Origin of the sequence: Mycobacterium sp. SMC-15 (assembly GCF_045310925.1) — a bacterium.
In the GTDB taxonomy this organism is placed as follows: domain Bacteria; phylum Actinomycetota; class Actinomycetes; order Mycobacteriales; family Mycobacteriaceae; genus Mycobacterium.
The window spans coordinates 1-57,074 of sequence record NZ_JBJIAJ010000017.1; the positions used below are offsets into that span (position 1 = coordinate 1).

The window sequence follows — 57,074 nt, forward strand, 5'->3', positions numbered from 1 at the left end:
AGAGCCAGGCACCAGGTGAGAAGAACCCAACCACCGCAACGCGGCACCGTCGAGACTGACACTGAGTGTTTGCACACCGACACGCCGTGAAGCTCGTACAGCTGCGCACGTTCGCATTACCCGCGTGGCGCGCCGGCGCCTTGCCTAGCTCGACCTGCCGAACTGTTCGGTGGCGATCCGGGTCGCGCCGATGGCCGCATACGAGCCGGTGAGACCGACCATGCTCACGGCCGCGCGCAGCGGCAGGTCACGGCGGACGAGATGGCTGACGCCGTTGAGGGTGTCCAGGGAGTCCACCATCAGGGCGAGCCGCTTCCAGCGGTAGCGTTCCCGGGCGCCGCTGGTCAGATAGCCCAGGCCCATCGCGAATGCCCGCGCTCCATAGATCCGGGTCATGTAGGTGAGTTCGGGGGAGGGCCTGACGCCGACGAGCTTGGCGAACTGCCGCGGTGCGGCCAATGAGACCACGGCGAGGATCATCCGGCCGATGGCCATCACACTCAACGCGCTGTTCAGATTCTGGGTCACCGGCAGGTCTGTACCGGTAGCGGTGTCAGTTGTTGCCATACGAACCTCGCTGCTCGAATCGAACTGACTGACCGTCAGTCATGTTACCGTAACGGCGGTTCTCCGCGGCTGTCAATCGTGTCCGCCACGGTCCAGCGCGGTACCGACTCGGGAAAGGACGACGCAGTGGCGCAGCCAGGATCCGGGCGGCGGCGCACGACGCTGCCGGCCGCGCAACGTGAAAGCCAATTGCTCGAGGTGGCTCGCGGTCTGTTGTTGGCCGATGGACCCACCGAGCTGACGGTGGACAAGGTCACCGCCTCGGCCCAGGTCGCCAAGGGCACGTTCTACCTGTACTTCGCTTCCAAAGATCACCTGCTGGCCCGGTTGTGGGCCGACTACCTCGATGCCTTCCTGGCCACGGCGCAGGAGCAGCTCGCCGCCGCGCCGCCCTCGGCGCCGGGTTGGCCGGCAGCGCTCGATGCGCTGATCGAGCAGATGATCCGCTACGACATGGGCAACGCCGCGCTGCACCGGGCGGTGTTCTCCCAAGCCTCCGGCGACGGGCTGCGCCAATTGCGCCAAGCCGACGCCAAGGTCGTCGCGCTGCTCGCCGACGTCATTGCTGCGGCGGTGGACGTCGGAGTGGCCAGCGTGACCGATCCGCCCACCACCGCCGCGCTGTTGTACTACGCCGTCGACGGCCTGTTGAACGCCGCCTACCTAGCGGACACCGAGCCCGACGAGGCCGCCGTCATCGCCGCGGCCAAAGAGATGGTCCACCGCACCCTGCATACTGCCCAAGGCCGGGGTCAGTAGCCGCTCTCCAGTGAATAGCTGTTGGTCAGGTCGTCCTGCAGCACGCGGGCAACCTCGGTGGTGGTGTCCACCTGTAACGCGGTGTCCAGCACGCGCGCTTGATAAGTCCAACCGGGCGGCAGCTTGAGCCGATCGGCGAGTCCGGCGAGGTCGGCTCTAGACAGGTTCGCATCGACGACCTGACTCCAGGTCTGCATGACCCAACGTCGGCCGTCGGGGTCGATCAGCTCGTAGACCTGCTCGCCGGCATCGAAGATGAAGACCGCGTGGCGGCTTACCTCATTGACGGTGTAGGGGCCGGGGTTCATCGAAGACAGCGCGACCTGCGCCTGCTTGATCATCTCGATACCGCCGAACGTCTTGGTCTCCCGCGGGCCCTGCGGCGCCTTTTCGATGGTGTTCATCAGCCAGTAGCGCGGCCCGTTGAGCAGAGCGGCTGCCGCGCCGTTCTCGGTCGCGATGGCTTGGGGGTCGAGCGCCGACCACAGCTGTTCGGGGCAGTCGTTGAGCGGAAAGGTGTTGTAGACGCTGGCCCGCGGACCCGACTCGCCGATCTCGACGAGCAGCACTTCGCCGTAGCGCTTCCCGGATACGTCGGTGGTGCGCTGACGGGCTTCCTCGGTGGACATTTCGGTGAAATTAGCCACTGACCTCGACGAGGTCAACACCTCTGACGGCGTGGTTCCCTGCCCCCTCTAGTCTTTAGCCATGCAACGGATCATCGGGACCGAAGTCGAATACGGCATCGCTTCGCCGTCAGATCCCACCGCGAACCCGATCCTCACCTCCACCCAGGCGGTGCTGGCCTATGCCGCCGCCGCGGGCATCCCGCGTGCCAAGCGCACCCGTTGGGATTACGAGGTGGAATCGCCGCTGCGCGACGCCCGCGGCTTCGACCTGAGCCGCTCGTCCGGCCCGCCGCCGATCATCGATGCCGACGAGGTGGGCGCGGCGAACATGATCCTCACCAACGGGGCCCGGCTCTACGTCGATCACGCCCACCCCGAATACTCCGCTCCCGAGGTCACTGACCCGCTGGACGCGGTCATCTGGGACAAGGCCGGCGAGCGCGTGATGGAGGCGGCGGCCCGCTACGTGGCCAGCGTCCCCGGTGCGGCCAAGCTGCAGCTGTACAAGAACAACATCGACAACAAGGGCGCCTCCTACGGCACCCACGAGAACTACCTGATGAGCCGGCAGACGCCGTTCTCGGCGATCATCGCCGGTCTGACCCCGTTTCTGGTGTCACGGCAGGTGGTCACCGGCTCCGGACGCGTCGGGTTGGGCGCCGCGGGCGATGAACCGGGCTTCCAGCTCTCGCAGCGCGCCGACTACATCGAGGTCGAAGTCGGCCTGGAGACCACGCTCAAGCGCGGCATCATCAATACCCGCGACGAACCGCACGCCGACGCCGACAAGTACCGCCGGCTGCACGTGATCATCGGCGATGCCAACCTCGCCGAGACGTCGACGTATCTGAAGGTGGGCACCACCGCGCTGGTCCTCGACCTGATCGAGGAGGGCGCCGAACACGGGATCGACCTCAGCGATCTGGTGTTGGCCCGGCCGGTGCGTGCGGTGCACGTCATCAGCCGGGACCCGACCCTGCGAGCCACTGTCGCACTGGCCGACGGTCGTGAGATGACCGGCCTTGCGCTGCAACGGATCTACCTCGAGCGAGTGGCCAAGCTGGTCGAGGCCCGTGATCCGGATCCGCGCGCCACCGACATCATCGAGACCTGGGCCCGGGTGCTCGACCAGCTCGAGCGTGACCCGATGGAGTGCGCCGACCTGCTGGACTGGCCGGCCAAGCTGCGGCTGCTGGAGGGCTTCCGGCAGCGGGAGAACCTGAGCTGGTCGGCGCCCCGGCTGCACCTGATCGACCTGCAGTACTCCGACGTGCGGCTGGACAAGGGCCTGTACAACCGGCTGGTCGCCCGTGGCTCGATGCGCCGCCTGATCACCGAACAGCAGGTGCTGGCCGCCGTCGACAACCCGCCGACCGACACCCGGGCCTACTTCCGCGGCGAGTGCCTGCGCCGGTTCGGGGCCGACATCGCCGCCGCGAGCTGGGACTCGGTCATCTTCGACCTGGGCGGGGACTCGCTGGTGCGGATCCCCACGCTGGAGCCGCTGCGCGGCAGTAAGGCGCACGTCGGAGCTTTGCTGGACTCGGTGGACAGCGCCGCCGAACTGGTGCAACAACTCACCACCTAGACCCCGAGCAACATCGGCGCCGACCGGTAGGGTGGAGAAACCGGCCGCGGTCATGCGCGGCCGATGAGATTCAGGAGGCAGCAATGGCTCAGGAGCAGACCAAGCGCGGCGGGGGCGGCGGAGACGACGACGATCTCACCGGCAGCACTGCGGCGGGCCAGGAACGCCGAGAGAAGCTCACCGAAGACACCGATGATCTGCTTGACGAGATCGACGACGTGCTGGAGGAGAACGCCGAGGACTTCGTGCGCGCGTACGTCCAAAAGGGCGGCCAGTGACCTGGTTGTCGCGTGATCGTCTGCCCCTTAACTCAGCAACCCCAGGAATCGCCCTCACCGGCGTAGGTCTGTCCTCGTTTTCGGAGTTCCTGCGGTTGCAGGCACCGGAACTGTTGCCGGCGGGCGGGGGTGCCGCGTACACCGGTGGGGTGGGCGAGCAACTGCCGCACGGCACCACCATCGTCGCGTTGAAGTACCCGGGCGGGGTCCTCATCGCCGGTGACCGCCGGTCCACGCAGGGCAACATGATCGCCGGCCGCGACGTGCAGAAGGTGTACGTCACCGACGAGTACACCGCGACCGGCATCGCCGGCACCGCGGCGATCGCCGTCGAGTTCGCTCGGCTCTACGCGGTGGAACTGGAGCACTACGAAAAGCTCGAGGGTGTCCCGCTGACGTTCGCCGGCAAAGTCAACCGGTTGTCGACCATGGTGCGCGGCAATTTGGGTGCCGCGATGCAGGGTCTGGTGGCGTTGCCTCTCTTGGCCGGCTACGACATCGACGCGGACGATCCGCAGACCGCCGGGCGCATCGTGTCGTTCGACGCCGCCGGAGGATGGAACGTCGAGAGCGAGGGCTATCAGGCGGTGGGCTCGGGCTCGCTGTTCGCCAAGTCGTCGATCAAGAAGCTCTACAGCCAGATCAGCGACGCCGATACCGCGTTGCGGGTCGCCATCGAGGCGCTCTACGACGCCGCCGATGACGACTCCGCCACCGGCGGTCCGGATCTGGTGCGCGGCATCTACCCGACCGCGGTCACCATCGATGCCGACGGCGCCGTCGACATCGCCGAGGAGCGGATCGCCGAACTGGCCCGCTTGGTGGTCGAGGGTCGTACTCGCGGGGGTGAGAAATGAGCTTCCCGTACTTCATTTCGCCCGAGCAGGCGATGCGCGAGCGCAGCGAGCTCGCCCGTAAAGGCATTGCCCGCGGTCGCAGCGTGGTGGCCCTGGCCTATGCTGACGGCGTGTTGTTCGTCGCCGAAAACCCTTCGCGCTCATTGCAGAAGATCAGCGAACTCTACGACCGGGTGGGCTTCGCGGCCGCGGGCCGGATCAACGAGTTCGAGAACCTGCGCCGCGGCGGCATTCAGTTCGCCGACACCCGCGGCTACGCCTATGACCGGCGTGACGTCACCGCGCGACAGTTGGCCAACGTCTACGCCCAGACGCTGGGCACCATCTTCACCGAGCAGGCCAAGCCCTACGAGGTGGAGTTGTGTGTTGCCGGCGTCGCCTACCAGGGTCAGACGAAAGCGCCTGAGCTGTATCGGGTCACCTACGACGGGTCGATCACCGATGAGCCGCACTTCGTGGTGATGGGCGGCACCACCGAGCCGGTCACCAATGCGCTCAAGGAGTCGTACGCCGAGAACGCTGAGCTGGCGGACGCGCTGCACATCGCGGTCAACGCGCTCAAACAGACTGACACCGGCAACGGTGCCGAACCGCGCGAGCTGGGCCCGGGCACCTTGGAGGTGGCCATTCTGGATGCCAACCGGCCCAAGCGCGCGTTTCGGCGGATTGCTCGATCGACGCTGGAAGATCTGTTGCCGCAAGAGGGTTCGCCGGGGGAGACGTCAGACAACTCTCCGGGCTAGGTGGTGCGATGGCCAAGGAATACGGGGTCAAAGAGAAGGACCTGGTAGTCGCTCACATCATCGACCTGGTGCTGACCGGGAAGCTGCGCGGCGGTGACCGGATCGATCGCGACGCGATTGCCGCCGAGTTGGGGGTCAGCCGACTTCCGGTCCATGAGGCGGTGGCCCAGCTCGAGCACGACGGTTTTGTGGTCACCCGCTATCGCCGCGGCGCATTCATCGAGCGCTTCGATGAAGCCGTGGTGCACGAACATCATGAGTTGTACGGGATGTTGGTCGGCATGGTGTCGGCCCGGGCAGCCGCCAATCCCACGCCCCGGGTCCTTGCCGATCTCGCCTCAGGGATGCAGGCCATGAGGGTCGCCCAGGGCGCGGCGTTCGGGGAGGCGGCGGCGGCGTACCGCAAGGTCATTGTCGACGAGTACGCCGGTCCCCGGCTCCGAGCGGAAATCAGTGCAGCGCAAATCCTTTTGCCGATCCGTTTCTGGACCGACTACCACAACTACACGTCTGAGATCCTGGTCAGCTACGAGGCCGAGAATACGGCGATCCGCAACCGCGACCCCGAGGCGGCCCGGGCCGCCTGCGTGGACCGGTCGGCGTGGCATGTCAATGTGGTGCTCGCCGAGCTGGCGAGCCGTGGCGTGTTGAACGACGGACCCACCGGCCGAAGCTGAAGACGCCACGGTCGCCGGGCCATGGTGGACCCGACGACCGTGGTGTCTGGGACGTAGGGCTACCCCGCGGGCGCCCAATGGGCGCCGGTGCCGCCCGTTCCGCCGGCGCCGCCGGCGGTCCCGGCGGGCGCAGTGCCGGATTGGCCGGGGCTGCCTGCGGTCTCGCCGGCCGCGCCGCCGTCGCCGCCGTTGCCTCCGGTACCGCCGTTGACGGTTCCCGCGCCGTTGCCTCCGGCGCCGCCATTGCCGCCGGCGCCGCCGTCACCACTGGTGGCGGGTTGGCCGCCGGCGAGATAGCCGGTCCCGCCGGCCCCACCGTTGCCGGCGTGGCCGCCGTTGCCGGCGTGGCTGGGCCCGAGGCCGAGATCGTTGGCCGGGGTCTCGACGCCGCCACTGGCACCGCCGGCCCCGCCATTGCCGCCGTTGCCGCCCGTGGTCGCGCCGGCACCGGCGCTACCGCCGGCTCCGCCGTTTCCGCCCGAGGCCGTACCGGATCCGCCGGCGCCACCCGCACCGCCGTCACCGCCCACACCGCCGGGACCGAGCACGCTTCCGGTGTTGGAACTGCCGCCTCCGCCGTTGCCCCCGTTGCCGCCCACACTGACCACACCGGCACCGGTGGCGCCATTGCCACCGGCACCCCCGTCGCCGCCGGGTGCTCCGCCTGCAATAGCAAGCCCCCCATCGCCGCCGTTGCCGCCGACGCTGTAAGTGCTGCCGTCGTGTTGCCAGCCGGTGCTACTGCCGCCGTCGCCGCCGTTGCCGCCGCCCCAACCGCCGGCGCCGCCGTTACCGCCGGTGTAGCTACCGGTTCCGCCGTTACCACCGTTTCCACCGGATCCGGGCGCGGTGGAGTAGCTGTCGCCGCCGAGACCGCCGTCACCGCCGGTGGTCTTGACGCTTGCGTCCGTGGCGATTCCGTTGCCGCCGTTTCCACCGCTGCCGCCCGCACCGTAGGCGTTGAAGCCGCCGCCGCCGCCGTCGCCCGCCCGTCCGGCGGTGGCGTCGCCGCCGTCGCCGCCGTCGCCGCCGTGACTTGCCATGTTGTTGTTCTCGGAGGCGCCGCCGGCCCCGCCATACCCACCGGCTCCGCCGTTGAGGCCGGTGCCGCCGTGGCCGCCGGTTCCGCCGTCACCGCCGATGTGGCCCGAACCGGCGTCGCCGCCGTAGCCGGCACTGCCGCCGTTGCCGAGGTAGGAGCCGTCGGTGTCCCGGTAGGCGTTGCCGCCGGCACCGCTGTTGCCGCCGTTTCCGCCGTTGCCGCCGCTTCCGGCCTGCCCGTACATCGGGCTGGTGTAGATGCTGGACCCACGGCCACCGGCAGCCCCGCCGTTGCCACCTTGGCTACCCCAGCTGCCGTTGCCCCCGTTGACGTGGTCGGCCGTACCGGTGGCGCCGGCGCCACCCGCTCCGGCGTGGCCGCCGATTCCGCCGTTGCCGCCGTTGCCGAACATGAAGCTGCTGCGGCCGCCGGCCCCACCGTTGCCGCCGGCGCCGCCTCCGGCGCCGTTACCGTCACCGCCACCCGCGAAGGTGCCTGCGGCGCCGGTCATGCCCGTGGCGCCGATGCCGCCGTCGCCGCCGTTGCCGAAGAACCAGCCCGAGGCGTTGCCGCCGTTACCTGCGTTGCCGCCGTTGCCGCCGGCCTCGATTGCGATGCCGCCGTCGCCACCGTTTCCACCATTGCCCATCCAGAGGCCGCCGGCGCCGCCGTCGCCGCCGTCGGCGCCCGCACCACCTGCGCCGCCGTTCCCGCCGTCGCCGATCCAGCCGGCGGCGTTGCCGCCGTTACCACCGGCGACACCGGCTTCGACGCTGTCCCAGCCGTTTCCGCCGTCGCCGAGCCACAGGCCGCCGTTGCCGCCGTCGGGGTTCTCGGCGGTGCCGTCGATGCCGTTGCCGATCAGGTACTGGCCGGCCATGGTGTTGATGGCGCCGTTGACCAGCTCACCGAAGTCACTGGTGATCCAGGCCTGCAGGCCGTCGTGGATCGGGTCGTAGAACCACTGATCGATCATGGTGGTCCAATCGATGGCGCCGACTTCGGCCGGGCCGGCATCGATCCACGCCGACGTGTCGAAAAGGTCAGCGATCCAATCGAATTCATCGGCCTGAGCCGCCGGTGCGGTGGTCAGCGGGGCCATCCCGAAGGCCAGGAATGCGCCGACTGCACTAGCGGCGCCGACGGCGCGATGGTGGTGCCGGGTGGTGTGATGACTACTCATCTTGAGGGAAGCCTTTCCAGAAAGTTTGGGGGATAACGGGTTGAGCAGAATCAGAGTCCGAGCAGGTCACCCAGCCAACCGAACGCATCGGTTGCTGCGGCGGCGCCACCGTCGTCGATGATCGGCAGTTCGGCACCGGCCAGCGGCGGGGTCACCACGACCGGGCCCTTGCCGTCCCAGCCCGAGCCCAGCAGGGCACCGACGGTTTGACCCCAGGCCTGTAAGGCCGCGATCGGCCCGATCCCGGCACTGTTGAGATCGAGGGTCCCCAGTACCGGGACGCCACTGAACTCGATACCCACGCTCTGGAAGATCGACCCTCCGACGGCTGGCACGTCGGCGGCGACTTCACCACCTGGGCCAAGTACCTGGTAACTCACCGCGGCGGTGCCCGTGGACAGCAGGCCGCCGAAGGCGAAGTCGAGGTGGTCCATGTTCATGCCGGCGGGGAAGTAGCCGGCCTCGTTGATCATCGGCAACAAGGCATCGAGGTTGAGGGTGGCGCCGTTGAAGAACGCACCACCCATGTTGATCAGGATGTCGAAGGGGTTGTCGCCGTCGGTGATGCCGTTGAGCAACGCAATCCAGGGGCTGATGCCCGGTCCGATCATGCCCATCAATACCGCACTGGCCGGAGAGCCGAGGTAGTCGATGATCGGCATGATCGAGTCTTTGTCCACATCCGCGGGGATGTAGCCGGCGACCTGGCCGAACATCAACTGATGCGTGCCGTCCATCGTGTGGTTGAGCACCGTGGAGTGCGTCGCATCGGTTTCGTTCTGCAACGCCCACCCGGCGATCACCGCATTCAGATGCAGCTGAATCTGCTCGGTGACCTCGTTGATCGACCCGGCGCGGTCATTGGTCAATAGGTCCCAGTAGCCCAGCTGGTTGGCCACAAACTGCTGCATCCCCACTCCGGGTGCCAAATACCAGTTGTTCAGCATCGTGGTCGCATTGGCCGAAGCGGCATTTAGTAGGTCATCCCAGGCGCTGGCCAGCGCCACCGCTCGCGACTGAACATCAAAGGAAACCGGCACCGACACAGGCGCTGGGGAAACCGCTACAAGGCTGGCTCCAACCAGTGCCACACCGGCGGTGGCATAAGGGCGAACAGTGGCGCGCAAGGGGAACTCCTTCAGGTATGTGATGCACAGCACGAGATCGGGAAGCTGAGCCTAGCTTAGAAATTGCTGTCTTGTATACGTAAATCTGAAACGCGTTCTAATCCTCGGGCGGCGGGGTGTTGTCGTCGGATCGGCTTCGGGCTGTCTGGGGTTGGGGAATCCGGCTGCGAGCCCGGATGATGGCCCAATCTAACGACGTAGAACGCCTAGGTGTGACGGTGGACCTCGGTTGCGCGGACCGGGAAGGTGGGACATCTTTCCGGCGTATTGTGCGTATTCGGCCTCGATATTATGTATACGTGCGTTGTCAGGGCGGCACTGATCTGGGCTGGAATCGCAGTCGTTCGTTCGCTGTTCTCAGATGATATTAATTAACGTTCTTGCGCGTCGGGCGCGCCAAAGCGGTACATCGCCACTGTTGAAGCCTTCGAACGCGCGTGCCACGGTGCGGCTGCGCTAGGGTCTGGCGAAGAAAGTGTCGCTACGTCGGGATAGTGGTGTTTTTGCAAGCTTGCATTGCCGAACGTAGTTCGGGCGCTTTCCGTGAACCAACAACGCGCCCTTCCGAGTTTTGCGAAAGTTCCAGGTGAGCACTCCATGCCCAAGAAGTACGGGGTCAAGGAAAAGGACCTGGTTGTCAATCACATTGTCGACCTAGTACTTGCCGGGGAGTTGCGGACCGGCGACCGGATCAACCGCGACGCGATCGCGGCCGCGCTGGGGGTCAGCCGGCTTCCGGTTCAGCAGGGCATTGACCAACTCGAACAGCAGGGGATGCTGGCCAGCCGGTACCACCGTGGCGTGTTCGTCAGCCGGTTCGATGAGGCCGTCGTCCGCGAACAGCATGAGTTGCACGGGACCTTGAACGCCATCGCCTCGGCCCGCGCGGCGGCGAACCCGACGCCGCGCGTCCTCGCCGATCTCGATGCGGCGATGCAGAGCCTGCGCGTCAGCAAGAATCCCGAGGAATTCCAGACGGCGGCCTACGAATTCCGCCGCATCATCCTCGACGAGTACGCCGGCCCGCCGCTGTATGCGGCGATCCTCGCGGCACGGGTGTTCGCGCCACGCGGTTTCTGGGGGAGCTACCCGCACGTGCACGCCGAGTTCCTGCCCAACCTCGAAGCCGAACACGCGGCGATCCACCGACGCGATCCCGACGCTGCGCGCGCCGTGCACATCGAGCGCGCGCAGATGCGTGCCGACGTCGTAGTCGCTGAGCTGGCCCGGCGGGGTGTGCTCAGCGACGGAAGTCCTGGCTGAGCCGGATTCCACTGGCTTCAATTTTCACGTGGTGATCGCCGAGCTCAGACGGCGACGGTCGGCGGGCACGTTGTGGGTCCCGACGACCGTGGCCGATTGTGCTGATTTGCTAGCCGGGCTGGCCGCCGTCGCCGACCGGTCCGGGCTGCCCCCGCGGGGTTCCCGGTGCCGGCATTGCCGGCGGTGCCGCCGGTACTGATGCCGCCGGCCCCACCGGCCCCACCGGCCGCACCATCGCTGCCTGGCAGGGTGTTGCCGCCGCAGCCGGTGCCGTGCAGGTCCGGCATGCCGCAGCATGCCGGACCTGCACGGGTGATCTAGCCGGCTGGAGCGGGCTGAGCGCCGTTGCCTCCGGAGCCGCCGGCACCACCGGTGGTTCCGCTGGGTGCGGTCCCGGGCTGGCCGGACCCGCCAGCAACGGTGCCGGCTTTGCCACCGTCGCCGCCGTTGCCGCCGGTTCCGCCGTTGACGGTCCCGGCGCCGTTGCCGCCATTGCCGCCGGTTCCGCCGTCACCGCCGGGGGCATCGGTAAGGCCGCCGTTGGCGTAGCCGCCGCCGGCTCCACCGGCACCGCCGTTACCGCCGTTACCGGCGTGGCTGGGCCCGAGGCCGAGGTCGTTGGCCGGGGTTTCGATTCCGCCGCTGGCGCCGCCGTTGCCACCGGTCCCGCCGTTGCCGGCGGTAACCCCGGCGCCACCTGCGCCGCCGTTGCCGCCGTTGCCGCCGGACGCGGTGCCTGATCCGCCTGCGCCGCCGGTGCCGCCGTTGGCGCCGGCGCCGCCGTCGGCGAGGGTGCTGCCGGCGTTGGCACCGCCTCTGCCACCGTTGCCACCGTTGCCGCCGCTGCTGACGACGCCCGGGCCGGTGGCACCGTTGCCGCCGTTACCGCCGGATCCGCCTTCTCCGGCGGCAGCCGTGGCGTCGCCGGCACCACCGTTTCCGCCGTTGCCGCCATTGCCGCCGACGCTGTAGGTGGTGCCGTCGTGTTCCCAGCCGGTGCTGGTGCCACCGTTGCCACCGGTGCCGCCGACGAAGCCACCGCTGGCTCCGCTGCCGCCGCTGCCGCCGTTGCCACCGGTGTAGCTGCCAGTGCCGCCGTGGCCGCCGTTGCCGCCGACACCCTGGGTGAAGCCGCTGCCGCCGCTGCCGCCGTTGCCGCCGCTGGTTCGCACGGTGGGGTCATCGGTGGCCGCGTTGCCGCCGTCACCGCCGTTGCCGCCACCGCCACCCCTGCCTCCGGCGCCGGAGCCACCGTTGCCGCCGGTGCCGGCACTGGCGTATCCACCGTTTCCACCGTCGCCCCCGCGGCCGCCGGATGAAACCACTCTGGCCTCACCCGCCGACAGACTGGCGGTCCCGCCGGAGCCGCCGTTGCCGCCGTTGATGCCGGCACCGCCGTTGCCGCCGGTGCCACCGTCACCGCCAATGCCAGTCCCTTGGGAGTAGCCGCCGCCGTATCCGCCCTGGCCGCCGTCGCCGCCGTTGCCGAGGTAGTTGCCGTTGGCGTCTTGGTACGCGTCGCCGCCGTTGCCGCCGGCGCCCCCATCAGAGGCGTTACCGTATTCGCCGGCATGCCCGTACATCGGGCTGGTGTAGATGGTGGAGCCGCGACCGCCGGCCGCGCCGCCATTGGCAGCGAAGAAGTTGACCGGAACACTGCCGCCATTGCCGCCGTCGACGTGCTCGGCGGTGCCGTTGGCGCCGTTACCGCCGTTGCCGCTGGCACCGGCGTTGCCGCCATTGCCACCGTTGCCGAACATGAAGCTGCTGCGCCCGCCGTTGCCGCCGCTGCCGCCGTAACTGCCGTTGCCGCCGTTGCCGTCTCCGCCGTTGGCGAAAGTCCCGGCCAGCCCGTCTGCACCGGCCCCGCCGATGCCGCCGTTGCCGCCGTTGCCGAAGAACCAGGCCGAGGCGTTGCCGCCGTTGCCGCCGTTGCCGCCGTACACACTGGCGTCCGGTGCTGCTCCGCCGTTGCCGCCGTTGCCACCGAGGCCCATCCACAAGCCGCCGGCGCCGCCGTCACCACCGTTGGCACCCGCGCCACCGTCACCGCCGGTGCCGCCGTCGCCGATCCAGCCGGCCGCGTTGCCGCCGCTACCACCGGCCACCCCGGCTTCGGTGCTGTTCCAGCCGTCGCCGCCGTCACCGAACCACAGGCCGCCATTGCCGCCGTCGGGGTTCTCGGCGGTGCCGTCGATACCGTTACCGATCAGGTATTGGCCGGCCATGGTGTTGATGGCGCCGTTGACCAGCTCACCGAAGTCACTGGTGATCCAGGCCTGCAAACCGTCGTGAATCGGGTCATAGAACCACTGATCGATCATGGTGGTCCAATCGAAGGCGCCCACCTCGGCCGGCTCGGGGGTCAACCAGGCTGAGGTGTCGAAAAGATCAGCGACCCAATCGAACTCATCGGCCTGAGCCGCCGGCGCGGTGGTCAGCGGGGCCATCCCGAAGGCCAGGAACGCACCCACAGTGCTGGCTGCGCCGACGGCCCGCGAGGCGCGACGCGTATTGGTGTGGTGACTCATGTGCAGCAAGACCTCTCTTGAGAAGTTAGGGGATAAAGGGTTTCGGGGAATCAGAATCCGAGCAGATCGCCCAGCCAACCGAACGCATCGGTGGCCGCACCGGACCCGCCGTCATCGACCACCACGGGGTCGATGATGGGCAACTCGGCCCCAGCCAGCGGTGGGGTCACCACGACCGGGCCCTTGCCGTCCCACCCCGAGCCGAGCAGGGCGCCGACGGTTTGGCCCCAGGCCTGCATCGCGGCGAGCGGCCCGATCCCGGCACTGTTGAGATCCAGGGTTCCGATTACCGGGACGCCACTGAATTCCAGGCCCACGCTTTGGAAGATCGACCCACCGACCGCCGGTACCTCGGCGGCGACCTCACCGCCGGGGCCCAACACCTGGTAGCTCACCGCTGCCGCACCCGTGGACAGCAACCCACCGAACGCGAAGTCCAGATGGTCCATGTTCATCCCGGCCGGGAAGAAGCCGGCCTCGTTGATCATCGGCAGGAGTGCATCCAAGTTGAGGGTGGCGCCGTTGAGGAACGCCCCACCCATGTTGATCAGAATGTCGAAGGGGTTATCGCCGTCGGTGATGCCGTTGAGCAACGCAATCCAGGGGCTGATGCCCGGGCCGATCATGCCCATCAACATCGCACTCGATGGCGAGCCCAGGTAGTCGATGATCGGCAGGATCTGGTCGGGATCGACATCGGCGGGCAGATACCCCGCGACCTGGCCGAACATCAGCTGATGGGTGCCATCCATGGTGTGGTTGAGCACCGTGGCGCGGGTTTCAGCGGTCATGTCCTGCATGGCAAACCCCGAGAGCACCGCATTGAGGTGCAGCTGAATCTGCTCATTGATCGCATTGATCGAGCCAGCCGGATCATTGGCCAACTGATCCCAGTACCCCATCTGGTTAGCCCAGAACTGCTGCATCCCCACACCCGGGGCCAGATACCAATTGTTCAGCATCGTCGTCACATTCGCCGACGCAGCATTGAGCACCTCATCCCACGCACTCGTCAGTTGCACGGCACGCGACTGAACATTCAGTGGAGCGCTTAACGCTGCCGGTGGGGTGACCGCGATCAGGCCGGCGCCAACGAGTGCCACACCAGCAGTGGTGGCGTAGGGGCGAAACATGGCGTGCAAGGGGACTCCTCCAGGTATGTGATGCACAGCACGAGATAGAACGCGATGAGAGTAACTGAGAGAAGCATAATTTGTATACAACAAATCAGAACATGTTTCAGTCTGCGTGTTTACGGGGCGGGAGAAGGTGATGGCGCACGCCAGCCGACACCCCTGTGAGGCTGCTCGTTAGGCCAGTTAGAGGCGGTAACCGCGTCGGGAAGGTTGACCCGCCACACTCGTGTAACGGCCTCTCTTCCATATGAATGTAAGTTGTAACAATGCACCGAGATGGTCTCCAAGTAACATCCAACGACCGCATTCCTGGCGTGAGGTCTCAGGGTCTGGACGGCGTTCTATGAACTTGGACCATGCCCGGACGGGCAGGTGGCGAAAGCTACCGAGATTGCGGCGCGACGGATAAGTTGGTGGGTCATGGCATCCGTGGCTCGCGACACTAATCCGGGTGCATGAGTAAGACACTCGTCAAGCCGCTGTGCGATATCCGCGCGACCGATGCCGCCTTTAGCGGCGGCAAGGGCGCCAATCTGGGAGAGCTGCTGGCGGCTGGGTTACCGGTGCCCGATGCGTTCGTTATCGGCGTACCCGCCCATACGGGAACTGGGGCAGCCGGGTGGGTCGAGTCACTGGATGCTGACATCCGCGACGCGGTCATCGCCAACTACCAGGCGCTGGGGCGCGACATTGCCGTGGCAGTGCGCTCCTCGGCCGTGGCCGAGGACGGGGTCGACGCATCTCACGCCGGGATCTACGAGACGGTCCTCAATGTCCGGGGGGCTGCGCAGGTGCTTGCCGCCGTGGCCCATTGCTGGGCATCGGCGTCGTCCGCGCGGGCCCGCCGATACCGGGACGCTCGGGAACTGGAATCCACGGGGGGAATGGCTGTCGTCGTCCAGCGCCAGATCGTACCGGCCTGTGGTGGCGTCGCCTTCACAGCGGATCCGCTGAACGGCGATACGGACCGGCTGATCATTGAATTCGCCCTCGGGCGTGGCGGTGACGTGGTGGATGGATCGGTGACTCCCACGCGCATCGTGTTGGACAAATCCACGTTGGGCATCGTGGATGTAGTTCCATCTGCATCGGCGCCATCATTGTCCGACAATCGGATTCGCGACATCGCCGACTGCGCACTGCGTATCGATCGGTGGTACGGGAGCCCGCAGGACATCGAGTGGGCCTTCGACGAGCAGGGGCAGATCTGGATTCTGCAGGCGCGCCCGATCACCACATTCAGTGCACTGGAGGCCAGGGCGAAGGCGCTTGAATTCTATGATCCGCCGCGTCCACCGGGCAGTCGATGGAGTCGCGTGAATGTCGGCGAGGCGCTGCCTGGCGTGCCGACGCCTCTTACCTGGTCGGTGTGGAGTACCGGACTCGGTGAAGGGCAGTGGCAAAGCCAGGTCCAAGTCGGCGTGGTGTCAAAGCGCGACGTGGCTGCGTCGTTTGTAACCCTCGCGCAGGGCTGGCCGGTTATCTCTGTTGACTTGCTTTTGAGCCAGGTCGCTCGCATCCCCGGTGTGGATCCGAGCGCTTTCAGTGAGCAGATTCTCGGGGCGGCGGAACACGTCGACGTCGCGCCTATGCGGGCCCGGGGCGTTACTGCGTTGCGGATGGCGGTGCGTGCTCCGATCACCCTGGCGCTGCTGAATCGACGCCTGCGGGCGGTCAGCGCGACCTCCTGGCAAGCGTGGCAGCGGGACGCTTGGCAGACACCGGCAGATCCGGTGGCATTGCTGACCGAGGCCAGCTCACGTTTCCGGCAAACGATGATCACCCACGCACTGCAGACGTATGTGTGCCAAGGCCTGTATCAGGCTGTCGAGGCCGTGGCAGGGAGCCGAGTGATCGACCTGCTCTCCGGTGATGGCGAACTGCCGGAGGCTCACCTGGCCAGGGATCTGTGGCTGCTCGCCGGTGGGCGAATCACCTTGGGTCGCTTTCTTTCTGCGCACGGATTCCACGGTCCCGACGAGGGGGAGATCGCCTCCGCCTCGTGGCGGCAGGACCCCGCGCCGGTGCTGCATGCCGCGCGGGTATGGGCCGACGCTGACCGGTCCCGGGATCCCGTCGCAGCATTGGACGCCAGAAGTGATGAGCGACGCCGGGCGCAGTCGGCGCTGTGCGAATCTGTGCCGCGCTCGCGCCGCCGGGCGGTGGCACGGCTGATCGCCATGGCGCGGCGAGCGTTGGTCGCCCGGGAGATCGGCAAAACCGCTTTCCTGCAAGACCTTGATGTCGCCCGGCACGCGGCGTCCTTCTTAGGTGACAATGCCGTCTGGCACACGTTGAGTGAGCTCCAGTCGAAGGTGCATCTGGCGTCGGCCGATATCATTGCCCGCCAACGTATCCGGTCGCAGTTCGCCGCGCAGGAGCCGCCGCTGTCCTTTGCCGGCGATCCACCCGCGCGAACCGCCGGCGGCGGTGCCCCGGTCCAGTCGCTCATCTCCGGTGCCGCTGTGAGCCCGGGCCGTGCCCGCGGACGGGCGCGGGTGGTGACCGATCCCAACGCGACCGTCGAGCTCGACGCTGACGATGTGCTGATCGCCCGGACTACCGACCCGTCGTGGGTGGTGCGGTTCATGGCGGTCGCCGGCATGGCCATCGACGTGGGCGGTACGTTGTCACACGCCGCAATCATTGCGCGCGAGCTCGGGATCCCGTGCGTGATCGGCACCGGCAACGGCAGCCAGGTCATCCCGGATGGGGCGCTGGTGGAGATCGACGGGTCGGCGGGAACCGTGCGAATCCTGGACGCGCCGCTTACCGGTCGATCCGGAACCGCTTGACGCGCGCGCCCGCACCGGACGCCAATTCGACACGGCTGCGCGGCACCCCGAAATGCTCTGCCAGCACCCGGATGACGGCGGCGTTTGCCTTGCCGTCCACGGCCGGCTCGCGCACGTAGACGGTCAGCTGACCCGCGTCGTCGGTCTCGACCAGGGGGCCTTTGCGGCTGCCCGGTTTGACCTTGACGACGACGGTTTCGGTCATCGCAACAGGATCCCAGTGCCGCGAACGTGCGTAGTTTTACGGCCTAACTCGGCGTGTCGCCGTGCAAACACGCACGCTGGCGCCAAAGCCAAGCCAAGCCCAAAAAACTAGCGGGCGACGATCACCGACGAGCCGTGGCCGAACAGGCCCTGGTTGGCCGTCACGCCCACCGTGGCGCCCTCGACCTGCCGGCCGGTGGCCTGACCGCGCAGCTGCCAGGTCAGCTCGCACACCTGGGCAATCGCCTGCGCCGGGATCGCCTCGCCGAAGCAGGCCAGCCCGCCGGACGGGTTCACCGGCACCCGGCCACCGATGGTGGTGGCGCCGCTGCGCAGCAGTTGCTCGCCCTCACCCTTGGCGCACAGGCCCAGGTGCTCGTACCAGTCGATCTCCAGCGCGGTCGACAGGTCGTAGACCTCGGCCAGGCTTACGTCCTCCGGGCCGATCCCGGCCTCGGCGTAGGCGGCGTCCAGGATCTGATCCTTGAACACCCGCTCGGGCGCGGCTACCACGGCGGTGGAATCGGTTGCGATGTCCGGCAATTCGGGCAGGTGCTGCGGGTAGCGGGGGGTCACGGTGGACACCGCGCGCACCGACGGCACACCGTCGAGCGAACCCAGGTGCTTGCGGGCGAATTCCGCGCTGGCCACGATCAGCGCAGCCGCACCGTCGGAGGTGGCGCAGATGTCGAGCTGGCGCAGCGGGTCGGAGACCACCGGGCTGGCCAACACGTCGCCAACCGCGGATTCCTTGCGGTAGCGGGCATTGGGGTTGTTCAGGCCATGCCGGGAGTTCTTCACCTTCACCTGCGCGAAGTCCTCGGAGGTGGCGCCGTAGAGGTCCATCCGGCGGCGCGCCAGCAGCGCGAAGTACACCGGGTTCATCGCGCCGATCAGGTGGAAGCGCTGCCAGTCCGGGTCGTTCTTGCGCTCACCGCCGACCGGGGCGAACGCGCCTTTGGGGGTGGTGTCCGCGCCGATCACCAGCGCCACATCGCAGAAACCGGCCAGGATCTGGGCCCGGGCGCTCTGCAGCGCCTGCGAACCCGACGCGCAGGCCGCATACGAGGACGACACCGGAACCCCGTTCCAGCCCAGCTTCTGGGCGAACGTCGAACCGGCGATGAAGCCCGGGTAGCCGTTGCGGATGGTGTCCGCGCCGGCGATGAACTGGATCTGCTGCGCGTTCAGGCCGGCGTCGGCCAGTGCGGCACGGGCGGCGACCACTCCGTACTCGGTGAAGTCGCGGCCCCACTTGCCCCACGGGTGCATGCCCGCACCCAGGATGTACAACGGCTCAGGCATTGGAGTCCACCTTCTTCCACGCGTAGACGGTGCGCGTCACGCCGTCGTCGTCGGTGTAGAGCGGCATGGTGGTCAGCTCCATCTCCATGCCGACCTTCAAGTCCGCGGCCAGGGTGCCCTCGACGACCTTGCCCAGTACGATCAGGCCCTCGTCGGCCAGCTCCACCGCGGCGATCGCGAACGGCTCGAACGGGTCGCTCGGCGGGTACGGCGCCGGCGGCAGGTACCGATTCTCGGTGTAGCTCCAGATTGTGCCGCGCCGCGACAGCGCGACCGGCTCCAACACGTCGCCGTCGCAGGCGGGGTTGGGGCAGTTGTTCTCACGCGGCGGGAACACATAGGTGCCGCACTGCGGACACTTGGCGCCGGTCAGGTGGGGGAGGCCGGCGTCGTCGGTGGCGAACCACCCGTCGATGGCCGGCTGCGAGGCTACATCTGGCACTCGGTCAGCGTACCCAACCGAGACCCCCGAATTGAAACGTGTTCCAGTTACCGGGACAAGGCGACAGTTCAGACCCGCGCCCGGTCGGCTCCGGTGTCGCGCCGGTAGGCGGCAGCCACCCGGGCCAGATTGTCCGACCGCAGGTTGGCGCCGCTGCGATGCATCGCCCGGTTGGCGGCCACCACCGCCGCGGTCGCGTCGCGACGGTGCTCCTCATAGACCTGCAGGCCCGTGTCTGGGTGGGCTGCCAGGCTGTCCGCCAGCGCGCGGGCATCCAGGATGGCCTGCGATCCGCCGTTGGCGCCCACCGGATACATCGGGTGCGCCGCGTCGCCCAGCAGGGTTACCCGACCCCGGCCCCACCACGGCAGCGGATCGCGATCGACCATCGGGTATTCCAGCGGGTCGGCGGTGCGTCTCACCAGGTCGACGACGTCGAGCCAATCCACTTTCCAGCCGTCCAGGTAGGCCAACACCTGATCGGCGTCGCACCGCTGGTTCCAGCGTGCGGTGCCCGGCAGCGGCCCGGGTGGGGCTTCGGGCACCAACAGCACCCAGTTGATCAGGCCGCCGCCGATCCGGTAGATCACCAGCTCGATCCCGTCGTCGGCCTTGACGATCGCCATGGTCTGCCCGTCCAGATACGGCTCTCCCGGTGCCGCGCCTCGCCACATTCGCACGCCCGACCACCGCAGCTCGTCGCCGCTGGGGTGCAACTGGGCGCGCACCGCCGAATGAATCCCGTCGGCACCCACCAGGACGGAACTCGCCAGCTCGTCGTCGCCCAGCCGCACCCGCACCGCGTCGCCGTCGTCGACGAACCCGGTGACCCGCGATCCGGTGCGTACCCCACCCGCCCCCAACCGCTCTCGCACCGCATTGAGCAACAACAGCTGCAAGTCCCCGCGGTGTACCGAATATTGCGGGTAGTCGTAGCCGCCGTCGATTCCCCGCGGCTCACGGAACAGCTCCCGGCCTCGGGTATCGAAGTAGGCCAACGATGTTGGGGCGACCGCCAGCGCGGACAACTGCTCGCCCAGCCCCAGGGCGGACAACTCCCGGACCGCGTGCGGCAGCAGATTGATGCCAACACCCAGCGGGCGCAGGTCCCGAGCGCCTTCGACGACGGTGGCACCGATCCCGCGCGCGTGCAGGGTCAGTGCGGTGGTCAATCCGCCGATACCGGCGCCGGCGATCACAACGTCTGTCTCAGTCATGAATCCAGCGTCGCCGCCAGAAAACTATAAGTCCAATATCTAATTAGCCCAGAAACTATAATCAACAGTTATGGAGCTGCGGCAACTCGAATACCTCATTGCGGTCGTGGAGGAAGCGAACTTCACCCGCGCGGCGCAACGGGTGCATGTGGCGCAACCCGCGGTCAGCGCCCAGATCGGCCGATTGGAGCGCGAACTCGGCCAGCGGCTGCTGGACCGCTCCCGCCGGGAGGTTCGTCCGACCGCGGCCGGCGCGGCCGTGCTGCCGTACGCCAAAGCCGCCTTGGCGGCGGTGGATGACGTACGGCTGGCCGTCGACGAACTCAGCCGGCTGGTCCGTGGCACGGTCACGATCGGCACCGTGACCGCTCACTCGGTCGATGTGCCCGGGCTGCTCGCCGAGTTCCACGCGGAGTACCCGAGCGTCGAAATCACGCTCAGCACAGCGAATTCCGACCAGCTGATCGACGCGGTCCGCAGCGGCGACCTGGATACGGCCATCGTGTCGGTCGGGCCCGACGAACGGCCGGCCGGGCTGGACATCGAGGTGGTCACCGACGAGTCCGTCGATGCGGCGGTGGGCCTGGCCGATGAGCTGGCCGGGCATGCCACGGTCAGCCTCGCCCAGTTGGCGCAGCGGCCGCTGATCGCGCTGCCCGTCGGCACCGGCATCCGCCGCCAGTTTGACCAAGCCTGCGCGGCGGCTGGGATCTCCCCGCGGATCGCATTCGAGGCCAGCACGCCGCTGGCGCTGGCGGACCTGGCCGAGCGTGGGCTCGGGGTCGCGATCCTGCCGAGTTCGGTGGCTCGCAACCGCCCGGGCCTGCATCCACTGAGGCTGACGCCGGAGCTGCGGGGCCGGCTGGTGTTGGCCTGGCGTGCGTCGGGACCGCGCAGCCCTGCCGCCCGGGTGCTCGTCGACAGGGCGCGGCAGTTACTGCGTGTCGGGACGGGTGCCTAGAGTTGGGGCCGTGAGTCAGACCAAACCGACGCTGCTGCTTCTGGACGGAAACTCGCTGGCATACCGGGCGTTCTATGCCCTGCCAGCGGAGAACTTCAAGACCCGCAGCGGCCTGACCACCAATGCGGTCTACGGGTTCACCGCGATGCTGATCAACCTGCTGCGTGACGAGAGCCCCACCCACATCGCCGCCGCATTCGACGTGTCGCGGCAGACATTCCGCTCGGAGCGCTTCCCGGAGTACAAGGCCACCCGGTCGTCCACCCCGGATGAGTTCCGTGGCCAGATCGACATCACCAAGGAAGTGCTGGCCGCGCTGGGCATCACCGCGCTGTCGGAGCCGGGCTTTGAGGCCGACGACCTGATCGCCACGCTGGCTACCCAGGCCGATGCCGAGGGTTACCGGGTGCTGGTGGTCACCGGCGACCGCGACGCCCTGCAGCTGGTCAACGAGAACGTGACCGTGCTCTACCCGCGCAAGGGCGTCAGCGACCTGACCCGCTTCACCCCGGATGCGGTCGTCGAGAAGTACGGCCTGACCCCGGCGCAGTACCCGGACTTCGCGGCGTTGCGCGGCGACCCCAGCGACAACCTGCCGGGCATTCCCGGGGTGGGGGAGAAGACCGCGTCCAAGTGGATCACCGAATACGGCTCGCTGCAGGGGCTGGTGGACCAGGTCGACACCGTCAAGGGCAAGGTCGGAGATGCGTTGCGCGCCAACCTGTCCACCGTGATCCTCAACCGCGAGCTGACCGACTTGGTGCGCAACGTGCCGCTGGCCCAGACGCCGGACACCCTGCGGCTGGTGCCGTGGGACCGTGAGCAGATCCATCAGCTCTTCGACGACCTCGAATTCCGGGTGCTGCGAGACCGGTTGTTCGAGACGCTGTCCACCGCCGGGGGCGCAGTGCCCGAAGCCGAGGAGGGCTTCGAGGTGCGCGGCGGCGCCCTGGAGCCGGGAACGGTTGCCTCGTGGCTGGCCGAACACGCCTCCGACGGCCGCCGCACCGGGCTGGCCGTGATCGGCACCCACCGCAGCTTCGACAGCGACGCGACCGCGCTGGCGTTGGCCTCGGCGGACGGCGAAGGCGGCTACATCGACACCGCGACGCTGACCGCCGAGGACGACGCCGCACTGGGCGCCTGGCTGGCCGACCCGGCCAAGCCCAAGGCGCTGCACGAGGCCAAGCTGGCCATCCACGACCTGGCCGGGCGCGGCTGGACCCTGGACGGCATCACCTCTGACACCGCCCTGGCCGCCTACCTGGTGCGGCCCGGTCAGCGCAGCTTCAGCCTCGACGACCTCTCGGTGCGCTACCTGCGCCGCGAATTGCGTGCCGAATCCGATGAACAGCAACAGCTTTCGTTGCTGGATGACACCGAGGGCGTCGACGATCAGGCCGTGCAGACGGCGATCCTGCGGGCCCGGGCGGTCAACGACCTGGCCGACGCGTTGGATCTCGAACTGACCCGCATCGATGCCGCTGGACTGCTCGCCGACATCGAGCTGCCCCTGCAGCGGGTGCTGGCCGAGCTGGAGACCGCCGGGATCGGTGTGGACCTCGATCACCTGAGTCAGCTGCAGAGCCGATTCGGTGACCAGATTCGCGACGCCGCCGAGGCGGCCTACGCGGTGATCGGCAAGCAGATCAACCTCGGCTCGCCCAAGCAGCTGCAGGTGGTGCTCTTCGACGAGCTGGGCATGCCCAAGACCAAGAAGACCAAGACCGGCTACACCACCGACGCCGACGCGCTGCAGACCCTGTTCGACAAGACCGGCCATCCGTTCCTGGAGCACCTGCTGACCCACCGCGACGTCACCCGGCTGAAGGTGACCGTGGACGGATTGCTGAAATCGGTTGCCTCCGACGGCCGAATCCACACCACGCTGAATCAGACCATCGCGGCGACCGGCCGGCTGTCGTCGACCGACCCCAACCTGCAGAACATCCCGATCCGCACCGACGCCGGCCGCCAGATCCGGGACGGGTTTGTGGTCGGCGAGGGCTACCCCGAGCTGATGACGGTCGACTACAGCCAGATCGAGATGCGCATCATGGCGCACCTGTCGGCCGATGAGGGCCTGATCGAGGCGTTCAACACCGGCGAAGACCTGCACTCGTTCGTCGGGTCGCGGGCGTTCTCGGTGCCCATCGACGAGGTGACCCCGGACATGCGCCGCCGCGTCAAGGCGATGTCCTACGGCCTGGCCTACGGGTTGAGCGCCTACGGGCTGGCCTCCCAGCTCAAGATCTCCACCGAAGAGGCCAAAGAGCAGATGGACGCCTACTTCGACCGGTTCGGCCGGGTGCGCGACTACCTGCACGAGGTCGTCGAGCAGGCCCGCAAGGACGGCTACACCTCGACGGTGCTGGGCCGGCGCCGCTATCTGCCGGAGCTGGACAGCAGCAACCGCCAGGTCCGGGAGTCCGCCGAGCGGGCCGCGCTCAACGCCCCGATCCAGGGCAGCGCGGCCGACATCATCAAGGTCGCGATGATCAACGTGGACACCGCCCTCAAGGCCTCCACCCTGCGGTCGCGGATGCTGCTGCAGGTGCACGACGAATTGCTGTTCGAAGTGGCCGACGGCGAACGTGACGCGTTGGAGGCGTTGGTGCGCGACAAGATGGGCAGCGCCTATCCGCTCAGCGTCCCGCTGGAGGTCGCGGTCGGTTACGGGCGCAGCTGGGATTCAGCAGCGCACTAACGCGGATCCGGCGACCTGTCGGGGGAGACGCGTATAATCGAACGTATGTTCGAAGGAACGCTTCCCTCCGCCGAGTCGGTTGATCGGCTTAGTGAGCGGTTTGAGCGGCGTTATCCGTCGGTGACGCCGGAGTCGGCGGTGTTGGTGGAGTGGGTTTGTGCGGCGGGTCGGGCGGAGAATCGGGCGGCGGCGGCGCAGTTGGTGGCGATCGGGGAGTTGTTTGCGCTGCGTTTGGGCCGGTGTGGTGAAACCGAGGAGTGGGCGGTCGATACCGAGGCGGCGGTGGCTGCTGAGGTGGCGGCGGCGTTGCGGATCAGTCAGGGGTTGGCGGCGAGCCGGTTGCGGTATGCGCGGGCGATGCGGGAGCAGTTGCCGCAGGTGGCTGAGGTGTTCAAGGCCGGTGATATCGATATTCGTCTGTTTCAGACGCTGGTGTATCGCACGGATCTGATTGCGGATCGTGAGGTGTTGGCGCTGGTCGATGGGCAGTTGGCGGCGCAGGTGGTGCGTTGGCCGTCCCTGACCAGGAGTCGGTTGGCCGGCAAGGTCGACAAGATCGTGGCCAAGGCCGATGCTGATGCGGTGCGGCGCCGCAAGGAGCGCCAGGTGGAGCGCAAGATCGGGTTTGCGGACCAAGAGGGCGGGCTCTCGGAGGTTTACGGCAGCGTGTTCACCCCCGATGCCCGGGCCCTGGACAAGGCGCTGGATGCGTTGGCGGCCACGGTGTGTGAACACGATCCGCGCAGTCGTGCGCAGCGGCGTGCCGATGCGATGGGGGCGTTGGCGGCGCGGGCGGATCGGCTGGGGTGTCGCTGCGGGCGCCCGGATTGCGCCGCCGGGGGGCGTGCGGCGGCCTCGCCGGTGGTGATTTATGTGATGGCCGAGCAGGCCACCGTCGAGGGGACTGGTGATGGGCCGGGCTCGTTAGTCGGGTCTGACGGATTGATCCCGCCGGAGTTGATTGCCGAGCTGGCTCGATCGGCCCGGTTGGTGTCGTTGGTGCATCCTGGCGATGCTCCGCCGGAGTCGGGGTATGTGCCTTCGAGGGCGTTGGCGGATTTTGTGCGGTGCCGGGACATGACGTGCCGCTGGCCGGGGTGTGACCGTCCGGCGGCAGAGTGCGATCTGGACCATACGGTTGCCTACGGTGACGGTGGGTTCACGCATGCGTCGAACCTCAAATGTTATTGCCGTACGCATCATTTGGTGAAGACGTTTTGGGGGTGGCGGGATCAGCAGCTGCCCGATGGGACGGTGATTTTGACTTCGCCGTCGGGGCAGACCTATGTCACCACCCCGGGCAGTTCGTGGCTGTTCCCGCACTTGTGCGCACCTACCGGGGAACTGCCGGCACCGCTGCGCCGCGATGATGACCGCTGTGGTGATCGCACCGCGATGATGCCCCGCCGCCGGCGCACCCGCGCCCAACACCGCGCGGCCCGCATCGCCACCGAACGCAACCAGAACCACAAGGCCCGCCAAGCCCGACGCGCCGCACTCGACACTGTCTGGTTCCCGAAAGTAGCCCCCGGCATCGACCCCGACGACCCACCGCCCTTCTAACGGCGGTCAGGAGCCGCGGTTCAGAATTCGGGTGGCGTCGTGCACCATCTGCGTCACGATGGCACCCGCCGGCAGAACGTCGTGGATGAGGCCGACGGCCTCGCCGATGAGGATGTGCGCAATGTCGAAGTCCGCCGCGTCGAGCCCCGCCTGGAAGGCGGCGATGGCTTCGGGCAGGTTGGCCAGCAAGCGGCTGTCGTCGCCGTGCCAGCTCTGCAGGAACGCGTTGACCAGCGCCCGCTCGTCATAGTGGGCGGGCCAAACGAGTTGTCGCACAACGTCGTAGACGCGGGTGCGGATGGTGTCTTCGCCGCTGGCTCGGATGGCGCGCTCGTGCGCGCCGGGCGACACGAGTGCCTCGCTGCAGGCCCAGAATCGAGTGCCAACCAAGACTCCGTCGGCGCCGAGGGCCAGCGCCGCGGCCACCCCGCGGCCGTCGGCGATACCGCCGGCGGCCAGTACGAACGTTTCCGGCGAGTGCTCGGCCACGAGGTCGACGACGGCCGGGACAAACGTCAGAGTCGAGCGGGTGGACATGCCGTGGCCGCCGGCCTCGGCGCCCTGGGCCACGATGATTTTCGCTCCCGCCCGCAGCGCGGCATGCGCCTGCTCCAGGGTCTGCACCTGGCAGATCAGCGGAACGCCCGCGTCGCGGATGTCTCCGGCGAAGGGCTCTGGGTCACCGAAGGACAGCATGATCGCCGCCGGGCTCCGGTTGAGGGCGACGGAGAGAGCCTCCGGCGCGCGGGTCAGGCTCCAGGTGATGAAGCCGCACCCGACGCGTGTGTCGCCGGCGCCATCGAACTCGCGCCGCACCCAGTCGGGGTCGCCGTAGCCCCCGCCGAGCAGGCCGAGTCCTCCGGCACGGGTGACTGCCGCGGCGAGCCGGCCACCGGATGCCTGCGCCATGGGCGCCAGCACGATCGGGTGGTCGATACCCAGGAATTCGGTGAGGCGGTTGCGCAGCGACATCGCGATGCCCCTGGGATCAGCGCCGCACTGGCAGGGGGGAGTGATACCCGGCCATGGTGTAGAGCACCGGTGCGGCCGTTCGGGCGGCCACCACCCCGTAGGCGTCCTCCTGCTGCACCGCGAACACCTCGGGGTCGCCGAAGCCGCGGTCGATGCGGTCCCTGATGAAGGCCAGCCGGACCACTTGGACGGCGAACTTCTTGACCGCCTTGCCCGCGGGTCGGCCACCGATGCGGGTGGCCTCGCGGATCGCCAGCTTGCGACTGCGGATCGACCCCAGCCAGGTCGCCTCGTTGGCGCTGATCAGGCCCCCGGCCACCATGCCGGGCAGCTTGCTCGCGACCAGTTGCTGTTCGTGTCGGCGGCTCAACATGCCCAGCAGCACCATCAGCAGGAACACCGGAACCAGCCAGAACACGTACGTGATCAGGAAGAGCTGCCCGCCGCCCATCGCCAGCGAGGCGTTCCACGAGGCGTGCATCGCCACCGCGGCCAGGTAGCCGATCAGGATCACGACGGCCTTCGACCAGAACCCGTGGCGGCGCAGCGCGAAGAACACCCCGATCCCGGTCATCGTGGTGAACAGCGGGTGGGCGAACGGGCCGAAGATCAGCCGGGCGATGGCCACCGCGGCCATCTTGGCCGGTGACTCGGCCGGCGCGATGTAGACGATGTCTTCCATCCAGGCGAAACCCACCGCAACGACGCCCGCGTAGACCATGCAGTCGGTCAGCGAGTTCAGCGCCAGCCGCCGGCGCCCGGTCAGCATGACCAGCAGGAACAGCCCCTTCGCGGCCTCCTCGATGAACGGCGCCTGGATGGCCGCCATATCGAAGGTCTTCGACACCAGCGGCCGCACGGTGGCCACCGATGAGCCGAACGTCTCCAGGCCCACCGCCAGCACCACGGCCACCGACGCGCCCCACAGGAACGCCAGTTGCAACAGCCGGCGCGGCTCAGGCTCCCAGCGGTCCAGCCACCGGTAGCACAGCAGCACCACCAGCATCGACATGCTCGCCAGTACCAGCGCGGTCAGTGTCCCGCCGGGGTTGGCCGCAGTGAACAGCAGCAACAAGAACGCCGTGAGGATGGCGAGCAGGACAATGACGATGAGCGGCGCTCCGACTTTTCGCCGGTTCCGCATCTGTGGCATAGCGAGGGAGCGTAGCCACCGGTTTGTCCAGCGTGCAACGCGTCGAGTAGCCTCAACAGGTAGTCCTCGACTAGGCCTAGACCAAGATCGCGGGCCACCGCGTGCCCAGCATGCGTGACAACACCTGAGTCCCTACTACGTCAAAATGTCCGGAGCAACCCAACACATGCCAAGTCCCACCGTCACCTCGCCGCAAGTAGCCGTCAACGACATCGGCTCGGCCGAGGATTTTCTCGCCGCCATCGACAAAACGATCAAGTACTTCAACGATGGCGACATCGTCGAGGGGACGATCGTCAAGGTTGACCGGGACGAGGTCCTGCTCGACATCGGTTACAAGACCGAAGGGGTCATCCCCTCCCGCGAACTGTCCATCAAGCACGACGTCGACCCCCACGAGGTGGTGTCCGTCGGCGATGAGGTCGAGGCCCTGGTCCTGACCAAAGAGGACAAAGAGGGTCGTCTGATCCTGTCCAAGAAGCGCGCCCAGTACGAGCGCGCCTGGGGCACGATCGAAGAGCTCAAGGAGAAGGACGAGGCCGTCAAGGGCACCGTCATCGAGGTCGTCAAGGGCGGCCTGATCCTCGACATCGGTCTGCGCGGCTTCCTGCCGGCATCGCTGGTGGAGATGCGCCGGGTTCGTGACCTGCAGCCGTACATCGGCAAGGAGATCGAAGCCAAGATCATCGAGCTGGACAAGAACCGCAACAACGTGGTGCTGTCGCGCCGCGCCTGGCTGGAGCAGACCCAGTCCGAGGTGCGCAGCGAGTTCCTCAACCAGCTGCAGAAGGGCGCCGTCCGCAAGGGTGTCGTGTCCTCGATCGTCAACTTCGGCGCCTTCGTCGACCTGGGCGGCGTGGACGGCCTGGTGCACGTCTCCGAGCTGTCCTGGAAGCACATCGACCACCCGTCCGAGGTCGTTCAGGTGGGCGACGAGGTCACCGTCGAGGTGCTCGACGTCGACATGGACCGCGAGCGGGTTTCGCTGTCGCTCAAGGCCACCCAGGAAGACCCGTGGCGCCACTTCGCCCGCACCCACGCGATCGGTCAGATCGTGCCGGGCAAGGTCACCAAGCTGGTGCCGTTCGGTGCGTTCGTTCGCGTCGAGGAGGGCATCGAGGGCCTGGTGCACATCTCCGAGCTGGCTGAGCACCACGTCGAGGTCCCGGACCAGGTGGTTGCGGTCGGCGACGACGCCATGGTCAAGGTCATCGACATCGACCTGGACCGCCGCCGGATCTCGCTGAGCCTCAAGCAGGCCAACGAGGACTACACCGAGGAGTTCGACCCCTCGAAGTACGGCATGGCCGACAGCTACGACGAGCAGGGCAACTACATCTTCCCCGAGGGCTTCGACGCCGAGACCAACGAGTGGATCGAAGGTTTCGACAAGCAGCGCACCGAGTGGGAGGCCCGTTACGCCGAGGCCGAGCGTCGTCACAAGATGCACACCGCGCAGATGGAGAAGTTCGCCGCTGCCGAGCACGCCGAGCCGCGCTCGGGTGCCAACGGTTCGCACCGCGACGAGGCTCCGGCCGGTGGCTCGCTGGCCAGCGACGAGCAGCTCGCCGCACTGCGTGAGAAGCTCGCCGGTAACAGCGCGTAATTCGCGCCCAGCGAGTTGAAGAGGCGCAGATGCTGCGTATCGGTCTGACCGGCGGTATCGGCGCCGGTAAGTCGACGGTGTCGGCTACCTTCAACCGCCACGGTGGCGTCATCGTCGACGGTGACGTCATCGCCCGTGAAGTAGTGGAGCCCGGTACCGAAGGCCTCGCCAAATTGGTCGAGGCCTTCGGGCCGGGCATCCTGCTTCCAGACGGAGCTTTGGACCGTCCGGCGCTGGCCGCGATCGCGTTCAGTGACGACGACAAGCGGGCCACCCTCAACGGCATCGTGCATCCGCTGGTGGCGCACCGCCGCTCCGAGCTGATCGAGGCAGCGGGCGAGGATGCGGTGGTCATCGAGGACATCCCGCTACTGGTCGAATCCCAGATGGCGCCACTGTTCCCGTTGGTGATCGTGGTGCACGCGGACGTCGAGACTCGAGTGACTCGGCTGACCGAGTACCGCGGCATGTCGGAAGCCGATGCGCGGGCCCGGATCGCCGCGCAGGCCACCGAGCCGCAGCGCCGCGATGTCGCCGACGTCTGGCTGGACAATTCCGGTGACCCGGAGGAGTTGGCGAAGCAGGCGCTCGAGCTGTGGCATCAGCGGATCCTGCCATTCGCGCACAACCTCGCCACCGGCCAAACAGTGCCGTCCCCGACGCAGCTGATGCCGGCGGATCCGACCTGGCCCGATCAGGCGCAGCGCATTCTGGCCCGGCTGCGCACCAGCTGTGGTCACCGGGCGATCCGCGTTGATCACATCGGGTCCACCGCGGTGGCCGGCCTGGACGCCAAAGACGTTATCGACGTGCAGGTCACGGTCGAATCCTTGGCGATGGCCGACGAACTCGCCGAGTCCCTGTTGAGCGCCGGGTATCCGCGCAAAGAGGCGATCACCGCCGACAGCGGCAAGCCCGATGCCCGCAGCACCGTCGCCGAATTCGATCACACCGATGACCCGGCGTTGTGGCAGAAGCGGTTTCACGCGTCCGCCGACCCGGGGCGAGCCACCAACGTGCACATCCGGGTCCAGGGCCGGCCCAATCAGCAGTTCGCCCTACTGTTTCCGGCCTGGTTGTCCGCGGACGCCGAGGCTCGGGCCGAGTACCTGGCGGTCAAACGCGACGCCGAACGCGCGGGCGTCGACGGTGGCATCGACGCCTACGCCGACGTCAAGGAACCCTGGTTCGACACCGCCTACCGCCGCGCGTGGGCCTGGGCCGACGACACCGGGTGGCGTCCTTAGAGGCGTTAAAGCCCGATCAGGCCATGCTGCTGATCAGCGCGCCGCACAGCATCGCGCCGGTGTGGGGGTCGTTGGTGTTGCCCCAGGTGTTGATGAAGCGCTCGCTCTTGACCGTGGTGACGTCGTCGACCTTGATCTCGCAATGCACGGTCGCGGTGGTCGGGAAGCGCAGCCGGATCACCATGCCGGCCTTGCTGGGGTCGGTCATCACGGTGTTCGCCTCGAACGGGGTGCCGAATGCGTCGAGGTCCGCGCTGGAGGTCTCGTAGTCGTTGCGCATGAAGGTGACCACGTTGCCGCTGGACCAGGCGTCGACCTTCGCGATGTAGGTCACGTTGTGCAGCTCGGTGGTGTTGTCGTTGTCATCGGCCCCCGCCGGCGCCGGGATCAGCTGACCGCACCCGAGCACGGCTGCGGTGGTGGCAACGGCGACACCGATTCGCAGTTTGGCGTTCATATCAGCGGAGTTTAGCGCGGTCACGCCGAAGGCCCCGGCATAGCACGCGTCACAGTCGGCGCCCCCGAGCGACCGGAATCACAAAAATTGCATGGCGCGCAAAGTTTGCATTGTGTGCAATGATTTGCGAGTGGATGCGCCGCAGGTCAGCTCGCTGAGAGAACGCCGGCGGCGCGAAACCGAAGCGGCCATCCATCGTGCGGCGGTCGAATTGATCGCCGAGCAGGGCTACGACGCGGTGACGGTGCCGATGATCAGCGAGCGGGCCGGCGTCTGTGTGCGCACCTTCTTCAACTATTTCCCCAACAAGGAAACGTCGGTGGTGCTGCCGTTCCCGCCGTTCGACCCGGAGCTCAGTGCCGTGGTGCGGGGTGGGCCGGGCGCAGATCGTCTGATGGCCGACGTGGTCGAACTGGTCATCAACCACATCGAGGTCCATACCGAGAATTCGGTCGGCCTCACGACGCTGCTGCGGATGATCTGCGAGATCCCGGAGTTGCTCCGGCTACACACCGCCGAACTGGCCGAGCTGGAAACGCAACTGGCCGAGCTGATCGCCCAGCGGCTGCGGCTGCCCAGCGACGATCGGCGCGTCGAGGTCATCGCCAGCGCGGTGATGGCGACGGCGAACACCGGCATCCAGCGCTGGTCGCGGGATCCGGGTGCCGGTTCGCTGTCGGACGAAGTCCGGCGCTGTGTGAGCCTGCTCGAACCCCTGCAGTGCCGCTAAGAACCGCGAAAGCGAGAGGGTAAGAACATTTTTGACTTCGTGAAGCGTGCCTGGATTCCTATGGTCGTGGTGCTGGTGGCGACGCTGGCAGGGTTTGCGGGGTTTCGCATCCACGCGGTGATGGCGCCCAAACCCGCGTCGACCGCCTTCATCGACGAATCCAGACCCGTCATTCCCAAAGACGTCATCTACGAAGTGTTCGGACCCGAGGGGACGGCCGGCCAGGTGAACTACCTCGACGAGAACTCGCAGCCGCAGCGTGCCGATTTCACGAACCTGCCGTGGTCGTTCACCATCTCGACCAAGCTGACGTCCATCTTCGCCAACGTGGTCGCCCAGGGCGACAGCAGCTCGATCGGCTGCCGCATCACCGTCAACGGCGAGGTTCGCGACGAGCAGACCGTCGACACCCATAACGCACAAGTCTTCTGCCTGGTGAAATCCGCATGAGCGACGTGACTACCAAAGCCGAAAACGCCCAGACCACCCATTCCCGGGTCGCGCGGTTCATTCACCGCGTCCCGCTGCTGGTCGTGGTGGCGTGGCTGGCGCTGACCGTCGTCGTCAACGTCGTTGTGCCGCAGCTCGAAGAGGTCGGCAAAGCGCACTCGGTGTCGTTGGCCGCCAAGGACGCCCAGTCCTACATGGCGATCAAGAAGCAGGGCGCGAACTTTGAGCAGTTCGACTCCGACAGCATGGTGATGGTCCTGCTGGAGGGCGACGAGCCGCTCGGCGATCAGGCGCGCACCTACTACCACGGCTTGGTGGAGAAGCTGCGGGCCGACACCGAGCACGTCGAGTACGTGCAGGACTTCTGGGGTGACCGGATCACCGCCGGTGGCGCACAGAGCATGGACGACAAGGCCGCCTACGTGCAGCTGAACCTGGTCGGCGACCAGGGCACCACCACCGGCAAGGAATCGGTGCAGTCGGTGCGCGACATCGTCGACGGCAGCGCGCCGCCGCCCGGGCTGCATGTCTACGTGACCGGTCAGGCCGCACTGACCATGGACATGAACGACGCCGGCGACGAGAGCATGCTCAAGATGACGGCGATCACCTTCGTGGTGATCACGGTCATGCTGCTGCTGATCTACCGCTCGATCGCGACGGTGCTGCTGATCTTGTTCACCGTCTTCGTCGAACTGGGCGCGGCGCGCGGGATCGTGGCCGTTCTGGGCCACTTCGAGATCATGGGGCTGTCCACGTTCGCGGTGAGCCTGCTGACCTCGCTGGCGATCGCCGCCGGTACCGACTACGCGATCTTCTTCATCGGTCGCTATCAGGAGGCCAGGGCGGCGGGACAAGACCGCATCACGGCGTATTTCACTACGTACCACAGTGTTTCGCACGTGGTGCTGGGTTCGGGTCTGACCATCGCCGGCGCCACGTTCTGCCTGAAGTTCACCCGGCTGCCGTACTTCGCGTCCATGGGTGTGCCGTGCGCGGTGGGCATGCTGGTCGTGGTCGCCGCGGCCATGACGATCACCCCCGCGGTGCTGCTGCTGGGCACTCGATTCGGCCTGCTGGAGTCCAAGCGGAAACTCTCGGCGCGGGGCTGGCGCCGGATCGGTACCGCGATCGTGCGGTGGCCCGGGCCGATCTTCGTGGTGACCATGATCGTCGCCCTGATCGGCATCGGCGTGCTGCCGTCGTACTCGGTGAACTACAACGACCAGTACTACATCCCCAAAAGCCTGCCGTCGATCCAGGGCTACGAGGCGTCGTATCGGCACTTCTCCAAGGCCCGGATGAACCCCGACATCGTGCTCGTCGAGACCGATCAGGATCTGCGGACGCCGGGCAACATGCTGGTGCTGGATCGGATCGCCAAGAACATCTTCCGCCTGGACGGAATCGACAAGGTACAGAGCATCACTCGGCCGCTGGGAGCGCCGATCGACCACAGCTCGGTGCCGTTCCAGCTCAGCATGCAGTCGGTGCCCATCACCGAGAACCTGGACTACCTCAAGGGCCGGATGGCCGACATGCTGCACATGACCGACCAGCTCGGTTCGATGATCGAGATCATGGAGCGCATGCACGCCCTGATGTCGGAGCAGGCCGGAGTCACCCACGACATGGTGGGCCACACCACCGAGATGAAGCAGGTCACCGATGAAATGCGGGACCACATGGCTGATTTCGACGACTTCTGGCGTCCGATGCGCAACTACTTCTACTGGGAGCCGCACTGCTCTGGCATCCCGATGTGCTGGTCGTTGCGGTCGATCTTCGATGGGCTCGACGGGGTCGACAACCTCAGCGACAAGATGACGGCGATGCTGGGCGACCTGGAGCACATGGACACCCTGATGCCGCAGATGGTGGCGCAGCTGCCGCCGATGATCGCCATTTCCAAGGACATCCGCGAAACGATGCTGACGATGTACAGCACCTTCAACGGGATGATCAACCAGATGGCGCGGATGACCGACACCGCGACCGTCATGGGGCAGGCCTTCGACGCCGCGAAGAACGACGACTTCTTCTATCTGCCGCCGGAGGCCTTCGACAACGCCGACTTCCAGAAGGGCCTCAAGTTGATGGTCTCGCCGGACGGTAAGTCCGCGCAGATCATCGTCACCCACGAGGGCGACCCGGCCGGCAACGCGGCGCTGTCCAAGACCGAGGAGGAGCTGACCGCGGCCAAGGCGGCGATCAAGGGCACCCCGCTCCAGGGCGCCCGGGTCTACATCGGCGGAACCGCGCCGACCTATCACGACATCGGCGAGTTCCTGCGATACGACATGATGCTCGCGGTGATGGCGTCGCTGTGCCTGATCATGATCATCATGCTGGTGCTGACCCGCAGCCTCGTGGCGGCCGCGGTGATCGTCGGAACGATCGCGGTCTCGCTGGGCTCGTCGTTCGGGTTGTCGGTGCTGATCTGGCAGCACATCCTCGGCCTGCAACTGCACTGGTTCGTGCTGCCGTTCACCGTGATCATCCTGTTGGCGGTGGGATCGGACTACAACCTGCTACTGGTGTCCCGATTCAAGGAAGAACTCGGCGCCGGGATGAATACGGCGATCATCCGCGGCGTCGGGGGTTCGGGCAGTGTGGCCACCCAGGCGGGGCTGGTGTTCGCGTTCACCATGGGGGCGATGATCAGCAGTGACCTGGTCTCGATCGGTCAGTCCGGAACCGCGATCTGCCTGGGTCTGCTGTTCGACACCTTCATCATCCGGGCGTTCATGACGCCGTCGATCGCGGCGCTGCTGGGCCGCTGGTTCTGGTGGCCGATCAAGGTGCTGCCCACTTCTTCGCTCACCCGCAACCGGCCGGCCGTGGTCGACGGCGGGGCCGAACCCGCGGCCGACGACCCGGTGACTACCGAGATCCCGGTGGCGACCCCCTAAGCCCATCGCTGACCGGCCAGGTCACCGGCATGCCCTGGCCGGCCAGCCACCGGTGCAGGTCGTAGCCGTTGCGGGCCAGGCCGTCGACGGCGGCCACGGCACGCAGCACCGCCTGCTCGGCGTCGTGCTGACTCAGCAGGCCCTCGGTGACGGCGGCCATCAGCTCGTCGGTGTCGGAGAGCTCGACGCCGGATGCGGTGCGGACCACCAGATCCAGGTAGTGGTCCCGGGAGTGCCAGCGCTGCGGTCCCGCGGTGTACTCGCCGACGTCGAGGTAAAAGTCCTGGTCGCGCTCATAGCCCGGGCTGAAGTGGAAGACGGTCGCGCGCAGACCCAGCGACGGGAGCAGCCAGGACTCCAGGTAGTGGAACTGGGCCCGGCCCGGGGTGGGGCGCGCCAGGTACAGACCCCACGGATGCACCGAGTAGACGTCGACGGCGCGTACCACCCCTTTGGGGTCGGTGTTGGTGTAGCCGCGCAGGTCGAAGATCTCTTCCTTGGGTGGATGCACCGCTGGCCGCCTCTCGCTGTCGGAGGCCCGGCCTACTCTGGTTTCCGTGGCCTTCGCAACCGAACACCCTATCGTCGCGCATTCGGAGTACCGGCCCGCCGGGGATGCCGTCGAGGGCATCGTCCGTGCCGGCGGCCGGTTCGACGTCGTCAGCGAGTACCAGCCGGCCGGTGACCAGCCGGCCGCCATCGCCGACCTGGAACGCCGCATCACCTCGGGGGAGAAGGACGTGGTGCTGCTGGGCGCCACCGGCACCGGCAAATCGGCCACCGCAGCCTGGCTGATCGAACGGCTGCAGCGCCCCACCCTGGTGATGGCGCCTAACAAGACGCTGGCCGCGCAGCTGGCCAACGAACTGCGAGAGATGTTGCCGCACAACGCCGTCGAGTACTTCGTCTCGTACTACGACTACTACCAGCCGGAAGCCTATATCGCGCAGACCGACACCTACATCGAGAAGGACAGCTCGATCAACGACGACGTTGAGCGGCTGCGCCACTCGGCGACCTCCAGCCTGCTGTCCCGGCGTGACGTGGTGGTGGTCGCCTCGGTGTCCTGCATCTACGGCCTGGGCACGCCGCAGTCCTACCTGGACCGCTCCGTCGAGCTGCAGGTCGGCGCGGAGGTGCCGCGCGACGCCCTGCTGCGGCTGCTGGTCGATGTGCAGTACACCCGCAATGACATGGCGTTCACCCGCGGCTCGTTCCGGGTGCGGGGCGACACTGTCGAGATCATCCCGTCCTACGAGGAGCTGGCGGTCCGCATCGAGTACTTCGGCGACGAGATCGAGGCGCTGTACTACCTGCACCCGCTCACCGGGGACGTGGTGCGCAAGGTGGACTCGCTGCGCATCTTCCCGGCCACCCACTACGTCGCCGGCCCGGAACGGATGTCGCAGGCCATCTCCACCATCGAGGAGGAGCTGGCCGCCCGGCTCGAAGACTTGGAGAACCACGGCAAACTGCTGGAGGCCCAGCGGCTGCGGATGCGTACCAACTACGACATCGAGATGATGCGCCAGGTCGGCTTCTGCTCGGGTATCGAGAACTATTCGCGGCACATCGACGGTCGGGGCGCCGGCACGGCGCCGGCCACGCTGATCGACTACTTCCCGGAGGACTTCCTGCTCATCATCGACGAGTCGCACGTCACGGTGCCGCAGATCGGCGCCATGTACGAGGGCGACATGTCGCGCAAGCGCAATCTGGTGGAGTTCGGCTTCCGGTTGCCCTCGGCATGCGACAACCGGCCGTTGACCTGGGAGGAGTTCGCCGATCGGATCGGTCAGACGGTCTACATGTCGGCCACCCCGGGCCCCTATGAGCTCAGCCAGGCCGGCGGCGAGTTCGTCGAGCAGGTGATCCGCCCGACCGGCCTGGTGGACCCCAAGGTCGTGGTCAAGCCCACCAAGGGCCAGATCGACGACCTGATCGCCGAGATCCGCCAGCGCACCGCGGCCGACGAGCGGGTGCTGGTGACCACGCTGACCAAGAAGATGTCCGAAGACCTCACCGACTACCTGCTGGAGATGGGGATCCGGGTGCGCTACCTGCACTCCGAGGTCGACACGCTGCGCCGGGTGGAGCTGCTGCGGCAACTGCGGCTCGGCGACTACGACGTGCTGATCGGCATCAACCTGCTGCGGGAGGGCCTGGACCTGCCGGAGGTGTCGCTGGTGTCGATCCTCGACGCCGACAAGGAGGGCTTCCTGCGTTCCACCCGCAGTCTGATCCAGACCATCGGCCGCGCCGCCCGCAACGTCTCCGGTGAAGTGCACATGTACGCCGACAAGATCACCGACTCCATGCGGGAGGCCATCGACGAAACCGAGCGACGCCGGGCCAAGCAGGTCGCCTACAACGAGGCGAACGGCATCGACCCGCAGCCGCTGCGCAAGAAGATCGCCGACATCCTCGACCAGGTGTACCGGGAGGTGGAGGACACCGAATCCATCGAGGTCGCCGGGTCGGGCCGCAACTCCTCGCGCGGGCGGCGTGCTCAGGGCGAGCCCGGCCGCGCCGTCAGCGCCGGGGTCATCGAAGGCCGCGACACCAGCAACATGCCCCGGGCCGAACTGGCCGACCTGGTCAAGGACCTCACCGAGCAGATGATGAACGCGGCGCGTGATCTGCAGTTTGAGCTGGCGGCCCGGATTCGTGACGAGATCGCCGACCTCAAGAAGGAATTGCGGGGTATGGACGCGGCCGGCATCAAGTGACGCGCCAGCCAGGCGATCCATTTTCGCGTGTCATGGTGATCCGTGATTGACTGCAAGCGGTGGTGGAACTGACTGAAGCGGTGATGCATGAATCCGCTGTTAGCGCTGGCAGCTGGCGTGAGCTGCTCGGTAGGCGCTATCTAGGTACCGCAGCCGTGCTGGCCGGCGGTGTCGCGTTGTACGCGACGAACGAGTTCCTGACGATCAGCCTGCTGCCCAACACCATCAAGGACATCGGCGGTGAGCGGTTCTACGCCTGGGTGACCACCCTGTACCTGGTCGGATCGGTGCTGGCCGCGGCCGCGGCCAACGCGGTGCTGGTCCGCGTGGGGTCCCGCTCGGCCTACCTGATGGGACTGGCGTCGTTCGGCCTGGGCACGGTGCTCTGTGCGCTGGCGCCCCAGATGGAAGTCCTGCTGATCGGCCGCACCCTGCAGGGCATGGGCGGCGGCCTGTTGGCCGGGCTGGGGTGGGCGCTGATCAACGCAGTCCTGCCCAGCTGGCTGTGGACCCGGGCGTCGGGGCTGGTGTCGGCCATGTGGGGAGTCGGCACCCTGGTCGGCCCGGCCGCCGGCGGCCTGTTCGCCCAGTTCGGAATCTGGCGGTGGGCGTTCGGCCTCATGGCGATACTGACCGTGGCGATGGGCGTGGCGGTCAGCGTGGTGCTGCCGGCCGGGAGCAGCGGGCACCGCGGCGAGCCGGTGAAGTTCCCGGTGCGGTCGCTGTTGCTGTTGGGCGGCGCCGCGCTGGCGGTCAGCGTCGCGCAGTTGCCGCGTAGCCTGCTCGGCGCGATGGGGCTGCTGCTGGTCGGCGGGATCCTGCTGGCCGTCTTCCTGGTCGTGGACCGGCGCTCGTCGTCGGCGGTGCTGCCGTCCAGCGCGTTCCACCCGGGCCGGGAGAAGTGGATCTACCTGACCTTGGGCCTGCTGATGGCCACCACGAAGGCCAACCTGTACATCCCGCTGCTGGGGCAGCGGCTGGCTCACCTGCCGCCGGTGATGGCCGGCTTCCTGGGCGCAGCGTTGTCGACCGGTTGGACGTTCAGCGAGATCGCCAGCGCGTCGGTGAGCAAGGTGCGGGTGGTCGTCGCCCTGGTGATCACCGCGCCGCTGGTGATGTCGGCGGGTCTGGCGGTGGTCGCGTTCGCCCGGATGAGCCACTACAACCCGACCGCGGTCGGCGCGATCTGGGCGCTGGCACTGCTGGTGGTCGGCATCGGCGTCGGCGCCGGCTGGCCGCACCTGTCGGCGTGGGCGATGAGCTGCGTCGACGATCCCGCCGAGGGCGGTACCGCCGCCGCCGCCGTCAACACCGTCACGCTGATCGGCGGGGCGTTCGGCGCGGGCATTGCCGGCCTGGTGGTCAACACCGCGATGAGCGCCGGACAGCCCGCGGCCCGCTGGCTGTTCGCGATCTTCGCCGTGCTCGCCGCCCTGGGATTCGTGGTCTCCTATCGGGCCAGCCGAGGTGCCGGTGCACTCGTCGGCGGCGCCGACTGAGGCGGTAGGTCCCCCGGCAAGAGCTCGGCAATGAGTCCGTTGACGTGGGCGGCTATGTCGTCGCGGATGGCGCGGACGGTGTCGAGGGGTTGACCGGCCGGATCATCGAGTTTCCAGTCGCGGTAGCTCACGCCCGGGAAATAGGGACAGGTGTCGCCGCAGCCCATGGTGATGACGACATCGCTGGATGCGACGGCGCCGGGGGTGAGGACGTGCGGTGTGCTGGCGCCGAGGTCGATGCCGATTTCGGCCAGGGCTTCCACGGCGCGGGGGTTGACCTGGTCGGCGGGTTCGGTGCCGGCGGAACGGACCTCGATGCGGTCACCGGCGAGGTGGCGCAGCAGTGCGGCGGCCATTTGCGAGCGACCGGCGTTGTGCACGCAGACGAACAGCACGCTGGGTCTGGTGGGTGCGGCGAAACGGTTCCGCAGGGCCAGCGAGGCGTAGACCAGGCCGACCAGGACGGGGACCTCGATGAGGGGCCCGACCACCCCGGCCAGGGCTTGCCCGCTGGCGGCGCCCCAGGTGGCGATCGCCACCGCGATGGCGAGTTCGAAATTGTTGCCGGCGGCGGTGAACGCCAAGGTGGTGGTGCGTGCATAACCCAGGCCGAGCGCCGCCCCGACGGCGTAGCCGCCGCCCCACATGATCGCGAAATAGGCCAGCAGCGGGAGCGCGATGCGGACCACGTCGAGGGGCTGGTGGGTGATCTGATCGCCTTGCAGCGCGAACAGGATGACGATCGTGAAGAGCAGTCCGTACAGCGCCCAGGGCCCGATTCGCGGTAAGAACCGGCTCTCGTACCAGCTGCGGCCCTTGGCGCGTTCGGCCAAACGGCGGGTCAGATATCCGGCCGCCAGCGGTATGCCGAGGAAGATCGCCACGGATCTGGCGATCTGCCACGGCGAGACCTCGATGCTGGTCTGCGGCAGTCCCAGCCAGCCGGGGAGCACGGCAAGGTAGAACCAGCCCAGCACCGCGAACATGACGACCTGAAAGACCGAGTTGAGCGCGACGAGGACGGCGGCGGCTTCGCGGTCACCGCAGGCCAGGTCGTTCCAGATGATGACCATGGCGATGCAGCGGGCCAGGCCGACCACGATGAGCCCGGTGCGGTATTCGGGCAGATCGGCGAGGAGCAGCCAGGCCAGGGCGAACATCACCGCCGGACCGACAACCCAGTTCAGTAGCAGCGAGCTGAGCAGCAGCCGCGCATCGGAGGTGACGGCGTCGAGCCGGTCGTAGCGGACCTTGGCCAGCACCGGATACATCATGATCAGCAGTCCGGCGGCGATCGGCAGCGAGATCCCGTCGACCTGCACCGCGCTGAGGCTGTCACCCAGACCTGGGATCATCCGCCCCAGGGCCAGGCCGGCGACCATGGCCAGTCCGATCCAGACCGGCAGCAATCGGTCCAGGGTGGACAGTCTTGTAGAGGTTGCGTGGTCGCCCATCAGCAGCACGAGGCCGGGGTTGCGGCGGACTCGGCATCGGCGATCTTGGTGTAGACCTCCCAGCGTTCGCGGTCTGGGCCGCTCACCCAGACCTTGTCCTGGACGGCGTAGCAGCAGGTGGTGCCCATTTCCGTCTCCGTCAACAGGCCGGCTTCGCCCAGGCGGGCGATCTCCTGGTGGACGATCTCGCTCGAGGCCACCTCGACGCCGAGGTGGTTCAGCGTCCCGCCGTGACCTGGGCTTTCCAGCAGGACCAGCTTCAGCGGCGGGTCGGCGATCGCGAAATTGGCGTAGCCGGGCTTGACCTTGGCCGGCTCGGTATCGAACAGCCGGGAGTAGAACGCGATCGCGGCATCGAGGTCATCGACGTTGAGTGCGAGTTGTAAGCGGGACATGGCAACCACCTCCGGTTGTGAGACATATGTCGAACTAGTGATCCTGGGGTCAGCATTCCCACCTTTTCGATATATGTCAATGAACTGTGTCATGATGGATGCATGCCCAAAGCGCTGCCGGTGATCGACACCACCTCGCCGGTGTGTTGCGCCCCGGTCGCCGCGGGGCCCATGACTGACGCTGACGCCTTGCAGATCGCGTTGCGGCTCAAGGCGTTAGCGGATCCGGTTCGGGTCAAGATCGTGTCGTATCTGTTCAGCTCGACGGCCGGAGAGCAGAAGTCCGGCGACCTGGCCGCGGTTTTGGGCTTGAGTGAATCCACCGTCAGCCACCACCTGACGCAGCTGCGTAAGGCCGGTTTCGTGGTGTCGGACCGGCGGGGGATGAACATGTTCCACCGGGTGCGTCCGGATGCCTTACAGGCTTTGTGCGCGGCCCTGGACCCCAACTGCTGTACCTAGAGGGGTGTTCAGCGGCTGGCCTTGATCACCTGGGCGAAGGTGAACTGCCAGCGTTCCACGACGTAGAAGCCCAGCGCGCGCAGCATCCGGCCGTCGGGGGTACGGGCGAATCGGGCGCCCACCGGCAGCGCGACGGCCGCTTGGTGGGCCGGCAGACTGCGGTCGTGATCGGTGATCGCCCAGATCGCCGGGCATCGGTCGAACTGGTCTTTGAGTGCCCACACCGCGAGGTGGCCGTCCCACAGCCGCCCCAGGGTTTGGCGATGCGGCCCCAGGCCGGGGTCGGTCAGTTTCGCGAACGCCTCGGGACGCGCGGCGGTCAGCGCCCGGATCGGGCCGGGTAGCCACCTGGTGGTGTTGTCGATCAGCAGGCAGTCTCCCGGCTGGGCGTGCGCGACGATCACGTCGGCCACCGCGCTGTAGTCCCAGCCCTTTTCTTTGGTGTAGCGATCGCGTTGATTGGCAACGTAATTGGGCGCCGCCGCGATCGCCAGCAGTGCGACGACGCCGATGACGACGCGGCGCGAGCCGGCGATCGTGGTGACCGCGATCGCCAGCGCGATCGCCATCGCCGGAGCCGTGCCGATCAAATACCGCGGGTAATAAACAGGTTTCACCAGCACCGAATAGGCCAGCGTGGCCACCGTCGGGATCACCATCCAGGTCACGCACAGCACCGCCAGTCGACGCGTGTCGGCCTCGGGAGCCTGTCGGGTGCCGTTCCGAACGGCGACGACGGCGCCGACCAGCACCAGCCACGCCAGGATGGCGAACGGCACACTGTTGTCGAAGTACTGCTGCTGGACGATCTCGATGACGGTGCGTGGATTCAGCGGCCGGATCCAGGCCACCTGCCGGATCTGCCCCTGGCCGAACCACAGGAACGGGGCCAGCGTGGCCAGCGCGATACCTGCCGCCGCAGCCCATCTCCGTCTCGCCGAACCCTCGCCGCCCACCTCACGCAGCGCCACTGCGTGGACCGCGATCAACAAGACGGTGAAGGTGTTCAGCAGCGTCGCCGCCACGACCGCTACGCCGTAGCCCACCCACAGGCGCACGGTGTTGCGCCGGGCCGCGGCCACCCACAGCACGGTGAGCCAGACCGCGGCCATCGCGGAGAACGCATACGGGCGCGCCTCGACGCCCGCCCATGTCATCCGCGGCAATATCGCGTAAAGCGCACCGGCGCACATCGATACCGGCCGGCCGGTGAACCCGCGGGACAGTACGACCACACCGGCGGCGCCGGCTCCGACCGCCAGACTGCTCGGCACCCGCGCCCAGAACTCGGTCGCGGGGAAGAGCGCGAACCAGCCGTGCATCACCAGGTAGTACAGCCCGTGCACCGCGTCGATGTGGGTCAGCATCCGCCACAGCTCCGGCAGCGAACGGTGCGTCGCCGCCGAGATGGTGGCCGCTTCGTCGAACCACAGCGACGGCCGGCTCGCGCCGATGACGCTGATCAGCGTTGCCGCGACGGCGATTACGGCCGCATCCGGTGAGCGCAGTGAGCGTGGCGGACACGGTGGCGGGCCCGCATCGATCCGCACCGGTGCCGGGTTCAGAACCTGGCTCAACGGCGTGCGCTGTCGGTCGCGGTGACGGTGATGACATTCCACGCTACCGTTCGACACGGCATGTCAGCTACGTCACGAGGGCCGATACGCGGGGTTTCCTGGCCGGTCAGAGGGTTGTGCGCGCCGCGCCGCAAATGACATGTGACGCCAATCGCCCCCATCGGGGCCGTCGACGCGTTAATGTCGCCATGGCTCAATTTGCGAACAGGCGACAAATGCACCGGGAGGGTTACGAATGAGCGGCTACAAGACCGTGGTGGTCGGTACGGACGGCTCGGACTCGTCGCTGCGCGCCGTCGACCGCGCGGCCCATCTGGCGTCCGGTGAAGGCGCGAAGGTCGTCATCGCCACCGCCTACCTGCCGCACGCCGACGACCCCCGCGCGGCGGACGCTCTGAAGGACGAGGGCTACAAGGCGTCGGGCAACGCCCCGATCTACGCCATCCTCAAGGAGGCCAAGGAGCGGGCCATCAATGCCGGCGCCTACGAGGTCGAGGAGAAGGCCATCGTGGGCGCTCCGGTCGACGCGCTGGTGGAGCTGGCGGAGTCGGTCAACGCCGACCTGCTGGTGGTCGGCAACGTCGGCCTGAGCACCATCGCCGGGCGGCTGCTCGGCTCGGTTCCGGCCAACGTGTCGCGGCGCTCCAAGATCGACGTGCTGATCGTTCACACCACCGGCTAGCCGGCGGGTTCACCAACCCCGTTCGCGCCACTCCGCCAGGTGCGGGCGCTCGACCCCCAGAACGGTGTCGTCGCCGTGCCCGGGATAGACGACGGTGTCGTCACCGAAACGGTCAAACACCTTGCGGCTGACGTCACCCAGCAGACGCTCGAAATCCCCGGGCTGCCAAGTCTTTCCGACGCCGCCTGGGAACAGGCAATCGCCGGTGAACAGTTGCGTCACGCCGCCGGTGGCCGCGCCGTCCAGGGCCAGCGCCACCGATCCCTCGGTATGGCCCTGCAGGTGGATCACGTCGAAGCTCAGATCGCCGACGGTCACGGTGTCGCCGTCGGCCAGGATGCGCTCCGGGGTGACCGGCAGCGGCTCGGCGTCCAGGGCGTGCGCGGCCGTCGGGGCCCCGGTGGCCTCGGCCAGCGCGCTCAGCGCCTGCCAGTGGTCGAAGTGCTGGTGGCTGGTGACGATCAGTGCTACGTCCGGGGCGTGCTCGCGCACCAGCGCCACCAGGTTCTCGGCGTCGTTGGCCGCGTCGATCAGCAGCGTCTGACCGGTCTTGGTGCAGGTCACCAGGTAGGCGTTGTTGTCCATCGGGCCCACCGAGGTCTTGATGATGGTGGCCCCGGGCAGGGTGCGCCTCGCCGCGGTTCCGGGTTCGACGTGTCCGGTGTAGTTGTCGTCCACCGCGATCTGGGAGGTCATGCCCGCCACGGTACTGGCCCTGAGCTGGTTGTCGGTAGGGCCACCTAGCATGGACCCGTGGCTGACCGGCTGATCGTCAAGGGTGCGCGGGAACACAATCTGCGCAGTGTGGATCTGGACCTGCCGCGTGACGCGCTGATCGTGTTCACCGGGCTGTCCGGATCGGGTAAATCGTCGCTGGCCTTCGACACCATCTTCGCCGAGGGCCAGCGTCGCTACGTCGAATCCCTGTCGGCCTACGCCCGCCAGTTCCTTGGCCAGATGGACAAGCCCGACGTCGACTTCATCGAGGGACTGTCGCCGGCGGTGTCCATCGACCAGAAGTCCACCAACCGCAACCCGCGCTCGACGGTCGGCACCATCACCGAGGTCTATGACTACCTGCGGCTGCTCTACGCCCGCGCCGGGACCCCACACTGCCCGGTCTGTGGCGAGCGGATCGCCTGCCAGACCCCGCAGCAGATCGTCGACCAGGTGCTGGCCATGGACGAGGGCCTGCGGTTCCAGGTGCTGGCGCCGGTGGTGCGCACCCGCAAGGGGGAGTTCGCCGATCTCTTCGAGAAGCTCAACACCCAGGGCTACAGCCGGGTGCGGGTGGACGGCGTGGTGCACTCGCTGACCGATCCGCCCAAGCTCAAGAAGCAGGAGAAGCACGACATCGAGGTGGTCGTCGACCGCCTGACGGTCAAGGAGTCGGCCAAGCAGCGGCTCACCGATTCGGTGGAGACCGCGCTGGGGCTGGCCGACGGCATCGTGGTGCTGGAGTTCGTCGACCGGGACGACGATCACCCGCACCGCGAGCAGCGGTTCTCCGAGAAGCTGGCCTGCCCCAACGGACACGCCCTGTCCGTCGACGACCTGGAGCCGCGGTCGTTCTCGTTCAACTCGCCCTATGGGGCCTGCCCGGAGTGCGTGGGCCTGGGCATCCGCAAGGAGGTCGACGCCGACCTGGTGGTGCCCGACCCGGATCGCACCCTGGCCGAGGGCGCGGTGGTGCCGTGGTCGATGGGCCCCACCAGTGAGTACTTCACCCGGATGATGGCCAGCCTCGGTGAGGCGATGGGCTTCGACGTCGACACCCCGTGGCGCAAACTGCCGGCCAAGGCCCGCAAGGCGATCCTGGAGGGCTCCGACGAGCAGGTGCACGTGCGCTACCGCAACCGGTATGGCCGGACGCGCTCGTACTACACCGATTTCGAAGGTGTGATGGCGTTCCTGCAGCGCAAGATGGAGCAGACCGAATCCGAGCAGATGAAGGAACGCTACGCCGGATTTATGCGTGACGTGCCGTGCCCGGAATGTGCCGGCACCCGGCTGAAGCCGGAGATCCTGGCGGTGACGATGGCCGCGGGCGACTATGGCAGCAAGTCCATTGCGCAGGTCAGTGAGCTGTCGATCGCGGACTGCGCGGACTTCCTCAACGCCCTGACCCTGGGCCCGCGCGAGCAGGCCATCGCCGGGCAGGTGCTCAAGGAGATCCAGTCCCGGCTGAGTTTTCTGCTCGACGTCGGCCTGGAGTATCTGACGTTGTCCCGGGCCGCTGGAACGCTCTCCGGTGGTGAGGCGCAACGCATTCGGCTGGCCACCCAGATCGGCTCGGGTCTGGTCGGGGTGCTCTACGTGCTCGATGAGCCGTCGATCGGGCTGCATCAGCGCGACAACCGGCGGCTGATCGAAACCCTGGTGCGGTTGCGCGATCTGGGCAACACCCTGATCGTCGTCGAGCACGACTTGGACACCATCGCGCACGCCGACTGGATCGTCGACATCGGCCCGGCGGCCGGTGAGCACGGCGGCAAGATCGTGCACAGCGGTCCCTACAGCGACCTGCTCGCCAACACCGACTCGATCACCGGCGCCTACCTGTCCGGCGCGAAAAGCATTGCGGTTCCCGAGAATCGCCGGCGGGTGGATGCCAAGCGTCAACTCGGGGTCGTCGGTGCGCGCGAGCACAACCTGTCCGGTGTCGACGTGGCGTTTCCGCTCGGCGTGCTCACCGCGGTCACCGGGGTGTCCGGCTCGGGCAAGTCGACCCTGGTCAACGACATTCTGGCGACGGTGCTGGCCAACAAGCTCAACGGCGCCCGGCTGGTCCCCGGCCGGCATACCCGGATCACCGGCCTCGATCACCTGGACAAGCTGGTGCGGGTCGACCAGTCACCGATCGGGCGCACGCCGCGGTCCAACCCGGCCACCTACACCGGGGTGTTCGACAAGATCCGCACCCTGTTCGCCGCCACCACCGAAGCCAAGGTGCGCGGCTATCAGCCCGGCCGGTTCTCGTTCAACGTCAAGGGCGGCCGCTGCGAGGCGTGCACCGGCGACGGCACCATCAAGATCGAGATGAACTTCCTGCCGGACGTCTATGTGCCCTGCGAGGTCTGCCACGGGGCCCGCTACAACCGGGAGACCCTGGAGGTGCACTACAAGGGCAAGACCATTGCCGAGGTGCTGGACATGTCGATCGAGGAGGCGGCGGAGTTCTTCGAGCCGATCTCCTCGATCCACCGCTACCTGCGCACCCTGGTCGACGTCGGGCTGGGCTACGTGCGGCTGGGCCAGCCCGCGCCGACGCTGTCCGGGGGAGAGGCGCAGCGGGTGAAGCTGGCCTCGGAACTGCAGAAGCGTTCCACCGGTCGGACGGTCTACATCCTCGACGAGCCCACTACCGGACTGCATTTCGAGGACATCGCCAAACTGTTGGTGGTCATCAACGGTCTGGTCGACAAGGGCAACACGGTGATCGTCATCGAACACAACCTGGACGTGATCAAGACCGCGGACTGGATCATCGACATGGGTCCCGAAGGCGGCGCCGGGGGCGGGACGGTGGTGGCCACCGGCACACCCGAGGACGTGGTGGCCGTGCCGGAGAGCTACACCGGCAAGTTTCTTGCCGAAATCCTCGGCGCACCAGCCAAACCCGCCAAGGCCGTCAAACGGCGGCGCAAGGCCAGCGCCTAGGGCCCGTGCTCGACTAAGCCGGCGGGGCGCCGAGGGTGACTCGCAAGTGCCGCACGACAGCGTCGGCCACCTCCGCTATCGGCTCCGTCTTGCCCGCAGCGACCCAGTCGGTGAGCCAAATCTGCAAGGCGGAGATGACCAGTGCCGCAGCGATTCGCGGAGGCAGGTGGGTGATCTGGCCAGCGTCCGCCGCGATCTCGGCCGCTCGGGTGATCATGTCCATACCCGTTCGCCACGCCGCCCGCTGACCACCTCGGCCCAATTCGGTTGAGGCCGATGCCCAGCTCAGGCCCTCATTGATGTGCAGCTGCAGAAAGTGGGGGTGTGCTGCGAAGAATTCAACCTCGGCACGCGCTCCGACCAGGATCGCCTCAAGCGGGGAGCCGATTTCGTCGGTGCGTGCGCGCACGGCGGCGACGAACTCCTGCATGCGCGCGGCGTTGAGGGCGTCCCAGATCTCGTCCTTGCCGCCGAAGTACTTGTAGACCGTCGCCAGTGACACCCCGGCGGTCTTGGCGATGTCGCTCACCCGTGCGTCGGCGAAGCCGGTGCGACTGAACTCGTACTCGGCCGCGGCCACGATCTGCTGGTGATACATGGCCCTGCGTGCGTCGGCCATGTCGGCGACCGGTGGCGTGGATCGGTTCGTTCCCATGGCCACCCCCTGCTCTCGATCGACCGTTGGCCCAGTGTTCACGAGGTGCTACGGTGCCACAGTAATCATGATTCTGGGTAACAGAATCATGATTACTGCCGATCGAGACAGGAGAGGTGCGCTGATGGCGACCGCAGAGCTGAGCCGGGACAACTCACCGCAGATTTCGGCGACACTTCCGCGGTCGCGCGGACTGCGCATCGTCTGGCTGGTGGCTTTCGGCTCGCTGGCCCTGGCGTTTCCGGTGTACAGCTACTTGGCATTTCACAGCGGTCTCGACCGTCCCCTCATCGCCGACGCCATGGTCGTGCAGGCGACCGCTGCCTACTTCCTGGGCATTTTTGCGGCGTTCCTGCCGCTACCGTCACTTCGGACGTGGACCCGATTTCAGCGCCTCCAGGCGGTGGTTCTGGCGTTCGTGATCTGCTCCTACGTCACGCATCTGAGCTGGGAGCTCGGTTGGCTGATCCTGCACAAGGCCATCGCCGGCGCCCGCGATGCGGCGTGGGCGTATCCCTGGTGGAACTACATCGACGGTGGTGACCTGCGCTACCTGGACGCCGAACCCAACTTCCTGATGATCGAGGTGCTGTCGGTGATCAATGCCTGCGTGGGCGTCACCGGACTCGTCCTGCTGTTCCGGTCCAAGTTCACCGACTACCGGGGAACCCTGCTGGTGATGTCGACGGCGGTCACGCACACCGTCCTGACCTGGTATTACTACGGCACCGAGATCCTCGCCGGCTTCCCGTCGATCAACACGGCCAGCTTCATGGATCTGGGCCTGAAGTTCATTCTGCTGAACAGCCCGTGGTTGATCGCGCCCTGGCTGGTGCTGGCCTGGGGGTACGCGATGCTCAAGAAGCAGTTCATCGCTTCGCGAGACGACGCCCTCAGCGCTGTGCCGCCTTCACCAGCGGCGACGGGAACCGCGGCGGAACCCGCACCCCGTCCAGCCACGTGGTGAGCTCGCGCGCCCGGCGCGTCAGCGCGTCGTGGGCGTCGGCGCCCGGGTCTTCGAGCAGCTGCAGCTGCACCTCGGCGGCCGCATTCTGATACCAGCCGCCGACGATCCGGCCGTTCCACCACACCGTGGGCCCGGCGTTGCCGTTGTTGTCGAAGAGCTGGCCGCGGTGCTCGCCGAGATACCAGTCGCGCTGATACCAGCCCATCGTGGTGACGTCGAGTCCCGGCAACAGCGCACCCCACGGCTCGACCTCGGGTTCGGGCTCCAGGTCGTCGGCCAGCGCATAGCCGGGCGTGCCGTGTAGGTCGACGTCGACGGCGCCGATCTCACTCAGCGCCCTGCGGACCGCCGTCTTGGTGGTGCCGAACCACCACTTGATGTCCTCGGCGGTGGCCGGGCCGAACGCCCATAACCAGGTTCGGATCAGTTGGGTCTGCGCCGGCTCGGTGGTCAGCGGGGCACCGAGATCACCGAGCCAGCTCGCAGCGGTCGTCCACTGCGGCCGCGACGAGGTCCAGCCTCCGTCGTTGGGGCCCCGCACGATGTGGCCCTGCGCGCCGAGCACGGTCAGCGCGCGCGGCGCCAGATGGGTCTGGCCGCCGTAGGATTTACCGGGCGCGGGGTCGTAGGTGCCGGCCAGTTCGGGCAGGGCCGCACGCAACGCGGCGCTGTTGGCTGGGCCGTTCTCCTCGAGGTGGCGTAGCACCGCGGCGGCGGCCTGGGTCAGCCACTTCTCGCCGTCAGCGGCCACACCCGCTTTGGCCACATCGGCGATCAGCCGGCGCCGCTCGGTGTCGGCCACCCGGTCGCTGGCCGCGGCCTGCACGGCGGGCAGATCGGCGGGATCGAACACCCACAGGGTGCGGCGCATCGCCAGATGCTTGACCAGTGAGCGCTTTTCATACAGCGCGTCGTTCAAGTCCGCCACGGCGAACTCCGAGCGTCGCGCCCACAGCGACAGGTACGGGGTCGCAGGATCGGTGGCGTGCAGCCCGACCAAGGTGGCCGCGATCCGGTCTATCGGCTCACCAGCGGCGTCGGGGGCAAGAAAATGCCGGCGTGCCAAACGGTTTCGCCGTTCGGCGATCGTGAAGGTCCGCACCGGTCAGTGCTCACCCTCGTGCATCGACTTGCGGATCTGCTCCAGCCGGTCGGCCGCCGCGCGCTGGCGGTCCTCGAACTCCTTCTCGACGGTGCGGCCCTCGGGTGTCTCGGAATCCAGCTCCTGGGCGCCGATCGAGGTCTCATAGCGGCGCTCGATCTTCTCGCGCACCGAGTCGAACGTCGGCACGCCGGCGTCGTCGTATCCGGTGTCGGGCTGCGGGTTATTCGGATCGTCACCCATGGTGGACACGTTACCGGCGGCGGGCGCTGCGCAGCGCGGACGCGGTCGCGACGCTGCCGGCCAGATTCGCCAGCAGGGCGGCATTGCGCGGTCGGGCGGTGATGCACCGCTCCTCGCCGAGCATCGCGCGGCTCACCGACTCGCGGGATGGACGTGGGGGACAGGTGCCGGCTCGGCAGCGTCTCGGGTCGCCACCACGGGAAGCCGAACCGATTGCACGCCAGGAGTATGCAGGTTGCCGGCCAGCCAGGGCAGGGCGTTGGCGAAGGCCCGCCCGGCGAACGGCCAGTCATGCTGGCCCGGTTCGGTGATCACGGCGCAGTCGATGCCGTTGGCCTGGCCCAGCGCGCACAGTGACCGCGCGGCGGCGAGTTGACCGCCGACATCGTTCGCCGCGGCGCTGCCGTTGACCGCGAACCATCCCGAAACCCCGGCATACCGGCCGTGCTTGGCCATCACCGTCGCCGGGTCGAACGCCGCCCAGGCGTCGGCGCTGCCGCCGAAGAGCCGGCTGATGGTCTGGGAGCGGGTTCCCGCGTTGGGGCGAAGATCGCCGGCGATGTCCACGAAAGCGCTGAACTTGTCCGGGTGCATCGTGGTCAGGTCGACGGCACAGGTGCCCCCCATGGACCAGCCGACCACACCCCAGTTCGACGGTTCGGGGCTGACGCCGAAGTGCGAGACCACATACGGCAGCACGTCTTCGGTCAGATGGTCGGCGGCGTTACCGCGGGGCCCGTTGACGCATTCGGTGTCGTTGTTGAAGGAGCCGCCCGAGTCGACGAACACCAGGACCGGGGCATTGCCGTGGTGGGCGGCCGCGAAGTCGTCGACGGTCTTGATGGCGCCGCCGGAGCGCAGCCAGTCGGCAGGCGTGTTGAACTCGCCGCCGATCATCATCACGGCCGGCAGTGCCGGCGGTGGACTCTGGGTGAACCACGCCGGCGGCAGGTACACCAGTTCGCCGCGGTGCTTGAAATGTGAGGCGTCGGCGGGAATCGACACCTGCAACACATGGCCGTGCGTGGGCAGTGTGCCCGACCCGGCCAGCGCGGTTACCGCGGCTATGTCGCTCTGGTCGGGTAGCGGCCCGGAAGTCAGGTTGCCCCAGGCACTCTGGACGGTCGGGAAGTAGCCGACCCAGGCGTTGAGCGTCAATCCCGCGCTGAGCAGACACAGCGACACCGCCAGCAGGGAGATGCCGCGGCGCCACCAGGCCGCGCCGCGCCAGCCCAAGACCAGCAATGCTGCGGCGGCGCCGGTCAGCGCGATCCACACCCACAGGGTGACCGGTGGCGGCTGGCCGGACAGGCCGTCGTCAGTGACGAACCAGTACGCGAACCCCGCCGCCGCCAGGCCCAGGCCGCCGATCAGCGGGAGCCGCAACAGCCAGCGGCGCGACCGCCAGCCCACGGCCAGGATCAGCGACACCACCGCCGCCGCCTGCACCGTGACCGGAATCCAGCCGTGCATCAGCGAGGTGTGTTCGCCACTCGCCAGGATCACCCTTCCATGATGAACCGGAATGCCGGTCAGCGCGGCTTGGCCAGGGGAAAGGGCAGCGTGTCGCGGATGCTGTGGCCGGTGATGAGCATGACGACGCGGTCCACGCCCATGCCCAGACCGCCGGTGGGCGGCATCGCGTACTCCATGGCCGCCAGGAAGTCCTCGTCGAGCTCCATGGCTTCCGGGTCGCCGCCGGCGGCCAGCAGCGACTGCTGGTGCAGTCGGCGGCGCTGCTCCACCGGATCGGTGAGCTCGCTGTAGGCGGTGCCCAGCTCCACGCCCCACGCCACCAGGTCCCACCGCTCGGCAACACCCGGCTTACTGCGGTGCGGCCGGGTCAGCGGCGAGACCGAGGTGGGGAAGTCGGTGTAGAACGTGGGCTGTTCGGTGCGGGCCTCGACCAGGTGCTCATAGAGTTCGAGCACCACCGCCCCGGCATCCCACTGCCGCAGGTAGTGGATACCGGCGCGGTCGCACAACCGGCGCAGCGTGGCCAGATCGGTGCCGGCGTCGATCTGTTCGCCGAGCGCGTCGGACACCGCGTCGTGCACGCTGCGCACCGGCCACTGCCCGGAGATGTCGACCGCTTCCAGCGCGCCGCCGGCTCCGGGGCGCATCACCACGGGCGCGCCGTTGGCCGCCACCGCGGCGTTCTGGATCAGCTCGCGTGCCCCGTCGATCCAGGCCAGGTAGTCGCCGTGCGCCTGGTAGGCCTCCAGCAGGGTGAACTCCGGGTTGTGGCTGTAGTCGACGCCCTCGTTGCGAAATGCCCGTCCCAGCTCGAACACTCGCTCCACCCCGCCCACGCACAGCCGCTTGAGGTACAGCTCCGGGGCGATCCGCAGATATAGGTCCAGGTCGTAGGCGTTGATGTGGGTGACGAACGGACGCGCGTTGGCCCCGCCGTGCAGCTGCTGCAGGATCGGGGTCTCGACCTCCAGGAATCCCTTGCCGAACAAGGTGTCTCGGATGGAGTGCAGTACCTTGCTGCGGGCTGCGATCAGCTCGCGCGCCTCGGTGTTGATCGCCAGGTCCACATAGCGGGTCCGCACCCGGGCCTCGGGGTCGGTCAGGCCCTTCCATTTGTCGGGCAGCGGGCGCAGGCACTTGCCGACCAGCCGCCAGTTCTGCACCAGCAGCGACGGTGTCCCGTTGCGGCTGTGACCCATCCGGCCGGTCGCCTCGACCAGGTCGCCGAGGTCGATACCCGCGCTGAAGTCCGCGGCGCGCGCATCGCCGCCGGCTTGTGCGAGCACCGAGTCGTCCAGCAGCAGCTGCACCTCACCCGACCAGTCACGCAGCTGGGCGAAGAGCACGCCGCCGTAGTCGCGTATCCGCAACACCCGCCCGGCTACCGACACGGTCTCCTCGGTGCCGCAGGCCAGGGCTTGGCTCACGCTGTGGCTGGGCGGGGTCCCCACCGGGTAGGCCTCGACGCCGTTGTCCTGCAGCGACTTCAGCTTGGCCATCCGGACGCGGACCTGTTCGGGCAGCCGGGGGAGCAGCTGGGCGGCCTCGGTGGACTCGCCGGCAGTACCGCCGGCGACGTCGTCGGGTGCCGTCCCGTCGCTGTGCAGCCGCCCGGATGCGGCCATCGTCGCCGGCACGGCGGAGTGGTGTCCGGTGTGCTGCTCGTTGCGCCGCGAAAACGGCAGCACCAGAAAGCCTTCGGCGATCACCGAGGCCACCCCGACGCGGGGGATCAGCCGGGCGTCCTCGTAGCAGGCGTAGCGCGGCACCCAATCCGGCCGATACTTCATGTTCGAGCGGTACAGCGTCTCCAGCTGCCACCAGCGGGAGAAGAACATCAGCAGCCGGCGCCACAGTCGCAGCACCGGACCGGCGCCCAGCTGCGCACCCTGCTCGAAGGCGGCGCGGAACATCGCGAAGTTCAGCGAGATCCGGCTGACGCCGATGGTGGCGGCCTGCAGCGCCAATTCGCTGACCATCAGTTCGATGGTGCCGTTGGGAGATTGCGGGGAGCGGCGCATCAGATCCAGCGACACCCCGCTGTGCCCCCACGGCACCAGTGACAGCATCGCCACTACCTCACCGGTGCGCGGATCGCCGCGTACCGCCTCCACCAGCAGGCAGTCGGCGTCGGCCGGATCGCCGAGGCGGCCCAACGCCATGGAGAACCCGCGCTCGGATTCGGTGTCGCGCCACGCGTCGGCGTGTTCGATGACCCGCGCCATCTCCTCGGCACCGATCTCGCCGTGCCGGCGCATCCGCACCGTCAGGCCCGAGCGGCGGGCCCGGGTGACCGCTTGGCGCACTCCACGCATGTCCGGTCCGGACAGTTTGAAATCCGAGGGCCGCAAGATCGCCTCGTCGCCCAGTTCCAGGGCGCTCAGGCCGGCGTCGCGGAAGGCCTGCGCGCCGGCGAAGCTGGCGCCCATCACTCCGGGTGCCCAGCCGTAGTCCTTGCAGACCCGCAGCCAGGTGGCGATGGCCTGCGGCCATGCCCGCGGGTCGCCCACCGGATCACCGCTGGCCAGACAGACGCCCACCTCGACCCGGTAGGTGATGGCGGCGCGCCCGTTGGGGGCGAACACCACCGACTTGTCGCGGCGGGTGGCGAAGTAGCCCAACGAATCGTTCTTGCCGTACTGCTCGAGCAGCCCGCGGATGGCCGACTCGTCCTGCCCGGTGAGGGCATTGTCGGAGCGCTGGGACAGAAACAGCACGATGGCCGCGATGATCAGGGCCAGCGCCCCGAGCAGACCGCACAGGGCCTTGAGCCCGAAGTCCGGCTTGCCGGGGAAGAAGTCCGGTTCCAGCAGGCCGAAGCCGACCACCCGGTTCACCACGTAGGGCAGTCGCAGCGGGCGCGTCACCGTCCCCGGGAACAGCTCGATGAGCCCCCAGCACAGCAGGATCGCCACCGCCCAGCCCGCGACCAGCGTCGCGGCGGATTTGAGCAGCGCTCCGCGCCGCACCTTGGCCCAGAACTCACCGCGGGCGGCCACCAGCACCACGATCGCGACCACGTGCAGCACCAGACCCGCGAGGCCGCTGATGACCTGGAACCGGTCGGAGGTGTCCGACACCAGCCGGCTGACGTTCCAGCCGCCGGCGACCACCAGGTTGGCGATCAGCAGCCACCAGGCGATGCGTTTGTGGGCGCTGAGGGCGGCGGCCAGCAGCGCCAGGACGAATGCCCAGGCCAGGCTGGTGTCGGGGAAATTGAACAGGTACTTGTCGATGAACTCGCGCGGCACCCGGATGGCCCACCGGATCACCGGTGACATGCTCGCCAGCAGCGACAAGGTGGCGGCGATACCGACGGCCCAGGCGGCCGCCGCGGGCACCCAGTGGAACCGGGTGGTCGCGCGGCTACGCGAGCGCGGCCCGGGCGGCACAGTCAATGTCATAAGCCGCGAGAATAAGCAGGAAAACCTCGAAATGTATGTGAGGAATCGCCGGTGTGCGCGATCGCCGGGACGAAGCAGCGCTATACAGCTGCTAGACTCCCTAACGCGACCGTCCCGGCGTACGCCAGGACAGCAAGTGGAGTTCCCTCCCACCACTAGCCGAGGAGCAATCCTTACAGGCTCAGTGGTCCGGTCGCAGGCGGTGTGAACCGCCTGCTCTGCGCGGTGCGCAGGCGGCTTGATGTGTTCAGGCCGTGATCGGTCGGTATGGGCCCTGCTTCGTGCAGGGCTTTTTTGCTGGTGGGTGGGGTCAGCGCCGCTGCGTCCGGACGAGCACTGCGGCGGCCGCGACCGAAGACTACCCAAGGAGGTCCCATCAGCACTGAGATCCGCGTCAACGAGCGCATTCGTGTACCTGAGGTTCGTTTGATCGGCCCGGGCGGGGAGCAGGTAGGCATTGTGCGCATCGAGGATGCGCTTCGCGTCGCCGCGGATGCCGATCTCGACCTTGTCGAAGTCGCACCGACCGCCAAACCGCCGGTCTGCAAGATCATGGACTACGGCAAGTACAAGTACGAGGCGGCTCAGAAGGAGCGCGAGTCTCGCAAGAACCAGCAGCAGACCGTCGTCAAGGAACAGAAGCTGCGTCCCAAGATCGACGACCACGACTATGCGACGAAGAAGGGCCACGTGGTCCGCTTCCTCGAAGCCGGGGCGAAGGTCAAGGTGACCATCATGTTCCGCGGCCGTGAGCAGTCTCGGCCCGAACTCGGCTACCGCCTGCTGCAGCGGCTGGGTGCCGACGTCGCCGAGTACGGCTTCGTCGAGACCTCCGCCAAGCAGGACGGACGCAACATGACGATGGTGCTGGCACCGCACCGCGGCGCGAAAACCCGTGCCAAGGCAGCAGAGGATGCCGGCGGAGGCTCGGTTCAGCCAGCCCCCGCACCCGCCCCCGCGGCGGACGCGGCAGAGCCGCAGCCCGAGAACTGAAAAACCCGACACCAGAACTGAGGAAACATGCCTAAGGCGAAAACCCACAGCGGCGCTTCGAAGCGGTTCCGTCGCACCGGAACCGGCAAGATCGTGCGGCAGAAGGCCAACGCCCGCCACCTGCTCGAGCACAAGCCGAGCAAGCGCATGCGCCGGCTGGCCGGTCGCACCGAGGTGGCTGCCAGCGACACCAAGCGCGTCAACGCGATGCTGAACGGCTAACAGCCGCTTTCCGCACTGCAATCCCCTTACGCCCAACGAGAGTAGGAACACCCCATGGCACGCGTGAAGCGCGCAGTCAACGCCCAGAAGAAGCGCCGTACAGTCCTGAAGGCTTCGAAGGGTTACCGTGGCCAGCGGTCGCGGCTGTACCGCAAGGCCAAAGAGCAGCAGCTGCACTCAATGACCTACGCCTACCGGGACCGTCGCGCCCGCAAGGGTGAGTTCCGCAAGCTGTGGATCTCGCGCATCAACGCGGCGGCCCGCGCCAACGACATCACCTACAACCGGCTGATCCAGGGCCTCAAGGCCGCTGGTGTCGAGGTGGACCGCAAGAACCTCGCCGAGATCGCCGTCAGCGACGCGGCCGCGTTCACCGCGCTGGTCGAGGTCGCCCGGGCCGCGCTGCCCGAGGATGTCAACGCGCCGTCCGGCGAGGCTGCCTGACCCGAACCG

At 67.7% G+C, this 57,074-nt stretch carries 50 protein-coding genes; 25 read left to right on the forward strand and 25 right to left on the reverse strand.

From position 1 onward, the window contains the following. Positions 1-144: 144 nt before the first annotated feature. Positions 145-567 carry a hypothetical protein gene (locus ACJH71_RS20850; RefSeq protein ID WP_406759890.1) on the reverse strand — a complete coding sequence of 141 codons (423 nt, stop codon included), beginning with the start codon at positions 565-567 and terminating at the stop codon, positions 145-147. Between the two features lie 126 nt (positions 568-693). On the opposite strand from ACJH71_RS20850, the gene ACJH71_RS20855 reads away from it, so the two are divergent. After that, the gene (locus ACJH71_RS20855; RefSeq protein ID WP_406759891.1) at positions 694-1,326 is read left to right on the forward strand and encodes a TetR/AcrR family transcriptional regulator; all 633 of its coding nucleotides are present in this window, start codon (positions 694-696) and stop codon (positions 1,324-1,326) included. Here ACJH71_RS20855 and ACJH71_RS20860 read toward each other — a convergent pair. Beyond that, positions 1,320-1,955: a hypothetical protein gene (locus ACJH71_RS20860; RefSeq protein WP_406759892.1), complete on the reverse strand. Its 636-nt coding sequence runs from the start codon at positions 1,953-1,955 to the stop codon at positions 1,320-1,322. The two genes, ACJH71_RS20855 and ACJH71_RS20860, sit on opposite strands and share 7 nt — an antisense overlap. Positions 1,956-2,034: 79 nt before the next feature. Here ACJH71_RS20860 and dop point away from each other — a divergent pair, with 79 nt between their 5' ends. The 5 genes from dop (at position 2,035) to ACJH71_RS20885 (ending at position 6,098) form a co-directional block, all read left to right on the forward strand. Continuing rightward, positions 2,035-3,543, forward strand: coding sequence for a depupylase/deamidase Dop (dop, locus tag ACJH71_RS20865; RefSeq protein WP_406759893.1), 1,509 nt, complete (start codon positions 2,035-2,037; stop codon positions 3,541-3,543). An 83-nt stretch (positions 3,544-3,626) separates the two neighbouring features. After that, positions 3,627-3,821, forward strand: a complete 195-nt coding sequence (locus ACJH71_RS20870; RefSeq protein ID WP_024441366.1) for a ubiquitin-like protein Pup — start codon at positions 3,627-3,629, stop codon at positions 3,819-3,821. Continuing rightward, positions 3,818-4,678, forward strand: coding sequence for a proteasome subunit beta (gene prcB, locus ACJH71_RS20875; protein WP_406759894.1), 861 nt, complete (start codon positions 3,818-3,820; stop codon positions 4,676-4,678). The genes ACJH71_RS20870 and prcB overlap by 4 nt, the downstream gene beginning before the upstream one ends. Further along, positions 4,675-5,421, forward strand: coding sequence for a proteasome subunit alpha (prcA, locus tag ACJH71_RS20880; protein WP_406759895.1), 747 nt, complete (start codon positions 4,675-4,677; stop codon positions 5,419-5,421). The genes prcB and prcA overlap by 4 nt, the downstream gene beginning before the upstream one ends. An 8-nt stretch (positions 5,422-5,429) precedes the next feature. Further along, the gene (locus ACJH71_RS20885; RefSeq protein WP_406759896.1) at positions 5,430-6,098 is read left to right on the forward strand and encodes a GntR family transcriptional regulator; all 669 of its coding nucleotides are present in this window, start codon (positions 5,430-5,432) and stop codon (positions 6,096-6,098) included. A 59-nt stretch (positions 6,099-6,157) separates the two neighbouring features. On the opposite strand, the gene ACJH71_RS20890 is transcribed toward ACJH71_RS20885, so the two are convergent. After that, positions 6,158-8,323 (reverse strand): PGRS repeat-containing protein, encoded by a 2,166-nt coding sequence (locus ACJH71_RS20890; RefSeq protein WP_406759897.1) that lies wholly within the window; start codon positions 8,321-8,323, stop codon positions 6,158-6,160. Positions 8,324-8,373: 50 nt separating this feature from the next. Beyond that, positions 8,374-9,483, reverse strand: coding sequence for an outer membrane porin GjpA (gene gjpA, locus ACJH71_RS20895; RefSeq protein WP_406759898.1), 1,110 nt, complete (start codon positions 9,481-9,483; stop codon positions 8,374-8,376). Positions 9,484-10,047: 564 nt separating this feature from the next. Between gjpA (ACJH71_RS20895) and ACJH71_RS20900 the strand changes: the two genes are divergently transcribed. After that, positions 10,048-10,713: a GntR family transcriptional regulator gene (locus ACJH71_RS20900; protein WP_406759899.1), complete on the forward strand. Its 666-nt coding sequence runs from the start codon at positions 10,048-10,050 to the stop codon at positions 10,711-10,713. Positions 10,714-10,757: 44 nt separating this feature from the next. Here ACJH71_RS20900 and ACJH71_RS20905 read toward each other — a convergent pair whose 3' ends face one another. From ACJH71_RS20905 to gjpA (ACJH71_RS20915), 3 genes are read right to left on the reverse strand one after another with little or no spacing between them, the layout of a single operon-like run. Next, entirely contained in the window at positions 10,758-11,000 is a 243-nt protein-coding gene (locus ACJH71_RS20905; RefSeq protein ID WP_406759900.1) for a hypothetical protein, read from the reverse strand. 30 nt (positions 11,001-11,030) lie between these two features. After that, the gene (locus tag ACJH71_RS20910) at positions 11,031-13,244 is read right to left on the reverse strand and encodes a PGRS repeat-containing protein (protein ID WP_406759901.1); all 2,214 of its coding nucleotides are present in this window, start codon (positions 13,242-13,244) and stop codon (positions 11,031-11,033) included. A 50-nt stretch (positions 13,245-13,294) separates the two neighbouring features. Beyond that, the gene (gjpA, locus tag ACJH71_RS20915; protein ID WP_406759954.1) at positions 13,295-14,377 is read right to left on the reverse strand and encodes an outer membrane porin GjpA; all 1,083 of its coding nucleotides are present in this window, start codon (positions 14,375-14,377) and stop codon (positions 13,295-13,297) included. 458 nt (positions 14,378-14,835) lie between these two features. Here gjpA (ACJH71_RS20915) and ACJH71_RS20920 point away from each other — a divergent pair, with 458 nt between their 5' ends. Further along, positions 14,836-17,175, forward strand: a complete 2,340-nt coding sequence (locus ACJH71_RS20920; protein ID WP_406759902.1) for a PEP/pyruvate-binding domain-containing protein — start codon at positions 14,836-14,838, stop codon at positions 17,173-17,175. Here ACJH71_RS20920 and ACJH71_RS20925 read toward each other — a convergent pair. From ACJH71_RS20925 to ACJH71_RS20940, 4 genes are all read right to left on the reverse strand, one after another. Then, the gene (locus tag ACJH71_RS20925) at positions 17,150-17,380 is read right to left on the reverse strand and encodes a DUF167 domain-containing protein (protein ID WP_406759903.1); all 231 of its coding nucleotides are present in this window, start codon (positions 17,378-17,380) and stop codon (positions 17,150-17,152) included. The genes ACJH71_RS20920 and ACJH71_RS20925 overlap by 26 nt on opposite strands. A gap of 107 nt (positions 17,381-17,487) precedes the next feature. Further along, positions 17,488-18,684, reverse strand: coding sequence for a lipid-transfer protein (locus ACJH71_RS20930; protein WP_406759904.1), 1,197 nt, complete (start codon positions 18,682-18,684; stop codon positions 17,488-17,490). Continuing rightward, positions 18,677-19,126, reverse strand: a complete 450-nt coding sequence (locus ACJH71_RS20935) for a Zn-ribbon domain-containing OB-fold protein (RefSeq protein ID WP_406759905.1) — start codon at positions 19,124-19,126, stop codon at positions 18,677-18,679. Before ACJH71_RS20935 ends, ACJH71_RS20930 begins: the two co-directional genes overlap by 8 nt. Positions 19,127-19,194: 68 nt before the next feature. Next, positions 19,195-20,343 (reverse strand): FAD-dependent monooxygenase, encoded by a 1,149-nt coding sequence (locus ACJH71_RS20940; RefSeq protein ID WP_406759906.1) that lies wholly within the window; start codon positions 20,341-20,343, stop codon positions 19,195-19,197. A 70-nt stretch (positions 20,344-20,413) separates the two neighbouring features. Here ACJH71_RS20940 and ACJH71_RS20945 point away from each other — a divergent pair, with 70 nt between their 5' ends. The 3 genes from ACJH71_RS20945 to ACJH71_RS20955 are packed head-to-tail and all read left to right on the forward strand — an operon-like array spanning position 20,414 to position 25,574. Further along, positions 20,414-21,304 (forward strand): LysR family transcriptional regulator, encoded by an 891-nt coding sequence (locus tag ACJH71_RS20945; RefSeq protein WP_406759907.1) that lies wholly within the window; start codon positions 20,414-20,416, stop codon positions 21,302-21,304. After that, complete coding sequence (gene polA / locus ACJH71_RS20950) at positions 21,297-24,011, forward strand: DNA polymerase I (RefSeq protein WP_406759908.1); 2,715 nt, start codon at positions 21,297-21,299, stop codon at positions 24,009-24,011. The genes ACJH71_RS20945 and polA overlap by 8 nt, the downstream gene beginning before the upstream one ends. A 45-nt stretch (positions 24,012-24,056) precedes the next feature. After that, entirely contained in the window at positions 24,057-25,574 is a 1,518-nt protein-coding gene (locus tag ACJH71_RS20955; RefSeq protein ID WP_406759909.1) for an HNH endonuclease signature motif containing protein, read from the forward strand. A gap of 6 nt (positions 25,575-25,580) precedes the next feature. Here the strand turns inward: ACJH71_RS20955 and ACJH71_RS20960 are convergent, their stop codons facing one another. Together ACJH71_RS20960 and ACJH71_RS20965 are read right to left on the reverse strand one after the other, a co-directional pair. Then, positions 25,581-26,546: an NAD(P)H-dependent flavin oxidoreductase gene (locus ACJH71_RS20960; RefSeq protein WP_406759910.1), complete on the reverse strand. Its 966-nt coding sequence runs from the start codon at positions 26,544-26,546 to the stop codon at positions 25,581-25,583. Positions 26,547-26,562: 16 nt separating this feature from the next. Beyond that, complete coding sequence (locus ACJH71_RS20965) at positions 26,563-27,690, reverse strand: PrsW family intramembrane metalloprotease (protein ID WP_406759955.1); 1,128 nt, start codon at positions 27,688-27,690, stop codon at positions 26,563-26,565. Positions 27,691-27,865: 175 nt separating this feature from the next. Between ACJH71_RS20965 and rpsA the strand changes: the two genes are divergently transcribed. Together rpsA and coaE are read left to right on the forward strand one after the other, a co-directional pair. Then, positions 27,866-29,305: a 30S ribosomal protein S1 gene (rpsA, locus tag ACJH71_RS20970; RefSeq protein ID WP_046285750.1), complete on the forward strand. Its 1,440-nt coding sequence runs from the start codon at positions 27,866-27,868 to the stop codon at positions 29,303-29,305. A gap of 29 nt (positions 29,306-29,334) precedes the next feature. Beyond that, positions 29,335-30,552 (forward strand): dephospho-CoA kinase, encoded by a 1,218-nt coding sequence (gene coaE, locus ACJH71_RS20975; RefSeq protein ID WP_406759911.1) that lies wholly within the window; start codon positions 29,335-29,337, stop codon positions 30,550-30,552. A gap of 16 nt (positions 30,553-30,568) precedes the next feature. On the opposite strand, the gene ACJH71_RS20980 is transcribed toward coaE, so the two are convergent. Then, on the reverse strand, positions 30,569-31,009 hold the full coding sequence (locus ACJH71_RS20980) for a hypothetical protein (protein WP_406759912.1): 441 nt from the start codon (positions 31,007-31,009) through the stop codon (positions 30,569-30,571). Between the two features lie 130 nt (positions 31,010-31,139). Here ACJH71_RS20980 and ACJH71_RS20985 point away from each other — a divergent pair, with 130 nt between their 5' ends. Genes ACJH71_RS20985 through ACJH71_RS20995 form a run of 3 tightly spaced genes read left to right on the forward strand, consistent with a single transcriptional unit; the run spans position 31,140 to position 35,101 of the window. Beyond that, entirely contained in the window at positions 31,140-31,739 is a 600-nt protein-coding gene (locus ACJH71_RS20985; protein ID WP_406759913.1) for a TetR family transcriptional regulator, read from the forward strand. A 60-nt stretch (positions 31,740-31,799) separates the two neighbouring features. Then, entirely contained in the window at positions 31,800-32,189 is a 390-nt protein-coding gene (locus ACJH71_RS20990; RefSeq protein WP_406759956.1) for an MmpS family transport accessory protein, read from the forward strand. Beyond that, positions 32,186-35,101: an RND family transporter gene (locus tag ACJH71_RS20995; protein WP_406759914.1), complete on the forward strand. Its 2,916-nt coding sequence runs from the start codon at positions 32,186-32,188 to the stop codon at positions 35,099-35,101. Before ACJH71_RS20990 ends, ACJH71_RS20995 begins: the two co-directional genes overlap by 4 nt. Here ACJH71_RS20995 and ACJH71_RS21000 read toward each other — a convergent pair. Next, positions 35,073-35,612 (reverse strand): DUF402 domain-containing protein, encoded by a 540-nt coding sequence (locus ACJH71_RS21000; RefSeq protein WP_406759915.1) that lies wholly within the window; start codon positions 35,610-35,612, stop codon positions 35,073-35,075. The two genes, ACJH71_RS20995 and ACJH71_RS21000, sit on opposite strands and share 29 nt — an antisense overlap. A 46-nt stretch (positions 35,613-35,658) precedes the next feature. Here ACJH71_RS21000 and uvrB point away from each other — a divergent pair, with 46 nt between their 5' ends. After that, positions 35,659-37,830: an excinuclease ABC subunit UvrB gene (gene uvrB, locus ACJH71_RS21005; RefSeq protein WP_406759916.1), complete on the forward strand. Its 2,172-nt coding sequence runs from the start codon at positions 35,659-35,661 to the stop codon at positions 37,828-37,830. A gap of 83 nt (positions 37,831-37,913) precedes the next feature. Continuing rightward, complete coding sequence (locus ACJH71_RS21010; protein WP_406759957.1) at positions 37,914-39,329, forward strand: MFS transporter; 1,416 nt, start codon at positions 37,914-37,916, stop codon at positions 39,327-39,329. On the opposite strand, the gene arsB is transcribed toward ACJH71_RS21010, so the two are convergent. After that, positions 39,281-40,783 (reverse strand): ACR3 family arsenite efflux transporter, encoded by a 1,503-nt coding sequence (arsB, locus tag ACJH71_RS21015; RefSeq protein ID WP_406759917.1) that lies wholly within the window; start codon positions 40,781-40,783, stop codon positions 39,281-39,283. The two genes, ACJH71_RS21010 and arsB, sit on opposite strands and share 49 nt — an antisense overlap. After that, complete coding sequence (locus ACJH71_RS21020; RefSeq protein WP_406759918.1) at positions 40,783-41,178, reverse strand: ArsI/CadI family heavy metal resistance metalloenzyme; 396 nt, start codon at positions 41,176-41,178, stop codon at positions 40,783-40,785. The genes arsB and ACJH71_RS21020 overlap by 1 nt, the downstream gene beginning before the upstream one ends. A 102-nt stretch (positions 41,179-41,280) precedes the next feature. Here ACJH71_RS21020 and ACJH71_RS21025 point away from each other — a divergent pair, with 102 nt between their 5' ends. Next, entirely contained in the window at positions 41,281-41,640 is a 360-nt protein-coding gene (locus ACJH71_RS21025; RefSeq protein WP_406759919.1) for an Rv2640c family ArsR-like transcriptional regulator, read from the forward strand. A gap of 8 nt (positions 41,641-41,648) precedes the next feature. Here ACJH71_RS21025 and ACJH71_RS21030 read toward each other — a convergent pair whose 3' ends face one another. After that, complete coding sequence (locus tag ACJH71_RS21030) at positions 41,649-43,217, reverse strand: glycosyltransferase family 39 protein (protein WP_406759920.1); 1,569 nt, start codon at positions 43,215-43,217, stop codon at positions 41,649-41,651. Positions 43,218-43,452: 235 nt separating this feature from the next. On the opposite strand from ACJH71_RS21030, the gene ACJH71_RS21035 reads away from it, so the two are divergent. Continuing rightward, entirely contained in the window at positions 43,453-43,899 is a 447-nt protein-coding gene (locus ACJH71_RS21035; protein WP_406759921.1) for a universal stress protein, read from the forward strand. Positions 43,900-43,908: 9 nt separating this feature from the next. Here ACJH71_RS21035 and ACJH71_RS21040 read toward each other — a convergent pair whose 3' ends face one another. Continuing rightward, on the reverse strand, positions 43,909-44,595 hold the full coding sequence (locus tag ACJH71_RS21040; protein ID WP_406759922.1) for an MBL fold metallo-hydrolase: 687 nt from the start codon (positions 44,593-44,595) through the stop codon (positions 43,909-43,911). Between the two features lie 57 nt (positions 44,596-44,652). Between ACJH71_RS21040 and uvrA the strand changes: the two genes are divergently transcribed. Beyond that, positions 44,653-47,559, forward strand: a complete 2,907-nt coding sequence (uvrA, locus tag ACJH71_RS21045) for an excinuclease ABC subunit UvrA (protein WP_406759923.1) — start codon at positions 44,653-44,655, stop codon at positions 47,557-47,559. A 13-nt stretch (positions 47,560-47,572) separates the two neighbouring features. Here uvrA and ACJH71_RS21050 read toward each other — a convergent pair whose 3' ends face one another. Further along, positions 47,573-48,214 carry a TetR/AcrR family transcriptional regulator gene (locus tag ACJH71_RS21050; RefSeq protein WP_406759924.1) on the reverse strand — a complete coding sequence of 214 codons (642 nt, stop codon included), beginning with the start codon at positions 48,212-48,214 and terminating at the stop codon, positions 47,573-47,575. Positions 48,215-48,338: 124 nt separating this feature from the next. Here ACJH71_RS21050 and ACJH71_RS21055 point away from each other — a divergent pair, with 124 nt between their 5' ends. Next, entirely contained in the window at positions 48,339-49,181 is an 843-nt protein-coding gene (locus ACJH71_RS21055; protein ID WP_406759925.1) for a hypothetical protein, read from the forward strand. On the opposite strand, the gene ACJH71_RS21060 is transcribed toward ACJH71_RS21055, so the two are convergent. Genes ACJH71_RS21060 through lysX form a run of 5 tightly spaced genes read right to left on the reverse strand, consistent with a single transcriptional unit; the run spans position 49,108 to position 55,406 of the window. Further along, positions 49,108-50,283: a winged helix DNA-binding domain-containing protein gene (locus ACJH71_RS21060; RefSeq protein WP_406759926.1), complete on the reverse strand. Its 1,176-nt coding sequence runs from the start codon at positions 50,281-50,283 to the stop codon at positions 49,108-49,110. The two genes, ACJH71_RS21055 and ACJH71_RS21060, sit on opposite strands and share 74 nt — an antisense overlap. A gap of 3 nt (positions 50,284-50,286) precedes the next feature. Further along, positions 50,287-50,526: a PspA/IM30 family protein gene (locus ACJH71_RS21065; protein ID WP_406759927.1), complete on the reverse strand. Its 240-nt coding sequence runs from the start codon at positions 50,524-50,526 to the stop codon at positions 50,287-50,289. Positions 50,527-50,536: 10 nt separating this feature from the next. Continuing rightward, positions 50,537-50,662, reverse strand: a complete 126-nt coding sequence (locus ACJH71_RS21070; RefSeq protein WP_406759928.1) for a hypothetical protein — start codon at positions 50,660-50,662, stop codon at positions 50,537-50,539. Then, a complete protein-coding gene (locus tag ACJH71_RS21075) occupies positions 50,659-51,999 on the reverse strand; it encodes an alpha/beta hydrolase (protein ID WP_406759958.1) in 1,341 nt (446 codons plus the stop codon). Before ACJH71_RS21075 ends, ACJH71_RS21070 begins: the two co-directional genes overlap by 4 nt. 59 nt (positions 52,000-52,058) lie before the next feature. Continuing rightward, complete coding sequence (lysX, locus tag ACJH71_RS21080) at positions 52,059-55,406, reverse strand: bifunctional lysylphosphatidylglycerol synthetase/lysine--tRNA ligase LysX (RefSeq protein ID WP_406759929.1); 3,348 nt, start codon at positions 55,404-55,406, stop codon at positions 52,059-52,061. A 375-nt stretch (positions 55,407-55,781) separates the two neighbouring features. Between lysX and infC the strand changes: the two genes are divergently transcribed. The 3 genes from infC to rplT are packed head-to-tail and all read left to right on the forward strand — an operon-like array spanning position 55,782 to position 57,065. Next, positions 55,782-56,399 (forward strand): translation initiation factor IF-3, encoded by a 618-nt coding sequence (gene infC, locus ACJH71_RS21085; protein WP_406759959.1) that lies wholly within the window; start codon positions 55,782-55,784, stop codon positions 56,397-56,399. A gap of 27 nt (positions 56,400-56,426) precedes the next feature. After that, positions 56,427-56,621 (forward strand): 50S ribosomal protein L35, encoded by a 195-nt coding sequence (rpmI, locus tag ACJH71_RS21090; RefSeq protein WP_046188963.1) that lies wholly within the window; start codon positions 56,427-56,429, stop codon positions 56,619-56,621. 54 nt (positions 56,622-56,675) lie between these two features. Continuing rightward, a complete protein-coding gene (gene rplT, locus ACJH71_RS21095) occupies positions 56,676-57,065 on the forward strand; it encodes a 50S ribosomal protein L20 (protein ID WP_024442881.1) in 390 nt (129 codons plus the stop codon). Positions 57,066-57,074: the final 9 nt, after the last annotated feature.

Excerpts from the sequence above, each read along its gene's own strand:
- ACJH71_RS20850 (WP_406759890.1), bottom strand. The coding sequence starts at position 567 with ATGGCAACAACTGACACCGCTACCGGTACAGACCTGCCGGTGACCCAG.
- ACJH71_RS20860 (WP_406759892.1), bottom strand. The coding sequence starts at position 1,955 with ATGTCCACCGAGGAAGCCCGTCAGCGCACCACCGACGTATCCGGGAAG.
- dop (WP_406759893.1), top strand. The coding sequence starts at position 2,035 with ATGCAACGGATCATCGGGACCGAAGTCGAATACGGCATCGCTTCGCCG.
- ACJH71_RS20870 (WP_024441366.1), top strand. The coding sequence starts at position 3,627 with ATGGCTCAGGAGCAGACCAAGCGCGGCGGGGGCGGCGGAGACGACGAC.
- prcA (WP_406759895.1), top strand. The coding sequence starts at position 4,675 with ATGAGCTTCCCGTACTTCATTTCGCCCGAGCAGGCGATGCGCGAGCGC.
- ACJH71_RS20885 (WP_406759896.1), top strand. The coding sequence starts at position 5,430 with ATGGCCAAGGAATACGGGGTCAAAGAGAAGGACCTGGTAGTCGCTCAC.
- ACJH71_RS20890 (WP_406759897.1), bottom strand. The coding sequence starts at position 8,323 with ATGAGTAGTCATCACACCACCCGGCACCACCATCGCGCCGTCGGCGCC.
- ACJH71_RS20900 (WP_406759899.1), top strand. The coding sequence starts at position 10,048 with ATGCCCAAGAAGTACGGGGTCAAGGAAAAGGACCTGGTTGTCAATCAC.
- ACJH71_RS20905 (WP_406759900.1), bottom strand. The coding sequence starts at position 11,000 with ATGCCGGACCTGCACGGCACCGGCTGCGGCGGCAACACCCTGCCAGGC.
- ACJH71_RS20910 (WP_406759901.1), bottom strand. The coding sequence starts at position 13,244 with ATGAGTCACCACACCAATACGCGTCGCGCCTCGCGGGCCGTCGGCGCA.
- gjpA (WP_406759954.1), bottom strand. The coding sequence starts at position 14,377 with ATGTTTCGCCCCTACGCCACCACTGCTGGTGTGGCACTCGTTGGCGCC.
- ACJH71_RS20920 (WP_406759902.1), top strand. The coding sequence starts at position 14,836 with ATGAGTAAGACACTCGTCAAGCCGCTGTGCGATATCCGCGCGACCGAT.
- ACJH71_RS20925 (WP_406759903.1), bottom strand. The coding sequence starts at position 17,380 with ATGACCGAAACCGTCGTCGTCAAGGTCAAACCGGGCAGCCGCAAAGGC.
- ACJH71_RS20930 (WP_406759904.1), bottom strand. The coding sequence starts at position 18,684 with ATGCCTGAGCCGTTGTACATCCTGGGTGCGGGCATGCACCCGTGGGGC.
- ACJH71_RS20940 (WP_406759906.1), bottom strand. The coding sequence starts at position 20,343 with ATGACTGAGACAGACGTTGTGATCGCCGGCGCCGGTATCGGCGGATTG.
- ACJH71_RS20945 (WP_406759907.1), top strand. The coding sequence starts at position 20,414 with ATGGAGCTGCGGCAACTCGAATACCTCATTGCGGTCGTGGAGGAAGCG.
- ACJH71_RS20955 (WP_406759909.1), top strand. The coding sequence starts at position 24,057 with ATGTTCGAAGGAACGCTTCCCTCCGCCGAGTCGGTTGATCGGCTTAGT.
- ACJH71_RS20960 (WP_406759910.1), bottom strand. The coding sequence starts at position 26,546 with ATGTCGCTGCGCAACCGCCTCACCGAATTCCTGGGTATCGACCACCCG.
- ACJH71_RS20965 (WP_406759955.1), bottom strand. The coding sequence starts at position 27,690 with ATGCGGAACCGGCGAAAAGTCGGAGCGCCGCTCATCGTCATTGTCCTG.
- rpsA (WP_046285750.1), top strand. The coding sequence starts at position 27,866 with ATGCCAAGTCCCACCGTCACCTCGCCGCAAGTAGCCGTCAACGACATC.
- coaE (WP_406759911.1), top strand. The coding sequence starts at position 29,335 with ATGCTGCGTATCGGTCTGACCGGCGGTATCGGCGCCGGTAAGTCGACG.
- ACJH71_RS20980 (WP_406759912.1), bottom strand. The coding sequence starts at position 31,009 with ATGAACGCCAAACTGCGAATCGGTGTCGCCGTTGCCACCACCGCAGCC.
- ACJH71_RS20990 (WP_406759956.1), top strand. The coding sequence starts at position 31,800 with ATGGTCGTGGTGCTGGTGGCGACGCTGGCAGGGTTTGCGGGGTTTCGC.
- ACJH71_RS20995 (WP_406759914.1), top strand. The coding sequence starts at position 32,186 with ATGAGCGACGTGACTACCAAAGCCGAAAACGCCCAGACCACCCATTCC.
- ACJH71_RS21010 (WP_406759957.1), top strand. The coding sequence starts at position 37,914 with ATGCATGAATCCGCTGTTAGCGCTGGCAGCTGGCGTGAGCTGCTCGGT.
- arsB (WP_406759917.1), bottom strand. The coding sequence starts at position 40,783 with ATGGGCGACCACGCAACCTCTACAAGACTGTCCACCCTGGACCGATTG.
- ACJH71_RS21020 (WP_406759918.1), bottom strand. The coding sequence starts at position 41,178 with ATGTCCCGCTTACAACTCGCACTCAACGTCGATGACCTCGATGCCGCG.
- ACJH71_RS21025 (WP_406759919.1), top strand. The coding sequence starts at position 41,281 with ATGCCCAAAGCGCTGCCGGTGATCGACACCACCTCGCCGGTGTGTTGC.
- ACJH71_RS21035 (WP_406759921.1), top strand. The coding sequence starts at position 43,453 with ATGAGCGGCTACAAGACCGTGGTGGTCGGTACGGACGGCTCGGACTCG.
- ACJH71_RS21040 (WP_406759922.1), bottom strand. The coding sequence starts at position 44,595 with ATGACCTCCCAGATCGCGGTGGACGACAACTACACCGGACACGTCGAA.
- ACJH71_RS21050 (WP_406759924.1), bottom strand. The coding sequence starts at position 48,214 with ATGGGAACGAACCGATCCACGCCACCGGTCGCCGACATGGCCGACGCA.
- ACJH71_RS21055 (WP_406759925.1), top strand. The coding sequence starts at position 48,339 with ATGGCGACCGCAGAGCTGAGCCGGGACAACTCACCGCAGATTTCGGCG.
- ACJH71_RS21065 (WP_406759927.1), bottom strand. The coding sequence starts at position 50,526 with ATGGGTGACGATCCGAATAACCCGCAGCCCGACACCGGATACGACGAC.
- ACJH71_RS21075 (WP_406759958.1), bottom strand. The coding sequence starts at position 51,999 with ATGCACGGCTGGATTCCGGTCACGGTGCAGGCGGCGGCGGTGGTGTCG.
- lysX (WP_406759929.1), bottom strand. The coding sequence starts at position 55,406 with ATGACATTGACTGTGCCGCCCGGGCCGCGCTCGCGTAGCCGCGCGACC.
- rpmI (WP_046188963.1), top strand. The coding sequence starts at position 56,427 with ATGCCTAAGGCGAAAACCCACAGCGGCGCTTCGAAGCGGTTCCGTCGC.
- rplT (WP_024442881.1), top strand. The coding sequence starts at position 56,676 with ATGGCACGCGTGAAGCGCGCAGTCAACGCCCAGAAGAAGCGCCGTACA.